This window comes from Vibrio sp. bablab_jr001 (assembly GCF_016464285.1).
Lineage (GTDB): Bacteria > Pseudomonadota > Gammaproteobacteria > Enterobacterales > Vibrionaceae > Vibrio > Vibrio fluvialis.
Map to the genome: position 1 here is coordinate 1 of NZ_JACDWZ010000049.1, position 57,671 is coordinate 57,671.

The following is a 57,671-nucleotide window of genomic DNA, read 5'->3' on the forward strand; positions in this document are numbered from 1 at the left end:
CCGAATTTTAAGAATTTGCTTGGCGACCATAGCGTTTTGGACCCACCTGATTCCATTCCGAACTCAGAAGTGAAACGAAACAGCGTCGATGGTAGTGTGGGGTCTCCCCATGTGAGAGTAGAACATCGCCAGGCTTTAATATCGTTTTCAGATATCCATATAAAGTGAATAGTCTGAAAACACAGCTAAATATCCAGCATCGTAAGTATAAGACTCGATTTTTAGTGACAATTTGTGGAGAGATGGCTGAGTGGTTGAAAGCACCGGTCTTGAAAACCGGCGTACGTTAATAGCGTACCTAGGGTTCAAATCCCTATCTCTCCGCCACTATTAAAAAACCCGCTGAGCAATCAGCGGGTTTTTTGCTATTTATCATGATGAAAATACATCGTAAAAAAGCCGCGGTGATTGCGGCTATAACGTTCAGTCAACGATACTGCGTTTGGATGACACCACTCGCCACAACGCTCTGACCAACGGATCATCGAGCTGTGAACGCTTACAGCACACTCCGAGTTTGAATGGCTTGATCGGTGAAAAGGAGAGGCGTTGTACTTTCTCTCGCACTGGGCTGTTGTTGATCACCACATCCGGCGCAATTCCGACACCACATCCCAGAGCGACCATACTGACGATCGCTTCATGGCCCGCGATCTGTGCATAGATGCTGGGCTTAATCTTCATCTTTTTAAACCAAGCGTTGGCGCGATCCCGCGCGGTCCCGGCTTCAGGAACAATAAAGGGTACTTGCGTCCAGTCTGGGTGCTCTTTTTGTATTTCTTCGACAAAGCTACTGATACCAATAGGTGCGATCACTGACAATGGGATTTCGCTGATCGTTTCAAATTCAACTCGGGATGGCAGACTTTCTGGCATCGCGGAAATCGCTATGTCCGCTTCGTCGTTAAGAATTTTATCGATCGCTTGTGCTGGGTCGCCAGTCAGCAGTTTGAATTCAATATAAGGGTGTTTGAGGCGAAAAGCATTGAGCAGTTCAGGTAAGTGGCTGTAGCTGGCGGTGACGGAACAGAACAGACGAATCTCTCCTTTTAGCTCTGCTTCCTGATCGTTGAGTTGCGACTGAAACTGGCGCCACTCATTGATCATGCGCATCGCGACTGGGAGTAACTTGCTGCCCGCTGGTGTCAGCTCGACGCTGCGGTTGTCGCGGACAAACAGGACGTGACCAATCTCTTCTTCCAGTTTCTGTACCTGGCGGCTGAGCGCCGAGGGACTGACGTGCATCGCGGTGGCGGTTTTGCTGAAATTCATACTGTCGCAAAGATGGAGAAACAGTTGTAAGGTTTTAATGTTCATGTGCACTCGCATGTTGCATTAATTGCAATAACTAATTGTGAATATATCACTTTAAGCAACTTACTGTCTGTTTTAGTATGAATTCATTCGGTGCAGAGCCACCGACCTGATGGAATAACGATAAAGGAGCACCCTCATGGCTAACTATTTCAATACGCTAAACCTGCGCGAGCAATTAGACCAACTTGGCCGCTGCCGCTTTATGGCACGTGAAGAATTTGCAACAGAAGCAGATTACCTCAAAGGCAAGAAAGTCGTCATCGTAGGTTGTGGTGCTCAAGGTCTGAACCAAGGTCTGAACATGCGTGACTCTGGTCTGGATGTTTCTTATGCTCTGCGCCAAGCAGCCATCGATGAAAAGCGTCAGTCCTACAAGAACGCCAAAGATAACGGCTTTGTGGTTGGCAGCTATGAAGATCTGATCCCACAAGCTGACCTGGTGGTTAACCTGACTCCGGATAAACAGCACTCAAACGTTGTAGAGACGGTTATGCCTCTGATGAAAGAAGGCGCTGCTCTGGGTTACTCACACGGCTTCAACATTGTTGAAGAAGGCATGCAAATTCGTCAAGACCTGACCGTAGTTATGGTGGCACCGAAATGTCCGGGTACTGAGGTTCGTGAAGAGTACAAACGTGGCTTTGGTGTTCCGACACTGATTGCGGTTCACCCAGAAAACGATCCAAAAGGTGAAGGTTGGGATATCGCGAAAGCATGGGCTGCGGCGACGGGGGGTCACCGTGCTGGCTGTCTGGAATCGTCTTTCGTGGCGGAAGTGAAATCTGACCTGATGGGTGAACAGACTATCCTGTGTGGCATGCTGCAAGCGGGTTCTATCGTATGTTACGAGAAAATGATTGCTGACGGTATCGAACCAGGTTACGCAGGTAAACTGCTGCAGTTTGGTTGGGAAACCGTAACTGAAGCGCTGAAGTTCGGCGGCATCACGCACATGATGGATCGCCTGTCTAACCCAGCGAAAATTAAAGCGTTTGAACTGTCTGAGGAGCTGAAAGATCTGCTGCGTCCTCTGTATAACAAACACATGGATGACATCATCTCTGGTCACTTCTCCAGCACGATGATGGCAGACTGGGCGAACGATGACGTGAACCTACTGGGCTGGCGTGCAGAAACGGCGGAAACGGCGTTTGAAAACTACCCGGCAACGGATGTGAAGATTGCTGAACAAGAATACTTTGATAACGGCATTCTGATGATCGCGATGGTTCGCGCTGGGGTTGAACTGGCATTTGAAGCAATGACCGCATCAGGCATCATTGACGAGTCTGCGTACTATGAATCACTGCATGAACTGCCGCTGATCGCTAATACCATCGCTCGTAAGCGTTTGTACGAAATGAACGTGGTTATCTCTGATACTGCTGAGTACGGTAACTACCTATTCGCTAACGTAGCGACTCCGCTACTGCGCGAAAAATTCATGCCGAACGTGGGTACTGACGTGATTGGTAAAGGTCTGGGCGAAACATCTAATCAGGTGGACAATGCCGCTCTGATCGAAGTGAACAGCATCATCCGTAATCACCCAGTGGAATACATCGGTGAAGAACTGCGTGGCTACATGAAAGACATGAAGCGCATCGCGGTAGGTGATTAATCACTCGGCTTAAAAGAATTACAAAAGCAAACACAACAACATAAAAAAGAAAAAGGGCTTAGTCGCAAGACTAAGCCCTCTATATATTCAATCAACCACCCGCAAAGCAGGGGGCGCTGCTTATTTGTCAGCCAGTTTCGCTTCAAGCTCCGCCAGTTTGGCTTCCATCTCGGTTAGCTTCTGGCGCGTACGCAGCAGAACTTGAGTCTGCACATCGAACTCTTCGCGGCTGACCACGTCCAGTTTGTTCAGTTGTCCCTGAATAACCTGACGTACTTTCTGTTCCACATCCGCCCCCAGGTCTTTCACTGGCTGAGGCATAGATTCGTGAATCTGTTTGGCAATTTGCTCAAGTTTCTTTGGATCAAACATTCGTTCTTCACTCCTATATTTATTCCGCTCATTCTATGCAATTCACCGTGCAATGTCGTTAATTGCGACAATAAAAAAGGCCACCGAAGTGACCTTTTGTGAGTCAGAAACTCTTTATTGGTTTACTTATTCTCAGCCAATTGGCGGTGCGCTGCTTTGGCTTCATCGACACGGGCCAGCTTCTCCAGGTCTTTGTCTTCGACAAACACCGGCAGTGGCTTGTGTTTTTCAGCCAGATAGCTGTAAATCACGGGCAGTACGAACAACGTAAAGATCGTACCGATCGCCAGACCAGCGACGATAACGATACCAATACTGAAGCGCTGCGCCGCACCTGCACCAGTGGCGTACATCAACGGGATCAGACCAGCAATCATCGCGGCTGTGGTCATCAGAATCGGACGCAAACGCACTTTCGCAGCGGCCATTACGGCATCAATGCGGCTGAGCTTATTGTGTAACTGCTCTTCTTTGGCCACTTCGCAGATCAGAATACCGTGTTTAGTGATCAGGCCGACCAGAGTAATCAAACCGACTTGTGAGTAGATGTTCATCGTCGCCATGCCCCAAGCCAGCGCGATCAACGCGCCACAGATGGCGAGTGGTACCGACACCATGATCACGATTGGGTCTTTAAGAGATTCAAACTGAATCGCCAGAACCAGGAAGATGATCGCCAGTGCCAGACCAAACGTCGCGTACAGCGCGCTGCCTTCGGTCACGTACTGACGAGCTTCGCCCATGTAGTCGTGGTTGTAGCCTTTCGGCAGTTTGGTCTCAGCGATGTTTTCAAACCAGTTGATAGCATCACCCATGGCTGTACCCGGTGAAGGCACGGCACCCACTGTCGCCGAGTTCAGCTGGTTGAAGTGTGGCAGTGCGCGTGGCTCTGCAATCACGTCAATGCTGATCAGGCTGCCCAGAGGGACGGCTTTACCATCGGCGCCGCGAACATAGTAGTTGTTCATCGATTCCGGGTTCAGACGCCATTTACGCTCGACCTGTGGGATCACTTCGTACGAGCGACCGTTCAGGTCGATACGGTTGACGTAACCGTCCGCCATCATAGTTCCCAACGTGACACCGATATCCTGCATGGTGACGCCATACGCACCCGCTTTGTCTTTATCGATGTTGATTTTCATCGTTGCGGAATCGTAGTTCAGGTCCAGGTTCGAATACACGAACAGTGGGCTACTCTGCACTTCGGTCAGCACGTCGGTCGCAATGGTAAACAGGCTCTCAAACGCATTCGGAGTGGTAATGACAAACTGGATTGGCAGACCCGAACCCGCACCTGGCAATTCAGGCATCTGGAATGCGGTTACGGCCATACCCGGAATGTCTTTCACCAAGTTACCCACGCGTGTGGTCACTTCTGCCTGGCTTGCTTCACGCTGGCTCCAAGGGACCATCGAAGCGATACCAAATGCCTGGTTGGAATCCGGCACCCCGGTAAAGACCTGCGCAAATTGCACTTCTGGCTGATCGGACAGAATCTTGTTCACGTCCGCCATGGTGTTAGACAGGTAATCCAGGTTCGCGTTAGAAGGACCGGTACCGAGCAGCATGACCACGCCTTTATCTTCCGACGGTGCCAATTCACTTGGGATGAACTTGAACAGTACCGGCAGGCTGCCAAATACGATGATTGCAAACGCAATCACCACCGGACGATGTTGCATGACCGCGCCAAGCATTTTCTCGTAACGGTTGGTCATCTTATCCAGTACGTGGTGTACTTTCTGTTCAAAGCGATTGGGTTTTTCATTCGCTTTGAGCATTTTTGAACACATCATTGGCGACAGCGTCAGGGCGATGATGCCGGACACAAACACCGAACCCGCCAGCGTGAGGGCAAACTCTTTAAACAGCGAGCCGGTAATACCGCCCATCAGCGCGATTGGCGCGTATACCGCACCCAGCGTCAGCGTCATCGCGATAACCGGAACCGCGATTTCACGCGTACCAATGATGGCGGCACGGAATGGTGATTCACCCTCTTTAATATGACGGTCAACGTTTTCCAGTACCACGATCGCATCATCCACCACCAGACCGATGGCGAGTACCATCGCCAGCAGCGTCATCAGGTTCCAGGAGAAACCCATTGCCTGCATCACCATCGCGACACCAATCAGCGACAGCGGAATGGTGACGATAGGAATGATAACGGCGCGGAACGAACCAAGGAACAGCGTGATCACCACCAGTACGATCACGGCCGCTTCGACGATGGTTTTGATGACCTCGTGAATCGATTCGTTGATCGCTACCGTCGAGTCATACATCACGTTCATCGAGATGTTGCTTGGCATGTTGCGTTTCAGTTCCGGCAAAATGTCGAGCACATCTTTCGCGATGTTGATCGGGTTAGCACTTGGTGCGGCGTTAATCGCTGCAACCACCGCTTCCTGACCGTTCGCACTCGCGCGGTAGGTATCGTGGCTCTTGGCCAGAGTTACGTTGGCGATGTCGCTCAGGCGAGTGACACTACCATTTTCGTTTTTCACCACCAGATTTTTCAGTTCATCGACGTTCGATACCTGAGTATCCGCGCTGCCGTTAAACAGCACGAATTCGCCTACCGCCTGACCAGTGGCCGACTGGTAGTTGTTCGCGCTCAGTACGCCCATGACATCGGTGGCCGTCAGGTTGAAAGCCGCCATCTTGGCCGGATCCAGCCACACGCGCAGGGCGTATTTCATCCCACCGTAAAGGTCGATGCTGGAAATACCGTTAATCGAGTACAACTGAGGGTTGATCACGCGTTGCAGGTAATCGGTGATCTGGCTTGAGTCCAGTTCATGACTGGTAAAACCGATGTAGAGTACCGCCGTTGTGGAACCGGTTGACATCGTCACCGTCGGGTCTTCCGCTTCTTTTGGAAGCTGAGAGCGCACCGAGTTGGTTTTGGCCAATACATCCGACAACGCCGCATTCGGATCGGTGTTGAGTTTCATGTTGACCGTGATCTTCGAAGTACCCAAAACCGACTGCGATGTCATGTAGTCGATATTGTCCGCCTGAGCAACCGCCTGTTCCAACGGCTGGGTAATAAAGCCTTGAATCAGGTCGGCACTCGCACCGTAGTAGCTGGTGCTGACGGTGATCACCGTATTGGTCATTTCCGGATATTCACTGACCTGCATTTTGAACACGGCCTGCAAACCAAGCAGGGCGATCAAAAAGCTGATCGAAACCGCGAGTACCGGACGTTTAATAAAAACATCAGTAAAGCGCATACGTCCTCCGCTTACAGCATTGGGGTTTCAGCAGGTGGCGTAGTGGCATCACTTTCCACAATGCGAACTTTCGCGCCATTACTTAAACGAACCTGACCAGAGGTCACGACCATATCACCCGGTTTGACACCTTCAAGAATGTGGGCGATATCCTCAGTGCGTTCACCGACTTTCACCACGTGCTGTTGCACGCGTTGCACGCCCTCTTCTTCAGTGACAACAAACACATTGTTACCGTAGAGAGTAAAGGTGATGGCGGTTTGTGGCAGAGTGACCTGGTTGTCCAGTTTCGGCAGAATGATGTTGGCACGCGCGAACATACCGCTGCGCAGTTTACCGTCGCTGTTCGGAATGTCGGCTTGAACCTGAATCAGACCACTTTGCACGCTGACTGCTGGCTCAATCGCGGTGATCGAACCGCGGAATGTGGTTTGCGGGTAAGCATCCACGGCGATGTCGACTTCCTGACCGATGGAAATGCGCGAGATATCTGTTTGTGGCACGGTAAAACGCAAACGCATGACGCTGGTATCTTCCAGGCGCACAATGTCGGTGCCCGGTTGCAGGTACTGACCCAGATACACATTACGAATACCCACTACGCCCGCAAATGGTGCTTTGATTTCACGACGCGCAATCGAGGCTTTCAGGCTCTCAATGTCTGCAGACAGTGAGTAGTAGTTTGCTTCGGCTTCATCGAAAGATTCTTTAGAAATTGAGCCTTTAGTATACAAACCTTTATAACGCTCATATTTGGCTTTGGCGGCCGGCAAACGAGCTTGTGAGCTTTTCAGGTTGGCTTTTTCCACTTCTGAATCCAGCAGCACCAGCGGCTGATCCTGCTGAACTTGCGCGCCTGATTCGAAAGCAATTTTATCGATCACGCCGCTGGTTTCAGTCGTCAGGGTGACGCCTTGATTAGGCTCGATAAAGCCGATCGCTTCAATGACCGGAACCCAGTCCACGGGCTTCACTTCGGTTACCGTCACGGGAAATTCCGCTTCCGGACGATTAGCCATGTATTCAGCAATTTTCTTTTGCTTAAACAGATTGAAACCTATCACGCTGCCAAACAGCAGAATCACGATAAGTATCATGAAGAATGTCCACTTTTTCATTCTCGTGAGAACCCCAAATTAGTGTTGAATGATTGCGTCCCAGCTGGCTTCAATGACGGCTTGCAGTTGGTCATTGTCCAGTTGATACAGCCCCGACACATGTTTTTGTGCCAGAACGACAGTCGTTTCAAAACTTAACGCCGCCAGAATTTGATTATCCAGTGGTTTGAATAAGCCTTGATTTTTACCTTGGTCAAACAGCAAATCGACTTTGGTAAACATTTTCCTCTCAAGTTCCCTGGTATTGCAACCCGTTGTTGTGGGTAGTGATTCATATTGAAGTCGGTTGCAAATCAGATCGCCGTCGGAACTAGCCAAGCTCCAGATGTTCAGCCACATGGTACGAAAGCGCTGTTTCAGCGGCATGTCATCACTGACATTCGCCTGCACAGCCTCCGCAATACGGCGGCTGACATGTAAACGCACTTCCAGGAGCAGATGTTCCTTATCATCAAAGTAGCGATACAACGTTCCCGCTGCGACCCCGGCTTTCTGGGCCAGTTTGTGCATCGATAAACCGCGAAACCCCAGTTCTGCAATCAAGGTTTCCGCTGATTCCATGATCGCCAGACGTTTGTCAGCTTGTTGATCGGGCACAGAAAAACTCCGCGGTGAATGAACGTTCACACATTATAGCTTATAACGCAGGCATTTTTGCAACACACTTGTGCAGTAAAAATGTAAATAATGATTTTTCTTTGGGTGGAAAGCGGCGCCAACGGGCATTATCATTAGCGCCTTGAATACGCAGACCAGAGAGCAATATGAAGCTGAATCCAAGACAAGATGAAGCCGTGAAATACGTATCTGGCCCGTGCCTGGTACTGGCGGGTGCTGGCTCGGGTAAAACCCGGGTGATCACCAATAAAATTGCCTATTTGGTTCAGCAATGCGGCTACAAAGCGCGCAATATTGCCGCGGTAACATTTACCAATAAAGCGGCCCGCGAAATGAAAGAGCGGGTGGGGCAAACATTGGGTAAAGCCGAATCCCGTGGTCTGATGGTGTCAACGTTTCACACGCTGGGGCTCAACATCATTCGCCGTGAATACAAACAGCTGGGCTTGAAAGCCGGCTTCTCGTTGTTTGACGATCAAGACCAGTTGGCGCTGCTTAAAGAGCTGACGGAAAAGCAGCTTGATGGCGACAAAGATTTGCTGCGCCAACTGACGAGCACCATCTCGAATTGGAAGAACGACATGCTGTCGCCCGATCAGGCCAAAGCTCAGGCACTGGGTGAACAGCAGCAGCTATTCGCGTTCTGCTATGAAATGTATCAAAAACAGATGCAGGCTTATAATGCACTGGATTTTGACGATTTGATTTTGATGCCCGTACTCCTGCTGCGCGCCAATGAAGAGGTGCGTCAGCGTTGGCGCAATCGCATTCGCTATTTGCTGGTGGATGAGTATCAGGATACCAACTCCAGCCAGTATGAACTGGTGAAACTGTTGGTGGGTGAGCGTGGCCGTTTGACGGTGGTGGGCGATGATGACCAATCGATTTACTCCTGGCGTGGCGCGAAACCGCAGAACTTGGTGTTGCTCGGTCAGGATTTTCCGAATTTACGCTTAATCAAGCTGGAGCAGAACTACCGTTCAACCAGTCGTATTCTGCGCGCCGCGAACATTCTGATTGCCAACAACCCGCACGTGTACGACAAGTCGCTGTTTTCCGAGATCCCGGATGGCGAAAAACTCAAAGTGATCCTGGCCAACAACGAAGATCATGAGGCGGAAAAAGTCACTGCTGAGATCATCGCGCACAAGTTCCTGAATCGTACTGAGTATCGCGACTACGCCATTTTGTACCGTGGTAACCACCAGTCACGTCTGATTGAGAAATCCTTGATGCAGAACCGGGTGCCTTACAAGCTCTCTGGCGGAACATCATTTTTTGCGCGCGCAGAAATCAAAGACATCATGGCTTACCTGCGGGTGCTGGTGAATCCGGATGACGACAATGCGTTTCTGCGTATCGTCAATACGCCGCGTCGGGAAATCGGTCCGGCGACACTGGAAAAGCTCGGCAGTTACGCCAACATGCGTGGCAAAAGCTTGTTTGAGTGCAGTTTTGAGTTGGGCTTGGAGCAGCACCTTTCCGGTCGCGGTTTGGAGAATTTGCGCCGCTTTACTCAGTGGCTGGTCGCCATTGCTGATAATGCCGAACGGGGTAATACCGTGGACGCGGTACGCTCTCTGGTGCGCGACATCAATTACGAAGACTGGTTGTATGAAACCTCGTCCAGCGCTAAAGCGGCAGAGATGCGGATGAAAAACGTCTCTGACCTGTATTCGTGGATCGTGTCGGATTTGGAAGGCGATAACTATGACCAGGAAGAGAAAACCCTCAAAGAGGTGGTGCAGCGCCTGACATTGCGCGACATGATGGAACGTGGCGAAGAAGACGATGACAGTGATGCGGTACAACTGATGACGCTGCATGCATCCAAAGGTCTGGAGTTTCCTTACGTGTACCTGATTGGGGCGGAAGAGGGCATCTTGCCCCATCAAACCAGCATTGATGAAGACAACGTTGAGGAAGAGCGCCGTCTGATGTACGTAGGCATCACTCGCGCCCAGCGTGAACTGACTTTTATTATGTGTAAAGAGCGTCGCCAGTTTGGTGAGTTACTCAAGCCGACACAAAGCCGCTTTTTGGACGAGCTGCCGTATGATGATGTGGAGTGGGAAATAAAGAAAAAGCCGCTTTCACAGGAAGAGCGTATGGCCAAAGGTCAGGCTCACATTGCCAACATTCGGGCGATGTTCAAGAAATAGCGCCCAATAAAAAAGGCCTGGGATTCCCAAGCCTTTTTTGTGTCCGGTTTGCTTACAAGCCTTCAATCATATGCTCAATGGCTGCAACGATTTCATCGTCTGAACAATCCATACACGTGCCTTTTGGTGGCATCGCGTTAAAGCCATTCAGAGCATGGTTTTTCAGAACATCTTTACCTTGGGCGATACGAGGGCCCCAATCGGCTGCATTACCCGCTTTCGGTGCGCCGTTTACTCCAGATGCATGACAGGCGATACAAAATGTGCCGTAAACTTTAGCGCCATCACGTGGTCCGGTTGGTTCAGCCACAACCGGCTCGCTACCGGCCAGATACACATCACCAACCGGTTTGATGCGCTCGGCAATAGCGTCGTAATCGGCTTGGCTGGTGGCAAAAGCTGCAGTAGAAAAGGTTAGTGCAGCGAACAATACGCTTAAGACTGATCGAGACATATCCATTAAACTCACTTTACATTCCAAAGGTAAGTGCTGCTTACCCAATTATTATTTAGCGTAGGGCGATTTAAATAGCGATCAAGGCTGTTAAATCAATGTAAATATTGGGTGATTATATCCCGATAACTTGTTGCAATAAACAACAAGTTGCGATCTTCAGGGGCTTAGTCACATCCTTTGTGTGGGGTTATTGGCAAGTAACTGACGAAAAAGACGTCAAACGATAAAAAAAGTTGAAAAAGTACTAGACGGCCTAGGGGGATATACGTATTATTCCACTCCGCCGATAGGGCATGCGCCCGTAGCTCAGCTGGATAGAGCGTTGGCCTCCGGAGCCAAAGGTCGAAGGTTCGAATCCTTTCGGGCGCGCCATTTCCCGGAGGAATTATCGGTAAAATTTATAGTGGTGGCTATAGCTCAGTTGGTAGAGTCCCGGATTGTGATTCCGGTTGTCGCGGGTTCGAATCCCGTTAGCCACCCCATTCGTCGGTGAATAGCGCAGTTTGGTAGCGCATCTGGTTTGGGACCAGAGGGTCGGGGGTTCGAATCCCTCTTCACCGACCACTATTTAATAGTTAGGCTTTGATAGCGTGACTAGTTCGGCAAACAGCCGGTTGCACAAATTGATGGTGGCTATAGCTCAGTTGGTAGAGTCCCGGATTGTGATTCCGGTTGTCGCGGGTTCGAATCCCGTTAGCCACCCCATTCTTTTCTAAAGAATAAAAGCTCGGTGAATAGCGCAGTTTGGTAGCGCATCTGGTTTGGGACCAGAGGGTCGGGGGTTCGAATCCCTCTTCACCGACCACCATTCAAAGCCTCGTCAGAAATGACGGGGCTTTTTTGCATTGATGGTTTGGAAGCTGAGTTAGCTTTCATCACACTCAGGTCGTGGGCTGGAGCGCCAGTCCGATCAAATTCCTTTTCACCAGCTATCATTTAAGTCTTCGTCAGAAATGACGTTTTTTGCACTTGTGGTTTGGATTCTGGGCTCGGCTTCATCGCATTTTGGACACGTTTTGGAATGTCTGCAGTCTTCTTCTTCTTCACGGATTCGCATATCACGTTTTATTTCGCTTCGTGCGCGCTCCCGGTGCTTGCCGCGGATCGCCCGCTTGGACTGGGTCGCGATAACGTTCACTCACTATATGTCATGCAGTGAAAAGGTTTTCCTCATCGTAATGGTTTGTATCACTAATGGTTGCTCGGAATCCGGCGGATAAGAGTAATTCTGCTGTATAAACTCAGCCCTTCAGTGGTTAGTTTTTGTCTAGTCATTAAAAGTTGCTGATTATGTGGCTTATTTAACACTTTCTGTTTTTATGCGTTTTGCGTTCAAAAAACGCATCTAAGCTCAAATTGGATATTTTGTGCGAAGTGGCGGTGAAATTTTCTTTCTGGCGGTGATTTCCCTGCTTTTTAATGAGACGAAGCGGCCGATAATCATGCTGTTTATGTTTTTATAACTAGATTCAAACACTGGGTTTTGTTTTTAATGCAGTGTTCTTTTGCTTAAGTAATGGTTTTCACTCGGTGCTTGTTTCTTTAATGTTAAATGTACTGTGTCGGGCGATTGTGCAGAAATATGCGCGGATGCTGGTTTACAAAATTTTTGTTTTTAACTAGAAAATAGAGTTTAAATCTATATGAATCGGTGTGAATTTACGTGCCAGAAAAATGATTCAACAATTTATATATGTAATTTAAATGCATAAAAATTCGATAATGCTGCTTTCTTTTTGCGTGTTATCGATTTTTTATCCTCTCAATGTTGCTTTTCTGTGAAATATTTGCCAAATTGATGACCTTGTAAATTGCCAGAATAATGTACTGGCAAGAATGGATTCACTTGTACTCGTTGCCCCCACGCCATTTTGTGCTGTGGGCACCGAGTCGCAGACAGGGCAGAAAACTGCCGAAGCAGTAGAGGTCTGGTTTAGATGTCACTTTTAGAAGTTAAAAACCTTCGTATTGAATACCCGTCACGTCATGGCGTACACGCTGCGGTAAAATCACTGTCGTTCAACATTGAGCGTGGCGAGATCGTTGGCGTGGTGGGCGAGTCCGGGGCGGGTAAATCGACCGTCGGCAACGCGATCATCGACTTGTTGAGCCCTCCGGGCACCATCGCTGGTGGTGAGGTTTTTCTTGATGGTCAGAAAATCTCCGGCTTGTCCGCTGAGAAGATGCGTGCTGTACGTGGGTCTAAAATTGGCTTTATCTTCCAAGATCCAATGACTTCCTTAAACCCACTGTTTACCGTTGAGCAGCAGCTCAAAGAGACCATTCACGCCAACATGAAGGTGAGTGATGACGAAGCGTATCAACGTGCGCTGTCTCTGATGAAACAGGTGGGGATTCCTCAACCGGAAAACCGTCTTAAACAATACCCGCACCAATTCTCGGGCGGTATGCGTCAGCGCGTGGTGATTGCGATTGCACTGGCGGGCGAGCCGGATCTGATCATTGCCGATGAACCGACAACGGCACTGGACGTGTCCATTCAGGACCAGATTCTCAACCTGATCCGCGAGTTGTGTATCAAGAACAACGTAGGCTGTATGCTGGTTACGCACGACATGGGTGTGGTGTCGAATGTCACTGACCGTGTTGCGGTAATGTACCGTGGTGACTTGGTAGAATTTGGCCCGACGGCGAAAGTGCTGGGTGACCCGGATCATCCTTACACCCGCAGTCTGATTTCGGCCGTACCACGTTCTGATGTCAAACTGGATCGATTCCCGCTGGTCACCTACATCGAAGATGTTGCTGAGCATAAAACGCTGGATATCAAGAATCACTGGTTGGGACAGAGTCAGGATCAGCGCAAATACACGGGACCACTGCTGAAAGTGGAAAATGTGAACCTGCGTTTCGTGACCAAAGATTCGCTGTTTGAAAGCCGCCGTGAATACGTGCAGGCATCAAACAATGTCAGTTTTGACGTGTTTGAAGGGGAAACTTTCGGTCTGGTGGGCGAATCGGGTTCAGGTAAATCGACCATTGCCCGTGTGATCGCAGGCTTGTATGAGCCGAATGATGGTCGCGTGACGTTTGAAGGTATTGACCTCACGGCACTGAAATCAGAGAAAGAACGCCGTCCGATGCGTCGTCAGATGCAGATGGTGTTCCAGAACCCTTATACCTCAATGAACCCGCGTATGAAGATTTTTGACATCATCGCGGAGCCGATTCGTTTCCACAAACTGACCAACAGTGAAGCGGAAACGCGTCAAATCGTGAGCGACCTGCTGGATCACGTTGGTCTGGGACGCAAATCGGGTGTGAAATACCCGCACGAATTTTCCGGCGGTCAGCGCCAGCGTATTTCGATTGCGCGTGCACTGGCAACCCGTCCACGCCTGTTGATCTGTGATGAACCGACGTCGGCGCTGGATGTATCGGTTCAGGCTCAAATCCTGAACCTGCTCAAAGATCTTCAGGATGAGCTGAATCTGACCATGCTGTTTATTAGTCACGATTTACCGGTGATTCGCCAGATGTGTGATCGCGTGGGTGTGATGAAGATGGGGACGCTGCTGGAAGTGGCGCCGACCGAACAGCTCTTTAATTCACCGTCGCATGAATACAGCAAACAACTGATTTCCTTGATGCCTGAATTTACAGGCTTGAGAGAAGATGTAAAAACGGCTTAAAGCCGTACTGGATTACCCATCCTTCGGGATGGGGATTGATAAACAGAAGCAAATACAACAACTAGGGATTCGGATTCCCGCATAAGGAGTTATGCAATGAAAACCATGAAAAGCAAACTAGTAGTGGCTTTAATGGCAGCTGGCTTGAGCTTTGCGGCAAGTGCTGCAGACATCACAGTGGCTTACGACGCAGACCCAGTGTCTCTCGACCCGCATGAGCAGCTGTCAGGCGGCACGCTGCAACTGTCTCACATGGTGTTTGATCCACTTGTTCGTTACACGCAAGACCTGGATTTTGAACCACGCCTGGCAAAAAGCTGGGAACGTCTGGATGACAAAACCGTTCGTTTCCACCTGCGTGAAGGTGTGAAATTCCATTCAGGTAACACAATGACTGCTGACGACGTGGTATGGACATTCCAACGTCTTCAGAACTCTCCAGATTTCAAAGCGATCTTTGAACCGTACGAGAAAATGGTGAAAGTTGATGACAACACCGTTGATCTGGTTTCAAAAGGCGCATACCCACTGGTTCTGCAAACCGCTACTTACATCTTCCCAATGGACAGCAAGTTCTACACGGGTAAGACTGAAGACGGTAAAGACAAGAGCGAAATCGTTAAGCACGGTAACTCGTTCGCATCAACGCACATTTCAGGTACTGGTCCGTTCATCGTGACTCAGCGTGAACAAGGCGTGAAAGTTGAATTCGAACGTTTCAAAGATTACTGGGACAAAGATTCAAAAGGTAACGTGGATCACTTGACTCTGGTACCAATCAAAGAAGACGCGACTCGCGTTGCTGCGCTGCTGTCTGGCGACGTAGACATGATTGCACCGGTTGCTCCTAACGACCACAAACGTGTGGAAGAAGCGAAAGGTGTTGATCTGGTGACTCTGCCAGGTACTCGTATCATCACGTTCCAAATGAACCAGTCTAGCAACGAAGCGCTGAAAGACGTACGCGTTCGTCAGGCGATCGTTTACGCGATCAACAACGAAGGTATCGTTGACAAGATCATGAAAGGTTTCGCGACAGCAGCTGGCCAGCAAAGCCCTAAAGGCTACGCAGGTTACAACCCTGAGCTGGTTCCTCGCTACGATCTGAAGAAAGCGAAAGAGCTGATGAAGGAAGCGGGCTACGAGAAAGGCTTCACTCTGACGATGATCGCACCGAACAACCGTTACGTGAACGATGCGAAAGTGGCACAGGCTGCTTCTGCGATGCTGTCTAAGATCGGCATCAAAGTTGACCTGAAAACCATGCCTAAAGCGCAATACTGGCCTGAGTTCGACAAATGTGCGGCAGACATGCTGATGATCGGCTGGCACTCAGACACAGAAGATTCAGCGAACTTCTCTGAATTCCTGACTATGACTCGTAACGAAGAGACAGGTAAAGGTCAGTACAACTGTGGTCACTACTCAAACCCAGAAGTCGACAAGCTGGTTGAAGCGTCAAACGTAGAAACCGATCCGGCGAAACGTGCACAGATGCTGCAGAAAGTTGAAGCGACGCTGTACAACGACGCGGCGTTCGTTCCTCTACACTGGCAGAACCTGGCTTGGGGCGCGAAATCAACTCTGGATATCAAACCAATCGTCAACCCGATGGAATTCCCATACTTCGGTGACCTGGTGGTTAAACAGTAATCACGTTCTTCGTTCGTGAATAGGGCCTCCAGAGCTTCGGTTCTGGAGGCCTGTTTAAAGCTTTGGTACTTAACTTTGTTTCAGTCGGGTTAGGTGCCATTTTTGAGACTGAAGTTAGTTCACTGGCGGTGCGTTGACCCGCGGTGAATTCGTCATGGAAAGTTAAGGGGCAAGGAATGTTTTCGTTTCTGGTCAAGCGCCTGTTTCAGGCACTGATAGTGATGTTTGTGATCAGTTTGGTGGCGTTTGCCATTCAGGATAACCTGGGCGATCCGCTGCGTGAGCTTGTCGGTCAATCGGTTTCGGAAGCAGAGCGTCAAGCGCTGCGTGACGAGCTGGGCCTCAACGATCCTTTCGTTACTAAATACGCTCGTTTTGTTACCGCGGCAGTGCACGGTGATTTGGGCACATCCTACTTCTTCAAGCGTCCTGCGGTTGAAGTGATCCTCGATAAACTGGTAGCGACGCTGGAACTGGTGTTCGGTGCTTCGTTAATCATTGTTATCTGTTCGATTCCGCTTGGGGTGTATTCGGCAATACATCCGAAAAGCTTCTTTACCAAACTCATTATGGCGGGCAGTAGTATCGGTATCTCGATCCCGGTGTTCCTGACGGCCATTATGCTGATGTATGTGTTCTCGATTGAACTCAACTGGCTACCGTCCTACGGCCGGGGTGAAACCGCCAACTGGCTGGGCTGGGATTCGGGCTACTTTACACTCGATGGTCTGGCGCACCTGATTTTACCGTGTGTGTCACTGGCGTCGATCATGCTGCCGCTGTTTATCCGTCTGGTTCGAGCGGAAATGCTCGAAGTGCTGAGCTCGGAGTACATCAAGTTCGCGACCGCAAAAGGTTTGCCAATGAACAAGATTTACTACCAGCACGCGCTGAAAAATACCATGCTGCCGGTACTGACCGTCGGCGGGGTGCAAATCGGTACTATGGTGGCGTACACCATTCTGACCGAGACGGTATTCCAATGGCCGGGTACGGGGTTCTTGTTCCTTGAGGCGATCAACCGTGTTGATACGCCACTGATCACCGCTTACGTTATTTTCGTCGGCCTAATCTTTGTGGTCACCAACACTATCGTTGACCTGTTGTATGGTCTGATCAACCCAACCGTTAACCTGACTGGTAAAGGAGCATAATCATGAGTCAAGTAGCTGCTGCTCCTTCACGTTGGGAGCGTTTCAAACAATCCGATTTTCTGTACTACTTCCTGCGCGATAAAGTGGCGATGTTCAGTTTTACCGTGTTTATGGTAGTGCTGGTATTGTCTCTGGTGTCGCCGCTGGTGGCGCCGACCAACCCGTATGATTTGTCATCCATCGACATCATGGACTCTGAATTGCCACCATCATGGATGGCCGACGGCGATGCCCGCTTCCTGCTGGGTACCGACAACCAGGGCCGCGATATTCTGTCGACGATTCTTTACGGCTCGCGTTTGTCGCTGACCATCGGCTTCCTTGCTGTGGCGCTGCAACTGTTCCTCGGCATTGTGATTGGTCTGTCTTCGGGTTACTTCGGTGGCCGTATCGACAGTTTCCTGATGCGTTTTGCCGATGTGCAACTGTCGTTCTCGACCATGATGGTCGCGATCATCGTTTCTGCCATCTTTAAAGCCAGCTTTGGTAGCGAATTTTACAGCGAATACGCGGTGATTATGCTGGTGGTGATCATCGGTGTGGCGGAATGGCCGCAGTACGCGCGTACCATTCGTGCATCGGTACTGGCTGAGAAGAAGAAAGAGTATGTTGAAGCGGCGCGTGTGATGGGCTTTAAATCGCCTCGCATCATGTTCCGTCACATTCTGCCAAACTGTCTGTCGCCAATTCTGGTGATTTCAACCGTACAGGTGGCAAATGCCATCATGTCGGAAGCGGCACTTTCTTTCCTTGGTCTGGGTTTGCCGGTTGACCAACCGTCACTGGGATCGCTGATCAGTATCGGTTTTAACTACATCTTCTCCGGTTCATGGTGGATCACCATCTTCCCGGGTATCGTACTGGTGACGCTGGTGCTGGTGATTAACCTGCTAGGCGACTGGTTGCGTGATGTATTTAACCCGAAAATCTATAAAGGGTGATCAGAGTCGATTGATTTTGTTCACATAACCTACCTAAACTAAGAGTCGTAAGTGATTACGGCTCTTTTTTTGCATCTATCGCTGAACATTGAGCAGTAACCATTGTCACTAAGAATAGGATAACTATGGATATGAGAGTGGTCGTGATGCCTAAAATCAGCCATCGAGTTCTATTAAGTCTGTCCTGCTGTACCGTTCCGCTATTCTCACTACCGGTGCACGCCAAGGACTTTCTATGCGATGCCACACAAGCGTCGAGTAATCAATTGCCTGTGCTGGATAAAGCCTGCCCTATTGGGCAAGGTTTGTGGGGAAACTCGGCCCCGAAAAAGAGAGACTCGAATTTCTGGATTCAGTGTGGCTTGCTGAAGGAGCCACTGCCGGTCGATAAAGCCAAAGTGCTGTATCAGAAAATCTCAACGGACGTCTGGATGAAGCCGGAACAGAAAGGCCAGCGTTGCCTGATCGGGCCGTACACCGATTACGCACAAGCAAAGAAAGACCTGGCTGGTGTGCGTAGCGTGCCGGGCTACAAAGAAGCGTTTATTCGTGAGGTGCGTAAAAACGGCAGCGAGGTAGCCGGAGTGGCTGCGCCAGTGAAAAAGCCTGCCCCTAAACCAGCGCCTAAAACAGAAAAGGTTGTCAAAGCGACACCAGTTAAAGTGGCACCCGTTGCCGCGCCTGTTACCAAACCTGCGGCACCTGCACCTACTGGCAAAACGCTACAGACGCCACCGAAAGCCGCGAGTTCAGGCGGTGATGTGGTGATCCGTCATCAGACCGCATTGAATGGCCTCACCTATGTGGTGCCTTACACCATGGCGGATAACGTGCAGTTTTACATGGAGCACAATCTGGCGTGGAACCGCCTCAGCTATGACGATGCGGAGAAATTGTGCCGCAGCCAAAGTATGCGCCTGGCGACGGAAGGGGAGTGGAAACAGCTGCTCAGCTCCAAGGTGATGGAAAAAGAACAGTGGCCGGTCTATCTGCCTTACTGGGGATTCAATAAAAAAGGATTGTTCACCAGCGGCAAGATCACCAACCTCAAAGGGACGTCGCTGCTGAATGTGTTGTGCGTTAAATAACCGCAAAACAGTCAAATAAAAAGCCCAGTGAAATCACTGGGCTTTTTTGTACTGAGCGTTCAGGTTAGGCGTCTTTTGGAATCTTATGTGGTTTGGTGCGGAACAGTTTCATCACCATCACAAAGAACACAGGTACGAAGAAAATCGCCAGAATCGTGGCGGCCAACATACCACCGACCACACCCCAACCAATCGCGTTACGGCTGGCAGCACCAGCACCCGTACTCAGTGCCAGTGGCAGTACGCCAAGGATAAACGCGAACGAGGTCATCATGATCGGACGCAGACGCATACGACATGCTTCTACGGTCGCTTTGACCAAATCCATCCCTTCGTCATACAGGTCTTTGGCGAACTCGACGATCAGGATGGCGTTCTTCGCCGACAAACCAATGGTCGTCAACAGACCCACCTGGAAGTAGATGTCGTTCGACAGCGCTTTAACAGTAGCCGCGGCAATCGCCCCGAATACACCCAGCGGAACCACCAGGATGATGGAGAACGGTACACTCCAGCTTTCGTACAGAGCCGCCAGGCTGAGGAAGACGATCAGAATCGACAGCGCATACAACAGCGGAGCCTGAGAACCTGATTCAATTTCCTGATAGGACGCGCCAGTCCACTCCAGGCCAATACCTTGTGGCAGCTGAGCAACGATATCGCGAATCGCTTGCATCGCTTCACCGGTACTCTTACCTGGTGCCGCAGAACCCTGAATGTTGACCGCCGACACCCCGTTGAAACGTTCCAGACGTGGTGAGCCAAATGTCCACTCGGTGGTTGCAAACGCATCAAACGGCACCATATCGCCATCCGAGTTCGCCACATGCCACAGCTTTAAGTCATCCGGATTCATACGGTACGGCGCATCGGCCTGCACGTACACTTTCTTCACACGACCGTTGTCGATGAAGTCGTTGACGTAGCTCGAACCCAGTGCCGTTGATAGGGTAGAGTTGATGTCAGATACCGACACACCCATCGCCATCGCTTTTTCGTAGTCGATGTTGATGCGGAATTGCGGCGTATCTTCCATACCGTTCGGACGCACGGATGTCAGGTTCGGGTTGCTGGCTGCCATACCCAGTAACTGGTTACGCGCGGCAATCAGCTGCTCGTGGCCAAGGTTACCGTTGTCGGTCAGATACGCATCGAAACCACTCGCACTACCCAGGCCTTGAATCGCAGGGACGTTGAACGAGAAGATTTGCGCTTCTTTGATCGGTGCAAACGCAGGGTAAGAGCGGCCGACGACGGCGTTGACCGACAGCGCCGGATTGGTCCGTTCGCTCCAGTCTTTGAGGCGAACGAACGCCATACCCATGTTCTGACCTTGACCCGCGAAGCTGAAGCCCGCGACGGTAAAGACCGATTCCACCGCGTCTTTTTCATCTTCGAGGAAGTGCTTACGCACTTTATCCATCACTTGCAGAGTCTGTTCTTGCGTCGAACCGACCGGCAACTGAACGATAGACAGGAAAATACCCTGATCTTCTTCTGGCACGAATGAGGTTGGCAGACGCGTCCACAAGGTCGCCAGAACGCCGACGATCGCCGCATACACCAGCATGTAACGAATACGCTGATTGACGCCGCGGTTTACCGTGTTCTGGTAGCCTTGCGTACTGCGATCAAACCATTTGTTAAACCAAGCCAGCGGACCACGATGAACATGGTGATCTTCGCCTTTCTTGATTGGCTTAAGCAGGGTTGCACACAGCGCTGGCGTCAGAATCATGGCCACCAGTACCGACAGCACCATCGACGAGACAATGGTGAGCGAGAACTGACGATAAATCGCACCCGCCGCGCCACCGAAGAACGCCATCGGAATGAATACCGCACTCAGTACCATTGCGATACCAACCAGCGCGCCGGTGATCTGACTCATCGACTTACGGGTGGCTTCACGTGGCGACAGGCCATCTTCGCTCATCACCCGCTCAACGTTTTCCACCACAACGATGGCATCGTCAACCAGCAGGCCGATGGCGAGCACCAGACCAAACATCGTCAGGGTGTTGATCGAGAAGCCAAACGCCGCCATAACCCCGAATGTACCCAACAGAACCACAGGGACTGCGATGGTTGGAATCAGGGTCGCACGGAAGTTTTGCAGGAACAAGTACATCACCAGGAAGACCAGTACGATCGCTTCAAACAGCGTATGTACCACTTCTTCAATCGAGATTTTGACGAATGGGGTGGTGTCGTATGGGTAAACCACTTCAATGTTCGCCGGGAACATTGGCTGCAGTTCTGCCAGACGCGCTTTCACCGCGGTTGCGGTTTCCAGAGCGTTGGCACCCGTCGCCAGTTTAACCGCGATACCCGATGCGTATTTACCGTTGTACAGCGCCACCGCTTGATAGTCTTCCGCACCCAGTTCAACGCGAGCGACGTCTTTCAGACGAATCTGCGCGCCGTCGGTGTCCACTTTGAGCAGAATGTTTTCAAATTCTTTCACGGTGGTGAAGCGGCTTTGCGCGGTAATCGTGGCGTTAAGCTGCTGACCTTGCAGAGACGGTGTTGCCCCCAACTGACCCACAGAAACCTGAGTGTTCTGCGCGCTGATGGCCGATTTAACCTGAGCTGGCGTTAACTGATAGTTGTTCAGTTTGTTCGGATCCAGCCAGATACGCATTGCGTGCTGAGCACCAAACACCTGCACTTCACCGACACCCTGAACTCGGCTGAGCGGGTCTTTGACCTGCGATACCATGAAGTCCGCGATTTCGGTGTTGTCCATGCTGCCGTCGCTGGAAATAAAGCCGACCACCATCAGGAATGAGGTCGAGGATTTCGCAACGGTAATCCCTTGTTGAGTCACTTCGGTCGGTAGCGTCGCTTCAGCCAGAGACAGTTTGTTCTGTACCTGTACCTGCGCGATGTCCGGATCGGTGCCTGATTCAAAGGTCAGCATGATGCTGAAATTACCCGCAGAGTCACTGGTCGCCGACATGTAAAGCAGGTTGTCGATACCGTTCATGTTCTGCTCGATGGTCTGGGTTACGCTGTTTTCCACCGTTTCCGCAGAGGCACCTGGGTATGAACCCGAAATCGACACCGAAGGCGGCGCGATATCCGGGTATTGCGAGACAGGCAGTGTCATGATCGACAACACGCCCGCCAGCATGATGATAATGGCGATCACCCACGCAAAGATGGGGCGATCTATGAAAAATCGAGCCATGTCTTATTGTTCCTTAGAAGCTTCCAGGACGTTAGGAGTGACATTGCTGCCCGCACGAACTTTCTGCAGACCTTTTACAATCACTTGTTCACCCGCGTTCAGACCTGAGTCCACCAGCCATTGGTTGCCAATCGTGCGATTTGCAACAATGTTGCGGCTCTCAACCTGATTCTGATCGTTAACGATCAGGACCGAAGCCTGACCACGCGCGTCGCGGCTGACTGCAGATTGAGGGATCAGAATACCGTCATCGCGGTGTTCAGTCGGAACCGAGGCACGCACATAAAGACCAGGTAACAGGAACTGATCCGGGTTTGGAATGGTTGCACGCACGTTTACCGTACCGGTTTTCTCGTTCACCGATACTTCAGCAAATTGCAGCGTCGCACGCTGTTCAATCGGCGTACCGTCATCCAGGAACAGCTCAATACCACTCAGCTCTTGATTGCCTTTACCCGCTGACTGGCGCAGCTTCAGCAGTTCATTACTTGGCTGAGACAGGTCAACATACAGCGGATCCAATTGCTGAATGGTGGCCAGCGCATCAGTTTGGTTAGCGGTAACCAGCGCACCTTCGGTGATCAGCGTACGGCCAATGCGACCTGAAATCGGCGCGGCAATTTTGGTGTAACCTAAGTTGATTTGCGCAGAGTTCACGTTGGCTTTTGATGCTTCTACCGACGCTAGCGCCTCTTTGTAGCTCGCCTGTGCATCTTCGTAATCCTGTTGGCTGACAGACTTCTTCGCCACCAGTTCACGGTAACGCTTCGCCTGGAATTCAGCCTGAGCCAGAGTTGCTTCTGATTTGGCTAAGTTGGCTTTGGCACTGGCCAGCGCCGCTTTGTAGGTTGAAGGATCGAGTTCAAACAGAACATCGCCCTTGTTCACCATGCTGCCTTCAACAAACAGGCGGTTGGTGACAATACCGCTCACTTGCGGACGTACTTCGGCAATGCGGTATGCACTGGTACGGCCCGGCAGTGTGCTGGTGACTTCAACGGGTTGGGTGTTGATTTTGACCACATCCACCGCAACTGGCGGCGGTGCGCCGTTACTGGCGGCTTGTGGTGTGGCTTCTGGCTGACATCCAGCAAGCGCAACTGCGGCAACAATTGCGGTTAGCCATTGTTTAGAAAAGGCTTTACCGTCGCCCATAATCTCTCTCTCCTTTACCACTTCGAACGCATTAAACTCAGTGATCCATTCTGGTATACGTACAACCCACCACTCAGATTCACAGGCTTAAATGTCTTTGTGAGAATGCTAAAAAATCGCAATGCCTCTCGACAAGATAATGTAACCACAGTTAACAACGGGTTAAGAATCGTAATGAATTGGCTGCTGACAGAACTCTGTCATTTATTGCACAAATGGACAAGTAAATTTTACTATACAAACGGACAATTAATTTTGGGTGTCTACTTTGCGACCATTTTGAGCGAATGATTGTCGCACTGAATGCACTTTGATGCATTTGCATTTTTTGTTCTCTGGCATTTTTCTCATTCTTAGAAAAGGGTGCTCTAAAAGGAGGAAAGCGGCTCTTTGTAGGCAAGAACCGCTTGGGAGAGAAGCGCTCAGCGACGTTTGAGCCGTTGCCATCGGGGTAGATACTCACTCAGGCGCAGCGCCGCGCGTTCAGCCATCAGGCTGGGTTGCGGAGTGCGCTGTTGCTCCTGGCGCGCATAACGGTGCAGCAGTTCAATGGTGGCCTGCGGCGACTGATTCAATGCATGTTGCAGCCGCTTTAACCACACCTGATGGCGTTGTTGGTGGTATTCACTGGTGCTATGGCTGGCGATTTGTTGCCAATGATGCAGGCACTGGCCGAGCAGCACCAGAGTCAGCCCGGTCTCACTGTGTTCTGCCCAGTTGAGGCCGTTTTTGCGTGTCATCGCGATCAGCTTTAATACCCGGTGTTTCATGCGCGCCTGCCAGAAATTAAACGGCGTGCCGTGTTGAATCAGGCTCGGCAGAGCATGCCACATCGCTTCCATGAGCAGCTGCTGTCGGCGCACCAGATTGGTCGGGAAAATCAGTTTGAACGCCAGCAGCGCCAGCATCGGACCTGCCACCACTGCCAGAGCCATCACGATGGCATGGGTGCTGTCCGCGCTGTAAGGTTGCTGCGGATGAGAAAGCAGCAGAAAGATCATGAAATAATCCATCGAACCGGAGCTGAGGCGACGGTGAGCAAATGGCACCACGCCCAGCAGAATAAACGGAACCATCATCAGCAGCATCTGCCACTCGTTGGCGGCCAGCGGCCATAGCCACAACTGACAAATCAGGTTTGCGGCCGCGCCGACCAGCTGCCACCAGAAAATGTGGGTCATAATCAGCGCTGGATTTTCAAAAGTGGAAAACAGCGTCACCATCACCGATGCTCCCAGCAATACGTACGCGCCAACCGGCGAGCCTGATAACGCCCAGCCAAGGCCGAGCATGACCATTAAGCTGGTGGTGCGGTACATCGCCTGACTGGCGCCGACCCAATCTCGGTGCAGCACCACATTACCGCTGACCGAATAGTTGTCGAGTTTACCGCGTTCACGAAATGTGTGACGTCCGCTTAACGCTTGGCCCAGTTCGGTCAGGGCTTGCGACAGCGTCAGATCATCACACGCTTCATTCGCCAGTTTTAAATGCGCCACGACCTGTTCGAGCGGGGATTGCAGCTCATGCACATTGATCGCCTGCTGGATTTGAGTCACGAATTCCTCGCCGTCAATCCGGGTGCGTTGATGGGTCAGCCAGGTCAGGATCGAGATCAGAGAAAACACCACCGAACGCAGCGACTGCACCGAACGTCTTGAGCGCAGCGAACCGGCACTGTGCGGCTCCAGCGCTTCTTCGATCTGCGCGGCCTCGAGCATCAGGTGCTCCAGCGGTTGCGAGAACGGCTGTTGACGCGCGTGCTGTAACAGAGCTTGCAGAACGGAAATAGTCAGGGTTCGCACCCGCCACACCAATGCATCTTCATCACTTTTACGGGCAAACATCAGGCCGACCAGCAGAGCGATGATAACGCCCGTCAGTACCGTGAGCAGGCGGTCCATGCCGAGCTCAAGCATGTTGGTCTGATTGGCGGTACCGAGCAGCGCCACCAGCGAGGCCGAGTAGCCAGACAACAGCGTCGCGTAACTGAACAAACCATGAATCACATTGCCCGCACCGGCGCACAATCCGACCCACAACGATAAGCCGAGAGCCAGCAGCAGAATGTTGTCACCCGCCAGGTACACCAGCGCAACCCCGACCAGAGTGCCAATCACGGTACCGACAAAACGGAACAGGCTTTTTTCCACCAGCATACCGCGCCCCGGTTGCGACGCCGCCCATACAGACATCGCTGCCCATTGTGGATGCTCCAGACCAAGCTTCCAGCCGATAAAAAGTGCCAGACACGACGCCAGCGCAGTGCGCAGTGCAAAGGCAAAACGTCCGGAATCGAGTCCCAGATTTGCAAGTTGAGCTTTCATGATTTGCCCTCAGCAATCAATGCTTGAATTTGGTGATCAGTCCGTCGAGTACTTCCAGCATCACGTCAATCTGCTCATCGGACACATCCGCCAACATCTCCGTTTCTATCTGCAGCAGCTCTGCACGCAGCGCGCTCACTTGTTCGCGCCCGGCGTCAGTCAGATAAATGCGTTTTGCCCGGCGATCATGACTATCCGCCTGACGTTCAATCTGACCTTTCTGCTCCAGCGTATCTAATAAGCGTACTAGGGTTGAGCCTTCCATGCCGACTGATGCCGCTAAATCTTTTTGGCTGATACCATCACCAAACTCATCCAGGTGCAGCAATGGTGCCCAACTGATGTCTTTGATGCCTGCCTGCGCAAGGCGTTGATCGAGATGACGGCGCCACAGACGGGCCGCAATAGAAAACTGAATTCCAAATTTTTGTCGGGACATAATAGTTCTGATTGATATAGTTTGAATTCAAACTATATGGGGAAAGTCGAGCAGAATCAACGCGCGATTTAACCAGAACGCCAAACAGCAGGCATAAAAAAGCCCCGCAGCAAGTGCAGGGCTTTGATATCTCTTGGCGTACGCCACGCCAAATGAATGCTTAATGCATTAACGCATGGTAACGAATTCTTCACTGCCCGTCGGGTGAATCGCGACGACAGAGTCGAAATCGGCTTTAGTGGCGCCCATTTTCATCGCGACGCCAAAGCCTTGAATCATCTCATCCACCGCAAAACCGATGCCGTGCAGACCAACCACGGTTTCTTCTGGTCCTGCGCACACCAGCTTCATTTTGCATGGCTGACGGTGCTGAGTCACTGCGGTGTACATGGCCGTAAAGCCCGATTGGTAAACTTTCACGTTGTCTGCACCGAATTTCGCGATCGCGTCGGTTTCCGTCAGGCCGATGGTGCCGATTGGTGGGTGGCTGAACACTACGGTCGGCACTAGGTCGTAATCCATTTTCGCATCCGGCTTGTTGTTAAACAGGCGCTCAGACAGCTGACGACCCGCTTTCACGGCCACAGGCGTCAGTTCGATACCGCCTTCCATGATATCGCCGACACAGTAAATGCCAGCCACATTGGTGGCTTGGTAAGCATCCACTTTGATGTAGCCTTGCGCGTTAGTTTCCACACCCGTCGCCGCGAGGTTAATCGCGTCGGTCGCTGGGTGACGGCCAATGGCCCAAATCAGAGTATCGACATTGCAGCTTTCGCCGTTTTCCAGATGCAGGGTCAGGCTGCCATCGGCTTCCTTCACCACTTCTTTTGGCACGCTGTGGGTGTGCAGTTGCGGGCCTTCTGCCGCCATCACTTCCACTAACGTGTCGATGATCATCGGATCAAAGCTGCGCAGTGGCGACTCTTTACGGCAGAACAGGTGCGTTTCGGTGCCCAGTGCGTTGAGTACGCCCGCGATTTCCACCGCGATGTAACCCGCGCCGACGACCGCGACACGTTTTGGCTGCGCGTTTAGTTCAAAGAAACCGTTGGAGTCGATACCGAATTCGGCACCCGGAATGTTGGGAATGGTTGGGCGGCCACCAACGGCGATCAGAATGTGATCGGCGGTGTAGTGCTCCCCATTGACTTCCACGGTTTTTGCATCGACAAATTTGGCAAAGCCGCGAATCACTTCCACTTTGTTGTTGCCCAGCACGCGATCGTAAGACTGGTGAATACGACCGATGTACGCCTGACGGCTTTCCACCAGTTTGGCCCAGTCGAAGTGTTTCACGTCCACATCAAAACCGTAATCTGCCGCGTACAGGTTCATCGCTTCTGCTACCTGAGCGCCGTGCCACATCACTTTCTTCGGCACACAGCCGACGTTCACACAGGTCCCGCCAAGGTCTTTGGCTTCAATCAGGGCGACTTTGGCGCCGTACATGGCTGCACGGTTGGCTGAGGCGATACCGCCGCTGCCGCCACCGATACAGATATAGTCAAAATGTGTTGCCATTACTTTCTCCAATTTGGGCTCATCGCGAACAGGTCCGCACCAAGCCTCTGTTATGCATGTATCCAACGACCTAATCTAGGTTAGTTGGGGTGGATTGCCAAATTACAATCCTCAGTCGCTGAGTAATTTTGAGCGGTCGCGACCTTATTCAGGAACAATCCATTCCACTTTATAGTGACCGGTGGCCGGCGCAATTGCTTCTTTCAGGAACGGCAGAATGCTCTGCATCTGGCTTTCCAGTTTCCACGGCGGGTTGATGACAATCATGCCAGAGGCGGTCATGCCGCGCTCGTTGGTGTCGGGTGACACGCCGAGTTCAATTTGTAAGATTTTGCGAATGCCCAGACCTTGCAGGCCTTCAATCATGTCATCGATGTCACAGCGGTTAACCACCGGATACCAGATAGCGTAAATGCCGGTCGCCCAACGTTTGTAGCTTTGCGCGATCGCCTGTACCACATCACGATACTCTTTGGCGAGCTCATACGGTGGGTCAATCAGCACCAGACCACGGCGTTCTTTCGGCGGCAGGCTGCCTTTCAGACGGGCAAACCCGTCTTCTTTGAAAATCGCCACCTGACGATCGCGGTGAAACTCCTGCTCCAGCAGCGGGTAATCGCTCGGATGCAGCTCCGTCAGCACCATGCGATCATGGCTGCGCAGATGCGCACGCGCCACACGCGGTGAACCCGGGTAGTAACGCAGCTCGCCATCGTCGTTGAGCGCTTTGATTGCATCGAGGTAGCAGTGAATGTCTTCCGGAACCTCGGTTTGTTGCCACAGGCGGGCGATGCCTTGCTTGTATTCACCGGTTTTTTCTGACCATTCGTGGGTCAGATCATAACGGCCGACACCCGAGTGCGTGTCGTGGTAGACAAAGGGTTTGTCTTTCTGCTGCAGGGCAGACAGGATCAGGCTCTGTACGATGTGTTTCACCACATCTGCGTGGTTTCCGGCATGGAAACTGTGTCGGTAACTTAACAAATTGCGCTCTCTCACCCGAAACCAGGTGCTGGTCAGTTCAAAAAACAGTTCGCCCGATTATACGCCAGTATTGAAAATTGCTGAACCTGACTATATCTATTAACGTAATAGCCATATCCTTCTTTGCTGGCGTAGTGACTTATTGATAACGTACGCTCAGCAAATCATCGAATTATTTTAGGTGCTTAGCCGCGCCGGCTGCCGCGTTGCGCCAGCATCCATGACTTCAGGTATCGTGATGGTTCGTCACGTACTCTCTTTTATTAAAAGGAACGTTATATGTCTAATCCACTTCTTACCTTTACGGATTTGCCACCGTTTTCTGCGATTAAACCGGAACACGTCAAGCCAGCGGTTGAGAAGGCGATTGAAGATTGCCGCGCGCGCATTGATGCGGTGCTGGTAGGCAACGCCGAGCCGAGCTGGGAGAGCGTGATTGCGCCGATTGAAGAAGTGGATGATCGCTTAAGCCGTATCTGGTCGCCGGTCAGCCATATGAACTCGGTGATGAACAGCGATGAGCTGCGTGATGCCTACGAAAGCTGCCTGCCGATTTTGTCGGAATACAGCACGTGGGTCGGTCAGCACAAAGGGCTGTTTGAGGCCTACAAAGCGATCAAAGCCAGCAAAGCGTTTGCCACATTGAGCCGCGCGCAGCAGAAAACCATCACTGACGGCCTACGTGATTTCGAGTTGTCGGGCATCGGCCTGCCAGCGGCAGAGCAAAAACGCTACGGCGAAATCAGCAAACGCATGTCGGAGCTGGGCTCGAAATTCTCTAACAATGTGCTTGATGCCACCATGGGCTGGACCAAACACGTCACGGACGTGAGTGAGCTGTCAGGCATGCCGGAATCGGCGCTGGCGGCCGCGCAAGCAGCGGCAGAAGCCAAAGGGCTGGAAGGTTACCTGCTGACACTCGATATTCCGTCTTACCTGCCGGTGATGACCTACTGCGACAACCAGGCGCTGCGTCAGGAACTGTACGAAGCGTATGTGACCCGCGCCTCGGATCGCGGTCCGAATGCCGGGAAATGGGACAACAGCGAAATCATTGCCGAGCAGTTGAAACTGCGCCACGAAATCTCGCGCATGCTCGGTTTCAACACCTACAGCGAAAAATCGCTGGCGACCAAAATGGCCGAATCGCCAGAGCAGGTGCTGGGCTTTTTGAATAACCTCGCCACCAAAGCCAAGCCGCAGGGCGAGCGCGAAGTGGAAGAGCTGCGCCAGTTCGCCGAGCAAGAGTTTGGCGTGACGGCGCTGAACCTGTGGGACATCGCGTACTACAGTGAAAAACAAAAGCAGCATCTGTTTGATATTTCAGACGAAGAACTGCGCCCTTACTTCCCGGAACACAAAGTGGTGAGTGGCCTGTTTGAAGTACTCAATCGCGTATTCGGTATGGAAGTGAAAGAGCGCCAAGGTGTCGATACCTGGCACGAATCGGTGCGTTTCTTCGATATTTTCGACAGCGAAGGCACACTGCGTGGCAGCTTCTACCTCGATTTGTACGCCCGTGAACACAAACGTGGCGGCGCGTGGATGGATGAGTGCCGCGTGCGTCGCATTAATGGCGAAGGCGAGCTGCAAACGCCGGTCGCGTACCTGACCTGTAACTTCAACCGTCCGGTGGGCAACAAACCGGCGCTGTTTACCCATGATGAAGTGGTCACGCTGTTCCATGAAACCGGCCACGGCATTCACCACATGTTGACGCAAGTTGAGGTGGGTTCGGTGTCTGGCATCAACGGTGTGCCGTGGGATGCGGTCGAGCTGCCAAGTCAGTTCCTGGAAAACTGGTGCTGGGAAGAAGAGGCACTGGCGTTTATCTCCGGTCACTACGAAACCGGTGAACCGCTGCCAAAAGCGATGCTGGAAAAAATGCTGGCTGCGAAGAACTTCCAGTCTGCAATGTTTATTCTACGTCAATTGGAATTCGGCTTGTTCGATTTCACCCTGCACACTACATACGATCCGGAACAAGGCCCGAAAGTGCTGGAAACGCTCGCCGACGTGAAGAAGAAAGTGGCGGTGCTTCCAAGCCTGGAATGGAATCGTTTCTCGCACAGTTTCAGCCATATTTTTGCTGGCGGCTACAGCGCGGGTTACTACAGCTACCTGTGGGCTGAAGTGTTGTCGGCCGATGCGTTCTCTCGATTCGAAGAAGAGGGCATCTTCAACCGCGAAACGGGTTTGAGCTTCCTCAATAACATTCTTGAAATGGGCGGCAGCGAAGAGCCGATGGAGCTGTTCAAACGCTTCCGCGGCCGTGAACCGCAGATCGATGCGCTGCTGCGCCACGCCGGCATTGCAGCCTGAGTCGCGATCTTGGCGCAGTTAACCAAAGCATGACAATAACCCCGCTCCATTGAGCGGGGTTATTTGTTAGAGTAAAGGATATTACGCGACCCTATGGATTAGTTGGAGATTCGCCATGCAAACGACAAAACGCGCTAAGTTGTGGATTCAAACGTTATCGGTCAGTGCGTTACTGACGATGGCGGGCTGTGCCGAAATGAAACAGGCAGGCACCGACGTCGGTCACGCGACCCGTGATGCGGCGACAGCCATTGGCCATGCCACGCGCGACACCACCAAAGCGATTGGGCATGCGACGCGCGATGCGGTTAACTCGGTGAAAGACGATCTCAATTCTGCAGAATAACGCGCTGCCACTTGCGGCTCAGCCAGTTATCCAGCGACAGATGACCCGGTCCCCACACGAACACCATCAATAACATTAATCCCCACAGCTGGTGGTCGGTAAATCCTTGTTGCCACAACAGCGGATACGACACCACCGCCATCGCATTGACCGCAAACAGGGCCAGTGCGCTGAGTCGACCGAAAAGCCCCGGAATCAACAGCAGCGGCAGCGCCAGTTCGGCGCCGGTTGCCAGATACGCGGCAAGCTGCCACGGTAGCAGCGGGACCTGATATTCCAGTTCAAACAAGTACAGCGTACTGTCCCAGTTGGCGATTTTACTCAGCCCTGATTGCCAGAACACCCAGCCAGCCCAGACGCGGCACAGCAGTAAAACCAGGCTGGCGAAGTCGCGTTGCAGCCAATGGCACAGGGCTTGATAACGGTGCATGAAGTCAGACATGTCGGGCTCCTTAATTTAATCGTGGGTATTGGGGGCGGCTACACGAAAGCCGGCGACAATCTCCATCGCCATGATGGCGGGCAACGCCGCCAGTGCATCCGGATGAATCTGCCCCAACGGCGCGCGATGATGCATCGCCAGCAACAACTGATAAGTCGGCTCATCCAGCGCTTGTGTCCACGGCTCGCCATCGGCAGTGCAGGCGATGATCCCCGACTGAAGCGCATTTAAAGTGAGCTGGCTAAAGTCGTCATCCCGAATCGCACGCTGCAAATCAAACAGCGCAAACGGTGCGCAAAATGGTGCGGCCCACGGCACTAACTCAAACACCAGTTGTGTCTGCTGTTCCGGCGCGACCTGGCTCAGCGTGCTGAGTGGCTGATAGTCATTGCGCGGTGCCTGTGCGTATTGTTGCTGCACGTGGTCAAGCGCCCATTCAAACCGCGCCAGTGCCGTGGCATACGGCGCGGCCTGCATCACGGGCTGCGCACGTTCAATCACAGCCGAAAATCCTTCGCCATAGCGGCTGACATCACCACGGGTCAGCGGATGCGACAGCACGTATTCGCGTGCCAGCGCGGCAAAACACTCGTTGCCCAGCACCGCCAGCAGCATCGGATAGGTGGCTTCGAGCACTTCGCTCAGGCTGATCACACGGTTGTTGCGATAAATCTGCAGTCGCTCATCGGCGCTTAAACCGTCCGCGATAATCGCGCACTCGTCGCCGCCCGCCTGATAGTTGAGGCCGCGGGCAAACTGCGCCTGCAATTGCGCCAGCGTCATGAGGCTCTCCTTATGCCGCGTTCGGCATCAATCGCATGCAGGCGTGCGGCCGCTTGGTGCGCTTCGCCCAGCAGGACTTCAGGCGCTGGAATATCCAGATCCCACTCAATCAGGGTGCGGCGCGTGCCGTGTTGACGACACCAGCGTTCAAACAGTTGCCACACCGCATCGCTCACCGGTCGGCTGTGCGTATCAATCCAGATTTCGCCCTGCGGCAGCGTTTTGACGGAGTAACCCGCGAGATGAATTTCCTCCACCGCACTGGCGGGAATGGCATCAAGATATGTCTGGCTGTCAAAGCCATGGTTAAACGCGGACACATGCACGTTGTTGAGATCGAGCAGCAAACGGCAATCGGTGCGCTGTTGCACCGCGCGCAAAAACTCCCACTCCGGAATGGTTGAGTGGGAAAAACGCAGGTAGCTGGACGGGTTCTCAATCAGCAGCGGGCGACCCAGTGCGTGTTGCACCTGATCGACATTGCGGCAAAACACCGCCAGCGCTTCTTCGGTGTAGGGCAGTGGTAGCAGGTCGTTAAAATAGTGGCCGCCGTTTTCGCTCCAGCTGAGGTGATCGGAAATCAGGATGGGGTCGATGTCATCGACTAACGTTTTGAGCTGCGCCAGATGTTGCGTATTGACCGCCGCCACCGAACCGAGTGACAAGCCGATGCCGTGACAACTGATGTCGTAGCGCTCACGCAGGCGGCGCAAATCGCGCCTGGCCGGGGCGTGAGGCTGAAAATAGTTTTCACTGTGAATTTCCAGCCAGTTCAACGGGGTCGGTTGGCTGAGAAAATGGTTCATGTGTGGGCTGCGTAACCCCACGCCGACCTGAGGGTGAGAGTGCGTTGAGTGCATGGGCGTGTCCTTATCGCGGGGTCAGGGAGAGAAATCGAGTGCGCCGCCAGCGCCGCGCACTCAAGTCGCAGAGTGCGGTTACTTGTCCATGGTGCTGCCGCCAGCCAGTTTGTCGCACAGACCTTTTGGTACCACGACAAACGCATCTTTCTGATGATCCATTTTTGACGTGCCTGCGCAGGAGCTGGCTTTGGTCGCGCAGTCATTTTTGCCCGCTTTCGCCACGCCGTAGCATTTTTCTTTCTCTGCGGCGGCGGCTGGCGCTGCGGTCAACAGAGTGCCGCCCATTGCCAGTAGGCCAGTGATTGCTGCTGTGACTGCTAGGTTTGATTTTTTCATCTTCATTTCCTCGAGACTGTTCCTTGGTCGTTATTGTCGCAGGCCGTTGTTGTGGCTTGCTTACCCAAAAAGAGAGGCAGGCGCGCAGAAAACTTTCACAACGAAAATAGGAAAAAGTGAAATATTGATGAAATTGATAATTAAGGTGATGATTTATCGAACAATTTTATGTGGGAAAATTTTTGATCTTTTTTACCTGAGAGCAGAAATTTTGTGCGAGGAGAGGGGAAATCCGAGGGAAATTTCGCTCGCTTGGGTCTCGCTGCGTTTAGGGGTATAATCGTTCAAATTATGTATAAATAACCAGTAGCTAAGCCATGATCGATCCCTCTCTTTTACTTGACGGTTTAAACGACAAACAACGCGAAGCGGTGGCTGCACCGCTTGAAAACCTGTTGGTGCTGGCAGGGGCCGGTAGTGGCAAAACCCGGGTGCTGGTGCACCGCATCGCTTGGCTGATGTCGGTTGAACAGGCCTCGCCTTTTTCCATCATGTCCGTGACCTTTACCAACAAAGCGGCGGCGGAAATGCGCGGCCGTATTGAAGAACTGATGATGGGCAGTTCGTCCGGGATGTGGAACGGTACGTTCCATGGCATCTGCCACCGCATTCTGCGCGCCCATTATCTTGATGCCAAACTGCCGGAAGATTTTCAGATCATCGACAGCGATGACCAGCAGCGTCTGCTGAAACGCCTGATCAAAGCGCAGAATCTGGACGACAAACAGTGGCCTGCGCGTCAGGTGTCGTGGTGGATTAACGGCAAGAAAGACGAAGGGTTGCGCCCGGCGCACATCGACGCGTATCGCGATCCGGTGACTCAGACTTACCTGCAACTCTACACCGCATATCAGGATGCCTGTGACCGCGCGGGGCTGGTCGATTTCGCCGAAATTCTGCTGCGCGCGCTCGAGCTGCTGCGCGACAACAAACACATTCGCGAACATTATCAGGCGCGCTTTAAGCACATTCTGGTCGACGAATTTCAGGACACCAACAACATTCAATACGCGTGGCTGCGCATGATGGCGGGGCCGGAGTCGCACGTGATGATCGTGGGCGATGACGACCAGTCGATTTACGGCTGGCGCGGGGCGAAAGTGGAAAACATTGAGAAATTCACCTTGGAATTTCCAAGCGTGAACACCATTCGTCTTGAACAGAACTACCGCTCGACCAAAACCATTCTCGAAGCGTCCAACACCCTGATCGCTAACAATACCGAACGCATGGGCAAAGAGCTGTGGACCGACGGCAACGTCGGCGAGCCGATTTCGGTCTACTCGGCGTACAACGAGCTGGATGAAGCGCGTTTTGTAGTAGGTAAAATCAAAGAGTGGCAGGACAAAGGCGGCATTCTTAATGACTGCGCGATTTTGTACCGCAACAACGCCCAGTCGCGGGTACTGGAAGAAGCCCTGCTGCAAACCGGATTGGCGTACCGCATTTACGGCGGCATGCGCTTCTTCGAACGTCAGGAAATCAAAGATGCGCTGAGCTATCTGCGCCTGATGAACAACCGCAACGACGACACCGCCTTTGAGCGCGTGGTCAACACGCCAACCCGTGGTCTGGGCGATAAGACGCTGGATACCGTGCGCTTTGCGGCGCGCGATCGCGGCTGCACCTTGTGGGAAGCCAGTGTGCAGCTACTGGACGAAAAAGTGCTGACGGGCCGCGCGGCCTCGGCACTGAGCCGTTTTGTTGAACTGATCAACGCGCTGGAAGATGACAGCGCCGAGATGCCGCTCCATAGCCAAACCGACCATGTGATCAAGACTTCGGGTCTGTTTGATATGTACCAGCAGGAAAAAGGCGAGAAGTCCAAAGCGCGCATTGAAAACTTGGAAGAACTGGTTACCGCAACTCGCCAGTTTGAAAAACCGGAAGAAGCGGACGAAATGACCATGCTGACCGCGTTTTTGACCCATGCGGCGCTGGAAGCGGGTGAAGGGCAAGCGGATGAATTCGACGATGCCGTGCAGCTGATGACGCTGCACAGTGCGAAAGGTCTGGAGTTTCCGCTGGTGTTTATGGTTGGCGTGGAAGAGGGCATGTTCCCCAGCCAGATGTCGGCTGAAGAAGCGGGACGCCTCGAAGAGGAGCGCCGCCTGTGCTACGTGGGCATGACCCGCGCGATGCAGAAGCTGTACATCACTTACGCGGAAATGCGCCGTCTGTACGGTCAGGACAAATACCACAAGCCATCGCGCTTTATTCGCGAGTTGCCGGAAACCTGCCTTGATGAAGTACGCATGAAAGCGCAAGTCAGCCGTCCGGCCAGCAGCGGCCGTTTCAGCCAGAGCGCGGTGAAAGAGAACTTCAACGAAACTGGCTTTACCCTTGGTTCACGTGTACAGCATCCGAAATTTGGTGAAGGCACCATCATTAACTTTGAAGGCAGCGGTCCGCAAAGCCGCGTGCAGGTCGCCTTTAATGGCGAAGGCATCAAGTGGTTGGTGACGGCTTACGCCAAGCTGGAAAAAGTCTGACCCGACGGATGAGTCACGAAAAACCCGGTCAGTGTACCGGGTTTTTTATGTCCGCCGCCGACGGATAACACGCCATTTTTGAGCGATAGCAAAAGAAAAACCCCGAGGGGCCAAAGCCCTTCGGGGTTATAGTCTTACTCGCAGCAATCCGGCTACTAATAGGTGCTCCCTGCATCTATTCCTTGATAAGTATGCTGTATCCGTCAGCGTAATCCGTTCATCGCCATCCTAGCGGTGTCCTTGATCTTCCTGATCTGCTAACTATCCTGGTTAGCTCTCATCACTTGTTCCCTGAGCGGTGTCCTTGGCATCATCCTGATGCTGAGTCCTTGCCTCGTCCAGAGGAGTCCATTGTCATTCCCTTGTCGTCGCCTTCCTGGTAACGATTGAGTCCGTTCAATGTCCTGTTTGCTATCCTTGCCGATCATTCATCCTGAATAACCGTATCTTCTTCCTGAAGATCACCAATCCGTAGTGATTTCCTGTTCCGTGTCAGCATCCTTCCGACACAATTCATCTTACGGATTTCGCTCTGCGGGGCAATGTGAGGAAATCGATTACGTAGCGATTTATTTTGCTCTAACACATGGAGTTTATTTAAAAACAACCACTTACGATTTTATTCTGTCCTTTTTGCCAGATAAAAAGCGAGATTACCCCACTACTTTGTGCGAGATCTCTTACAAAGCGGTGGGGCGATCGATTACGCAAGGATCACTCGCCGATCGCGACTCCTTCACGACGAGGATCCGCCGCGCCTTCCAGACCTTGCGCTGTGATGCGAATCGCGTGCAAGCCGGAGTTGAGATCGCGCACGGCGACTTTCACGCCCATCTTCTCCAGTTCCGGTTTGAGCTGCTCCGCTTGGGTGCCCTGTTCGACATCGGTTTCACCAAAGCGGTTGAGCACATGCGGCTGGTTAATCGCGCGCTGAATGTCCATGCCCCATTGCAGATGGGCAATCAACGCCTGCGCCACATAGCCGATGATGCGGCTGCCACCCGGTGAACCGATGGCTAAGTAAGGTTGCTCGTTGTGCAGCACAATCGTGGGGGCCATCGAAGAACGCGGCCGCTTGCCCGGCTCCAGACGATTGGCGATTGGGCGGCCGTTATCGTGGGTCGCAAAGGAGAAATCGGTCAGTTCGTTGTTGAGCAAAAAGCCGCGTACAAACAGACGGGAGCCGAACGCGTTTTCGATGGTGGTGGTGATGGACACCACGTTACCGTCACGGTCGACGATGTTGAAATGGCTGGTGGACGGCAGTTCAATGGACTGATCGGGGCTTTGCAGCATCGCATGTTGCCAAGGTGGCGTGCCGGCTTCGGCGCTGGTCAGGGCTTTGCCCGGCTGAATCAGCTTGGCGCGCTGCGCCAGATACCCGCTGTCGAGCAGTCCTTGCGTTGGCATCGGCACATAATCCTGATCGGCCATGTACAAGCCGCGGTCGGCAAACGCCAGTCGTGAGGCATCACCAATCACCTGCCACGATTTGGCGCTGCTGGCGCCCCAGCCTTTGAGGTCATATTTCTCGGTCAGTGCCAGAATCTGGCCGACGGTCAGTGCGCCGGAGCTTGGCGGCCCCATGCCACACACCTGATAGCTTTGATACGGCGCGCACACGGCTGCACGTTGTTTGATTTGGTAAGCATCGAAATCATGCTGCGCCAGCACACCCGGATTGCCCATCGCGGTCTGAACCGTGTGGACGATGTCTTCGGCGATTTCGCCCTGATAAAACGCTTTGTCACCGCGCTGGGCGATGGCGCTCAGCGTGGCGGCGTACTCGGGGTTTTTCAGCACAGTGCCTGCGGTCAGCGGCGAGCCATCGGGCTGAAAGAAATAGGCTTTGGTGGCGGGGAAACGGCTCAAACGCTGCTGATCGTCGGCAATCAGCGTGGCAAGGCGCGGGCTGACTTCAAACCCCTCTTGTGCCAATTTGACCACCGGTTCAATCAGGCGCGCCCAGGCCATTTTGCCGTACAGACGATGCGTCTCCCACAGCAGTTTGACGGTGCCCGGCGTGCCGACGGAGCGGCCACCGACCACGGCATCGTAAAATTTCAGCGGCTGGCCGGCGCTGTCGAGAAACAGCTGCGGCGTCGCATCGAGCGGCGCGGTTTCGCGGCCATCAAAGGTGGTGAGCGCTTTTTGTTTGGCGTCCCAATACACCAGGAAGGCGCCACCGCCAATGCCGGACGACTGCGGTTCGACCAAGCCCAGCATCAGCTGCACCGTCACCATAGCGTCGATGGCATTGCCGCCATCGCGCAGAATTTGCGCGCCCGCTTCGGCGGCGAGCGGGTTGGCCGCGGTCACCATCCAGTTCTGGGCTTTCACCAGTTGTTTGCTTGCCAGTCCGCTGCTTTGCTCAGGTGCAATCGCGTCGGTGACTTGATTCGGTGCGGCTTGCGCGGCGAAAGAAAATATCAGCCCTGACGTGGCGAGCGTTGCGAGAGTCCACTGCATACTCTTCTCCTTGTTGTAATGGTCAACATTCAGAGTGGCAGTGGACGTGGTGTTTTTCTAGCCAAAGATGATAAATATGCAACCTTGACTCAGAATTGAGGTGAACCGAGCAAGCCCGTCAGTGATTGCCACAGAATCATCACGCCGATCAGGGTGAAGATCGCGCCGCACAGCAGATCGATATAACGGCTGGCGGCCTGCAATTTACGCTGCAAACGCTGGGTTGACAGCATCCACGCCAGAGCGGCAAACCACAGCAGCGACAGGCTCCATAAGATCAGCAAGGCCAGGCTTTTGCCACCCAGTGACATGCCTGCTGGCACCAAGGTCGACATCAGGCTGACGAAAAACACCAGCGCTTTCGGGTTAAGAATATTGGTCATAAAGCCGCGCGAGAAGGCTTGACGTTTATTGCTCAGCAGCAGCTCCGGTTTGCTTGATAACTCTCCCGGGGCTTGTGACCAGTTGGCCAGCGTCGCACGCAGGGCACCGCTGCCGAGATAGAGCAGATAGCTGCCGCCGCACAACTGCAATAGGGCAAACAGCAGAGGCTGCTGATGCACCAGATAACTGACGCCGGTCAGGCTCAGCAGCGAGTGCAGTAAAATGCCGAACGACAAACCGAGGGCAATGTAGACACCGGTCTGGCGGCCATAACGCGTGGCATTTTGAACCACTAACGCCACATCGGGGCCGGGGCTCATCAGGGCGATAAAGTGCACCGTCGCAAGGGTAATAAGAATACTGGCTTCATTCATGAAAGGATCTCCAACAACAGATGTCGTCATTGTGCCAAGCGCGCGTTCGCGCCGCTTGTAAAATTCTGACACTCAGTGCGAGTTGACCGCGGAAGGAGAGACGCCGTAGGTGTGTTTGAACGCTTTGGTGAAATGCGCCTGATCGTAAAAGCCGACCTGATGAGCCACGTCGGTGCCGGGCAGTCCCGCTTTCACCAGCTTCATGCCTTGCTCAAGACGCAGGCGGGTCAGCCAGGCATACGGCGTCATGCCGGTGCGCGCTTTAAAATGGCGCTGCAATTGTGTTGGCGTGAGATTGCACAAGGTGGCCAGTTGCTCTAAGCGCACGGCCTGATCGAGGTTGGCGAGCAGATACTCTTTTAAGGTGGCCAGCGACTGGGTGCCAAGCGCGACGGCATCTTTTTCTTTGATGGCTCCATAGCGCGACACTAAACCGGAAAACCCTTCATAAGGCAGGCAATCTTTGGCGAGCTGACACAAATCCGGCTGTGCCAGTTTCTGATGCAACTGGGTCAGGGACGCAAACACTTGCTGGTCGCTGACGATCAGGCGATCAAAGCTCATCACATCGCTGGGTTTACTCAGTTCGAGCGTTTGGTGAAACCATTCGGGTTCAATCGCGAACACGCGTACCTGATAGCCGGAATCGAGCAGTGAACGGCCGTCGTGCAGTTCATCCGGTGGCATGATCACCAGCTCGCCGTGGCCGACGTTGTGATGTGTGCCCTGATGGAGAAAACGCTGCTGCCCCTGAGTGATGAGCCCAAGGTGAAAATCGAGGTGATAATGGCGCTCGAACGCGAACTCATGATAGTCCGCTTCAATCAGACTGATCGCCTGATGAGGGGTGGTACTGTAGCGAACTTTGTCCATGATGATGTGTGTGCCCGGCGCTGAAGGCATGCGCAGCGGCACGCCATAGAGTGAAACAGTGGTGAAAAAGTCGTCAAACACTTCTAGCGTAGCGAGGCGGGCGCCGTTTGTCTTGTAAAAAACGATCACCCACTGTCGCGATGTGTTTTCAGCGCTGAATGGCGTTAGCGCGAAATTATTTCTGTGCGCTGGCGCTTCGCCGCCGCGTTACTTGGCGACCACGTTGGCCAATGATCGTTTGCGCCCTTGGGTCAGACCATCGACACTGAAGATCACCAGCGCGCTCCAGATGAAGGCAAAGGTAATCGCTTTGTCAGCACTGAAGTTTTCACCGTACACCAATACCGCCAGCAGGAACATCAGGCTTGGGCCGATGTACTGGAAAAAGCCCAGCGTCGAGAGTTTGAGCTTAGTCGCCGCGCCGGTAAAGCACAGCAACGGCAGCGTGGTGACGATACCGGCTGAGATCAGCAGCAGGTTGAGGTGCCAGTCGTTCGCCAGCATGGAACTGGTGGCCGAGTCGGCAATCCACAACAGATAAATCGCCGCCGCAGGCACCAGTACCAGCGTTTCAATAAACAGGCCGGTTTGCGCATTCACGCCGACTTTTTTACGCAGCAGGCCGTACAAACCAAAGGTGATGGCCAGCGAGAACGCCACGATCGGCACCGAGCCGAACACCACCAACTGAATGGCGACGCCAATGGCTGCCAGCGCCACCGCAAACCACTGCAATTTACGCAGCCGTTCGCCGAGAAACAGCATGCCGAGCACCACGTTGAGCAGCGGGTTGATGTAATAACCTAAACTGGCGTCGAGCATGTGATTGGCGTTGACCGCCCAGATAAAAATCAGCCAGTTGCCACCGACCAGCAGCGCGGTGGTCAGCAGATAGACCATCTTCTTTTTGTCGCGGAATACGCTCACTACACTGCGCCATTGACGGCCGAAATGCAGCAGCGCGGCCAGCAGGAAGAAAGACCAAATCACGCGGTGACTGAGAATTTCCAGAGCGGAAACCGAACTGATCGCTTTGAAATAGATGGGCGCAATGCCCCACATGGTGTAGGCGCTGATGGCCAGTATCACGCCTTTTTTGGCGTTTTGTTGTTCTTCGGGTGTCATGCTTTACTTCTCACTAAGATCGCGCACCGAAGGGTGGCGAGTTACCGGGCAGTATACAGGGCAAATCGTTTTCCTCGAACCATTATGCGCCAGCGCACGTTCTGGCCTGAGCATGTTGCCCACGCTTGCGGCGCAATTACTTTGCCAATAGCGGTTTAATTCACCGCTAAACGCCTCTACAATATCCGGCTTATTGAAATGCCCAATCGTCTGTTTGCAGACCGCCACTGAGACCCAGCATGACCGCTACTTTAATCGCTGAACAATCCGACGCGTTGCCCGATCCGCAGACCATTCTGCGCGATGTGTTTGGCTACCAGACTTTTCGTGATGGTCAGCAGGAAGTGATCGAATCGGCCGTTGCGGGTCGTGATTCGCTGGTGATCATGCCCACTGGCGGTGGTAAATCGCTCTGTTATCAGATTCCGGCGTTGGCTCGCGAAGGCGTGACGGTAGTGATTTCGCCGCTGATTTCGCTGATGAAAGACCAGGTCGATCAGCTTAAAGCCAACGGCGTGGCAGCGGAGTGCGTCAACTCGACCCAGAGCCGCGAGGCGCTGATTGGCATTTACAATCGCATGCATTCCGGCCAACTCAAGCTGCTGTATGTGTCGCCAGAGCGCGTGCTGACTGGCGAATTTATCGAGCGTTTGCACAACCTGCCGCTGGCGATGATTGCCGTCGATGAAGCGCACTGTATTTCCCAGTGGGGACACGATTTCCGCCCGGAATACGCGGCGCTTGGCCAGCTCAAACAGCAGTTTCCGCAGGTGCCGATCATGGCACTGACGGCGACCGCCGACGATGCCACCCGCAGCGACATTCTGTCGCGCCTCAATCTGACTGACCCGCACGTTTATCTCGGCAGCTTTGACCGGCCAAACATTCGCTACACGCTGATGGAAAAACACAAGCCGGTGTCGCAGGTGATTCGTTACCTCGACACGCAAAAAGGCCATTGCGGCATCATCTACTGCGGCAGCCGCAAGAAAGTGGAAATGGTGACGGAAAAACTGTGCAACAACCACATTCGCGCCGCCGGCTATCATGCCGGGATGGACGCCGATGAACGGGCGTATGTGCAGGAAGCGTTTCAGCGCGACGACATTCAGATTGTGGTCGCCACCGTGGCGTTCGGCATGGGCATCAACAAACCCAACGTGCGGTTTGTGGTTCACTTTGATATTCCGCGCAACATCGAATCCTATTATCAGGAAACCGGCCGCGCCGGCCGCGATGGCTTGCCCGCAGAAGCCGTGATGCTGTATGACCCGGCAGATATTGCCTGGCTGCGCCGTATTCTGGATGAGAAAAGCGACGGCCCGCAAAAGCAGGTCGAAACCCACAAGCTGACCGCCATGAGCAACTTTGCCGAAGCGCAAACCTGCCGCCGTCAGGTGCTGCTCAACTACTTTGGCGAATATCGCGACAAGCCGTGCGGCAACTGCGATATCTGCCTCGATCCGCCCAAACATTTCGATGCCACCGAAGAGGCGCGCAAAGCGCTGTCGTGTGTTTATCGCGTCAATCAGAGCTTTGGTATCGGCTATGTGGTGGAAGTGCTGCGCGGCATGCAGAACATTCGTATTCGCGAGCATGGCCACGACAAGATTTCGACTTACGGGCTCGGGCGCGATCACAGCCACGACTACTGGGTAAGTATCTTCCGCCAGTTGATTCACAAAGGCATGCTGCATCAGAACATCACGCGCAACTCGACGTTGCAACTGACCGAAGAAGCGCGTCCGCTGCTGCGCGGCGATATGTCGCTGGAACTGGCGGTGCCGCGTTTGGATACCGCGGTGCGCGCGGCCAAAGCGGATAAACTGTCGAGCAAAAACTACGACAAGAAACTGTTCGCCAAACTGCGCAAGCTGCGTAAGTCGATTGCCGATGAAGAAGGGTTACCGCCGTACGTGGTGTTCAGTGACGCGACTTTGATTGATATGGCGGACATTCTGCCGACATCGTATGGCGAAATGCTGGCGGTGAGCGGTGTGGGCCAGCGCAAACTGGAAAAATACGCCGACCCGTTTTTGGATTTAATTCAGGAGCATCTGACCTATCATGGCTGAGTTTGGTTTACGTGATTATCTGGCCATTGACGGCCGCCTGATTGTGGCAACACCCGCGTTTGATTTTGACTCCTTTCCGCCGCTCGGTGAGCGTTTGGTCGCGCGCTTGTCGGCGCGCGTGCTGGAAAAGCAGAGCGATGCCGATTTGCATTCGTGGCTGATTGATTTTGAAGGCTGCCACCTGATGCTGCGTGCCGAACACTACAGTGAATGTGTGTGGCTCGAAGCCATGGGGGAAGGCTTGGCCACAGAAGAGCTCGATTTTATCGCCAGTCTCCTGCGCCGCGGCATCTGAGTGCCAAAGCGCGACGGCTGTTCCATCTCGCCGCCATTTCCCTTTTTCTTTATTTTTCAACGCTTATGCTACTCCTATTCGGCTTAGAACAAGGAGAGCACCATGCGTCTGGAATCCATTCATCAGGATGTCATTTCGTTTGAGCGTTTTATCGGGCGCTGTATCCGTTACGCGCTGATCGCGCTGGGTTTGTTGCTGCTGGGCCTGTTGCCGGGCGTGCTCGGTTTTCTGCTGTTGGCGGAACTCACTGCTGTGCAGGCGTGGCTCAATGCGCTGTCGATGGTCAGCGGGCTGGAGCTGCCGTATCCGGTGGCGGATTTTCACCAGTCGGCGTCGCTGCATCTGTTTCTCGCGTTTTATAGCCTGTTCATCGAAACCGTATTCTTCGTTGCGCTCGCCACACTGTTTGCGCCGAGCATTCACCGCGTTTTTCATCGCATGCATTGCGCGGAAGAGGCCTAGCGGACGCACAAAAAAAAAGCCCCAAACGGGGCTTTTCTGTCTCATCAGTTAGGCTTCGCCGATAAAACCGCCGGTCTGGTGCGCCCACAACTGCGCGTACACGCCGTTTTGCGCCAGCAGTTCCTGGTGGGATCCTTGCTCCACGATCTGGCCCTGGTCCATCACAATCAAACGGTCCATGGCGGCAATCGTCGACAGACGGTGCGCAATCGCAATCACGGTTTTGTTTTCCATCAGCTTGTCCAGGTTCTCCTGAATCGCCGCTTCCACTTCCGAGTCCAGCGCAGAGGTGGCTTCGTCCATGATGAGGATCGGCGCGTCTTTGAGCAGTACGCGCGCGATGGCGATGCGCTGGCGCTGACCGCCGGACAGTTTCACCCCGCGTTCGCCCACTTGCACGTCGTAGCCCGAGTGGCCGCTTTCATCTTTCAGCAGTTCAATAAAATCGTGCGCTTCGGCCTGACGGCTGGCGTGCATCAGCTCTTCTTCGCTGGCGTGCGGGTTGCCGTAGAGAATGTTTTCACGAATCGAGCGGTGCAGCAGTGACGTGTCTTGGGTGATCATGCCGATTTGCTGGCGCAGCGATTCTTGCGTGACCTGCGCGATGTCCTGACCGTCGATCTCAATCCGGCCGGCGTTTAAATCGTAGAAGCGCAGCAGCAGGTTCACCAGCGTGGATTTGCCCGCGCCGGAGCGACCGACAATGCCGACTTTCTCGCCCGGTTTGAGGTGCAGATCGAGCCCGTCAAACACCGCTTTCTGGTCGTTGTATTGAAAACCAACCTGATGGAAGCGAATGTCGCCTTGGGTGACAGCCAGCGGTTTGGCGTGCGTCGCGTCTTCAATTTCAATGTCGTTGGCGATGGTGTTGATGCTGTCGATCACCATGCCGATGCTTTCAAACATGCCGCGGATTTCCCACATGATCCATTTCGACATGCCTTGCAGGCGCAGCGCAATGCTGATGCCAATCGCGATCACGCCGACAGTTACGCTTTCAGCCAGCCACAAATGAATCGACAGCGCCGCCATCGAAAACAGCAGCAGGTAGTTAATCAAATCCACGCTGTAGAGCAGGCTGGTGAGGGTGCGCATCTGCTGATACACCGTCGCCAGATAGTTTTTCATCCCTTTTTGCGCGTGTTGGGTTTCGCGCTGCGAATGCGAGAACAGCTTCACGGTGGTGATGTTGGTGTAAGTATCGACGATGCTGCCCGTCATGCTCGACTGTGCGTCGGCCTGAGCGGTAGAGATGCGTTTCAGGCGCGGAATAAAGAACACCTGGATCAGAATATACAGACACAGCCACGCCAGAATCGGCAGCACTAACACGTCGTCGGCGCTGGCAATCATCACCAGCATGGAGACGAAGTAGACCGCGATGTACACTGACAGATCGACCAGTTTCATCACCACTTCGCGCACCGAATGGGCGCTCTGCATCACTTTGGTGGCCACGCGCCCGGCAAAGTCACGCTGAAAAAAACCAACACTCTGTTTGAGCAGGTAACGGTGCACCAGCCAGCGAATCGACATCGGGTAGTTGCCGAGAATCGCCTGATGCAGCAGGTTGGAGTGCACAAACGCCAGCACCGGCATCACCACCAACACCAGCAGTGCCATCGACAGCAGTGCGCTGCCGTTTTCCGCCCAGAAGTTGGCGCGCGAGCTGTTGCTCAGCATGTCGACCAGTTCACCCATGTAACGCACCAACGTGACTTCTGCGATCGCCACACAGGCGCTGAGCAGTGACATCAGCAGCAGCGGTTTTTCAAACCCGCGCGTGTAATAACGGCAGAAGCCAAACAGGGTTTTGGGCGGTTGTTGCGGCTCGTGATCCGGAAACGCGTTGGTGAGATTTTCAAACCAGTGAAACATGAAAGTGACCTTGCTCTTTGAGGAGTAGTTGCAATTTGAATGTGGTTACTGACTTTTCATCGACAGAATAATCAGTAAAATGGCGGAATTGGTATAGTAATGATAATTAAAACGGTTCTCAATAACCTTTGGGTGATCTGAGAGGCGGGAGGTAAGCGAATGTTCACCCTATCTGGCGTGGAGATGGTCCGCGGAGGTCGCCGCATTCTGGCGATTGAGCAGTTGAACATCCCCACCAACGAACTGACGGTGGTGCTGGGCCACAATGGCTCCGGCAAATCAACGCTGGTCAGTTTGCTGTCCGGTCAACAGGCACCGGATACCGGGTCGGTATTGCTGAATGACGCGCCGCTGACGTCACTGAGCAGCAAATCGCTCGCCAAAGCCGTCGCATTCCTGCCGCAAAAACTGCCTGCCAGTGCGGGACTGACGGTACGGGAACTGGTGCGTCTTGGCCGTTTTCCCTGGCGCGGCGCACTCGGCTTCTGGCGTCAGCAGGATGCCGATATTATCGGAGCGGCGATGGACAAAACCGGCGTCAGCGCGTTTGCCGATACGTTCGTTGATGAGCTGTCGGGCGGTGAACGCCAGCGGGCCTGGGTCGCGATGCTGCTCGCGCAAGAATCGCCGGTACTGATCCTGGATGAACCGACCTCGGCATTGGATGTGCAGCATCAGTACCAACTGATGGCGCTGCTGGCAGAACTGAATCAGAAGCAGGGCTGCGGCATTATTGTGATTCTGCACGATCTCAATCTGGCTCTGCGCTACGCGACCCATATTGTTGCGCTCAAGCAAGGGCGGATTGCCTTTGACGGCCCCGCTACAACGCTGGCTGATGAGCAACGACTTTCCGATTTGTACCAAACTCCGATTACGCTGATCGATCACCCACATGCGGTGAGCGAGGCCACTACCAATAAGGTCGCGATTGTATGTGCCTGAAATCGACTGTGAAGCAAACTCTGCTGCTGTTTGGCCTGTTGGTCTGCGGCGTATCTTCCGCTCTGGCAGCCATTGAGGTGAGCGATTCGCTCGGCCAGCAGACGCTGAATGCCGTGCCTCAGCGTGCGGCGGTACTGGACTGGAGCCTGCTCGAGCAGGTAATTGAACTGGGTGTGACGCCGATTGCGGTCACCGATGCCGATTCGTACCGTGACTGGGTGGTGAAGCCGGCTATTCCGGCTTCGGCGGAAAATGTCGGCACGCGCGGTGAGCCCAATCTGGAAAAAATCGCGGCATTGAAACCCGACATTATTCTGATCACCGGTTCACAGCGCGATCTCAAACCGCGTCTGGAGCAAATCGCGCCAGTGTTGCTCTACACCAATTTCAGCGCCAATGACGCGCAAGCCGAAGTGGCGATCACCCAATTTAAACAACTGGCGCAGGTGTTTGGTCAGCAAGCGCTCGCCGAGCAAAAACTGGCCATGATGGACCAGCGTTTTGCCGAACTGAAAGCCGAGCTCAATGCGCATTTTGGCTCGCCGCTGCCGCGCACTCTGGTGATGCGTTTTGCCGACACTAAATCGACCTTTATCTACACCCAAGATTCGATGGCGTTCTACGTGGTGGAAAAACTCGGCCTGACTCCGGCGCTGGTGGAAGCGCCGCAGCAGTGGGGCATCGTGCAAAAGCCGATCGCTGATTTACGTAACGTGCGTGATGGTTATGTGCTCTACATCGAACCGTTCAATGAAGAGAAAAAACTGAAAGCCTCGGTGCTGTGGAAAGCGATGCCGTTTGTGCGCCAGCAACATGTCAACTCGGTCGAGTCGGTCTGGAGCTACGGTGGCGCGATGTCACTGCTGTATACTGCGGAAGCCATCACCGCCAGCCTGCTTGAAATGGCCCCCGCGTCATGAGCGCCAAACATCTGCTCGCGGTGGTGATGTTATTGGCCGCCGCCGCACTGGCGAGCCTGCAGTTCAATCAGCCTTTGGTGCTCAGTCAGCAGTGGAGCCTGATCGGGAGTCCGCAACTGGCTGAATCGTTTGATGATTTCAACTTTGCTTACGCGCAACTGCCAAGGCTGGTGATGACGCTGATTGTCGGCGCCATGCTCGGGCTGGTCGGCAGCCTGATGCAGCAACTGACGCAGAACTCGCTGACTTCTCCGCTGACGATGGGGACGTCGTCCGGTGCCTGGCTGGCACTGATCATTGTCAGCATCTGGTGGCCGGATGCCATTGCCGATTACAGTGCGCTGGCGGCGATGACTGGCGCGCTGCTGGCATTCGGTCTGATTCTGCTGATCGCCGGGCTGGACAACATGACAGGTTTACCGATGGTGATCTCCGGTATGGTGATCAACATTCTGCTTGGCGCGATTGCCGGCGCGATCATATTGCTGCATCAGGATTACGCGCAGAACGTGTTCATGTGGGGCGCAGGCGATCTGGCGCAGAATGGCTGGGAGATGATTGAGTGGCTGGTGCCGCGCTTATCGCCACTGGTGCTGCTGTTGCTGTTGGCGCCCCGCGTATTGACGCTGTTGCGCTTGGGTCATCAGGGCGCGCAGGCGCGTGGATTGTCGGTTATTCCGGCGTTTTTCCTGCTGATGATCATCGGCATCTGGTTGGTGTCCGCATCGATCACGGTTGTCGGCCTGATTGGTTTTATCGGCCTGCTGACCCCCAATATTGTGCGTGCGCTTGGCGCGCGCACACCGCGTATGGAGCTGGTGGCAAGTGTCGTGTTTGGTGCGTTGTTAATGCTACTGACGGATATGCTGGCACAGTGGCTGACCTTATGGTTTGGTCAGGTGGTGCCGAGTGGTGTGACCGCGGCCGCCATTGGCGCGCCTGCGCTGATTTGGTTCAGTCGTCGTCAGCTGAAAGCGCAGGATGGTATTGCTGTGGCGCTGCCGGGTTCGCGTCAGCGCGTCAGCCGTGGGCTGAGCGTCACCGTCGCCGCGCTCTTGGTGGTCGGAGTGGCGCTCTATTTCTGTTATCAGCCAGACAGTGCGGATACCTGGTTGGCGTTGCCGAGTGATTATCAGTGGTCGCTGCGCTGGCCGCGTGCGCTGACAGCGCTGTGCACTGGCATTGGCCTCGCGCTGGCGGGGACCATTTTGCAGCGTCTGATTTACAACCCGTTAGCCAGCCCGGATATTCTCGGCGTGTCGTCCGGAGCGACCTTTGCACTGGTGTTCTCCAGCTTGTTTCTTGGTCAGTCGCTGCTGTCGACCCAGTGGGGGACGGCGCTGGCAGGCAGTCTGGCGGTGCTGTTGGTGCTGATCTTACTCGGGCGAAAACATCAGTTCGCGCCATCAAGTGTGATTCTGACCGGGATCGCGATGACAGCGCTGCTGCAGGCGTTTGTGCAGTTCTGTCTGGCGAAAGGCAATCAGGACAGCTACAAAATTCTGCAATGGCTGGCAGGGTCGACTTACCGAGTGACCGCCGAACAAGCGACACTGCTGTCTGGTCTGGTGCTGGCGCTGTTTGTCCTGAGCCTGATGAGCAGCCGCGCGCTGACGCTGATTTCCATCAGCCGTTCGTTTGCGACGGCACGCGGCCTCAATAGCGCCTGGATGTCGCTCGGCTTGCTGGTGTTGGTGGCCATGCTGTGCGCCGTGGTGACGGCGACCATGGGCCCGGTGGCCTTTGTCGGCCTGATCGCGCCGCATTTGGCGCGCATGCTTGGTGCGCAGCAGGTCAAAGCGCAGTTGCTGCTCGGCAGCCTGATTGGCGCGACGACCATGCTGTGGTCAGACTGGCTTGGGCAGGTATTGCTGTTTCCGAATCAGATTGCCGCCGGCACGCTGGTCGCGATTCTCGGCGCACTGTATTTCCTCGCGCTGCTGATTGTTAATCGTCTGGCGAAGCGCTGATCTCGTTTCCCTTTACGCAAACAGAAGGAATGGCGGCGCGATTCCTTCTGTCTTCCTGATAGTTATCTCACTTTTCCCCACATTGATTATTTTTATGGCATTGCAAATCGTTCTCATTGGCAATATCATTCGTAAAAATTTTAATGATTAGTTTATAAATTAAAGCAGGGGTATTTATGAAATCGTTCCGTCTTTCTCCAGTCGGGCTTGGTGTGGTTGCCGCGCTCGCGCTTGGACAAACTGGTTATGTTGGCGCGGAAGAAACCGCCACACAAAGCAGTGAAGCGAAAGAGGTCATCACCATCGTTGGTTCTCAGGTCGACTTAGGTGGCGACTATCAGGGTGGTCAGGTTGCACGCTCAGGCCGCGCCGGTATTCTCGGCAACCAAGATTTCATGGATACTCCTTTTTCATCAAGCAACTACACCTCGAAGCTGATCGAAGATCAGCAGGCCAAAAGTGTCGGCGATGTGCTGAAAAATGACCCGACGGTGCGTCAGGCTGTGGGTTACGGTAACTTCCAGGAGCTGTACATGATTCGCGGCTTTCCGGTCTATTCCGACGACATGACGCTGAACGGTGTGTACGGTATTCTGCCTCGTCAGTATGTGGCGGCAGAGATGCTGGAGCGCGTGGAAGTGTTCCGCGGTGCGAACTCGTTCGTCAACGGTGCAGCGCCGGGCGGCAGTGCGATCGGTGGTTCCATTAACCTGGTTCCAAAACGGGCGGGTAGTGAACCGCTGACCCGCGTTACGCTGGGTACGCAATCCGGTGGCCAGGCATATGGCGCGATGGATGTGGCTCGCCGTTTTGGTGATAACCAGGAAAATGGCGTGCGTGTGAACGTAGTGGCGCGTAACGGTGATGACGCTGTGGACGATCAGGAAACCCAATTGGGGGTGCTGAGCTTAGGCTTTGACCACCAAGGTGAAAATTTCCGTATGTCCGCCGATCTTGGCTATCAGGATCATCACATTGATGCGCCGCGCCCAAGTGTGACGCCGGGCAGCGCAATTCCTTCGTTACCAAGTTCAGAGGCCAACTACGCGCAGGATTGGACTTACACTGACGAAAAACAACTGTTTGGTGTTGTGCGTGGCGAATACGATTTCTCCAGCCAGACGACCGGTTGGATTGCTGGCGGCATGCGCCGCGGTAAAGAACACAACCTGCTGGCTAACCCAACGGCGGATGCCGATGGCAACCTGACGGCTTACTTGTTTGAGAACGTGCGTGAAGACACCGTCATGTCAGGGGATACCGGTGTACGTCATGAATTCTCAACCGGCAGTGTGGGTCACACTGTGGTGGTGTCGGGTTCGGTCTATCAGTCTCGTTCGAAAAACGCCTACGTGATGTCATCCAGCACCGATGTTGGCTCACTGTACGACTATGACTCACTCGATCAGTTTGCCGGTCTGTACTACGGCGGTTCGCTCAGCGATCCAAAAGAAACCGAACGCGTGACTTACAGCAGTGCTGCGCTGGCAGACACCTTGTCGCTATTTGATGATCAGGTGAAAGTGATGCTGGGCGCGCGCCTGCAGCGTCTGGAAACCAGGAGTTTTGATTATAGTACTGGCGAAAAGACGGGTGACTATAGCAAAACTGCACTGACTCCGTCGGTGGGTGTCGTTTATCAGCCAACGCTGGATATCTCCCTGTATGCTAATTACTCTGAAGCATTATTGCCCGGTGAAACAGCACCAGCAGATAGCAGTAACCCGACTGGAGAGGTGTTGAAACCAAACCGCTCTGAACAGTATGAAGTGGGCGCGAAATACGACAATGGCAGCTACGGTGCCGTGGTGAGCCTGTTCCAAATCAGTAAGCCAAGTTACATGTACGACAGCAACAATTACTATACCGACAATGGCGAGCAGCGTAACCGCGGTATCGAACTGTCTGCGTTTGGTGAACCGATTGAGAGCGTGAAAGTGTTGGGCGGTGTGACGCTGATTGATGCGGAAATAGTCAAAAACGCAGATGCAACTACAGAAGGTAAACAGGCGATCGGTGTGCCGAAAGTGCAGGCCAACGTCAACATTGAGTGGGCAACCCCGTTTGTTGAAGGCCTGACTCTGGAAGGTCGTACGTTGTACACCGGCTCTCAGTACGCCAGTGCGGACAACTCACTGGAACTGCCATCGTGGACTCGTTTCGACCTGGGCGCGCGTTACGGCATGAAGCTGGGTGATAATGCACTGACGCTGCGTGCACGTGTCGACAACGTGACCGACAAGAGCTACTGGGCTTCAGCAGGTGGCTACCCGGGCAGCAACTACCTGGTGCAGGGCGCGCCACGCACGTTTGTTCTGTCAGCCAGCTACGATTTCTGATGACCCACAAAAAAACCAGCTTCGGCTGGTTTTTTTATCATTACTTCTTGGTGATCTTGTCCAGATAGCCCATGGCGAAGGCCGACAACACAAACGTCACGTGCAGCAGCAGGTACCACTGAATTTTTTCACTGTCGATGTGCTCGGTATTCATGAACACCTTCAGCAGATGAATCGACGAAATCGCCACAATCGACGCTGACACTTTGTTCTTCAGTGAGCTGGTGTCGAGTTTACCCAGCCAGCCCAGCTTGTCGTCGTTCTCATCCACATCAAGCTTCGAAACGAAGTTTTCGTACCCGGAGAACATCACCATCACGATCAGGCCGCCAACCAACGAAATATCAATCAGCGAGAGAGTGACGAGAATCAGATCCACTTCTTTAATTGAGAAGATGATAGGCAGCAGGTGAAACACCTCCTGAAAGAATTTAATACCCAGCGCCAGCAGAACCAAACTGAGGCCAAGATAAATAGGCGCCATAATCCAACGCGCTGAATACAAAAGTTTTTCCACTAAATTTTCCATCATGAAGAAGCCGATTTGTTGTTATTAGACAGCGGTGCGCACAGTGCCCACCGTAATGGCGCGATATTACTCTGATTGCCGCGGGTTTGACTATCGGCAAACGGTAAAATTTTTCCATTGCCTGAGGAGCGAAATCGCAGCAAGCAGAAAACAAAAAGCCCTGCAAAAGCAGGGCTTGGCATGTGTGCTACGGCGACTATTCGATGTTCTGGATCTGAATGGTGGTTTTCAATGTTAGTTCTTTAAATAACAGTGGCTTATATTTTATTTTTTGTCTTTTTTCAAATGCATGCCACCACCTATGTCACCACTTCTATGAGGTTGGGATAATATTCTTCATTACGTTCGCTAGTTCGTCAATTTTTGCTCGAGGGTTTAGTGATATAACTCCGAACTTAAACTTATTAACGTATGCTGGGTTAAAGAAGATTTTTGGAGATGACTCCTTTTCCCAATTACTAGATGGAGCTGAGTTAACCGAAGGTGAAATCAAGTATGCGCCAACTACTTTGCGCTCTATAGATCCGCCATTGTCACTCACAATAGCATCTCTATACATATGTGAGGAGGCTATAGCGTCATTTAGAGCTTTTTCCACCCGATACTTTGCATCTAGAACTACTATTGATTTATTTGAGTCTGAACACCGTAAGGAAATATCCGGGATCATTGTCCTTGAATAAGAACCGATGTCATCGCTAGCTTTCCAGTATTCATCATAGCTTTTTTGAAAATGAAGTGAAAAAGTATCAAAGCCAACCTCGACGATGACATTCGTCTTGGCTAAAGGTGTAGAGTTTTTTCTGATTGAATATGATGTAGGTGCATACCCTAGGATTTTACAAGCACTAATTAATCGATAATAGCACCAGATTTCATATAACTTATGAGTCTTTGCCAATGGCATGTTCAGAAAGTCTCCGAAAGACTTACCTATGCCCATATTTACCTTTCTCTGGAGATCAAAAAATTTTCTGTATTGCGGAATGGATGTAAAAATATTAGTTGGTTGTATAAGTAAACTACCCAAATCGCTTACATTGTTAAAAAAATCTTTTCTTAATAACTCTTCAATTGAAGCGCTTAACTTGAAAGCCCTCTGTGCCCACTTTAAGAGTGTCTTATTGTCTTTTGACCTTTCAGATCTTCTTTTTATTTTTCTTCCTATAAATAAAAGCCAAACTGACCATACATTTAAGCAATGTTTAATACATCTATGTTCATAAATGTCCAGCTCACTATGGCTAACGGTTACTGGTAGCTTGGTTGGTATAAATGTTTTTCTAAACCTCATTGAGCCATGGATGCTATGTGCCTCAGTAATCTTCGTTGGATCAACAACTCCTGAAAGTTTACTTGGATCTTGATACTCGACTTTATTCCTGAGATAGGATACGGGATTATCCGTAATACTACTAATACAATGGTAAATAGCATTGAAGTTTGATCTGAGGTGTTCAAGCTTTGTTAATGGTGTTGAGTAATCAATTCCTTCTTCTACACTGACTCTAGACTCTCCAAGAGAAAACAGTTCTGATGATTCTTGAAGAATCTGAGAGAGCATAATTTCAAATTCGGAATGTGTTAGCTTATTTCTAGATGGGGATAAAACTAGATTTTTATTGAATAATAACTTGTTGTTTTCATACAAATCAAAGTCAATTGAACCAGCTATAAAGCCAGTTTCCCATTGCCATAAGTCGGTATTAGGCGACCTTGGTCGTAGGGCCAGCATCTCAGAGTCATCAATATGTAAAGACGTTACTTTTGTCTCTCTGGTATAACCAACTTCTACTTGATAAGTTTTATTTTCATACAGCTCTGGCTGAATATCATCCGGCTTGTTTGGCCAAATTCTTATAATGTCTTTTGAATTGGAATCAATTAAATCTATGTATTTAATCATAGGCTATCGAAATGCCTTATATGCTCCAAAATCATCTAATTGATTTTGTAGATATCCAATAAAATCCTTACATAAAGGAAGCTGGATAGAAAGTGAATTATTCTCAAAAAATGAGCTTAGTTCTTCAAGCATTTCTCGAGAACTTTCATCTCCCTTAAGTTTTTCAATGATCCTACTTTTTATTACCCGGTCTAATTGTGAATTATAGTCAACACCTTTTTTGGACTTTACTTTATCCATATAGAGCATAGTTTCTTCTATGACCCTGTTAGTTAATCGGTTATTACCCTTATTTAGTATATCTGTCAAAGTACAAACGAAAATTTTCAATTCATTAATTGTGTCTTTTAGGCTAGAAATTTTTTGAGCTAAAAATATAAGAAATTCTTCTGTATTATTAGCCTGTAGATCAATAACTACTGCTCGATCAAGTACTTTATCACTAATTGGAGTAGTTGACTCATCAACATTAATTGTTCCAATTAGATATAGATTAGAAGGTAGAATTATTTTTTCTGGGATAACTTTTCCTTCTGGAGAAATTACTCCTTCTCCTCTCGAGTGTAATTCAAATTCTTCTCTAGACTCCATAGCTGACAATATATCTGAGAAGTAATGCTCCACACGAGCCAAGTTCAGCTCATCAAGGCACACAAAGACAGGACATCGTGGGTTCTCATAAGCAGTTAAAATAGCATTTAAAACAGGAGGTACTATATATTGGTTAGACATTACATCAAAGTACCCCATTACTTGGCTAGGATCTGTCCAGTTTGGTCTTACCGGACATATAAATAGTAAGGGATGTTTATCTTTTAAACTGTCAATTTTTGATACAGCTCTAGAGTATGCTCTAACTAATAAAGTTTTTCCTGTACCAGAAGGCCCTTTAATAAGAACAAAGTGTTTATCAGGATGGAAAGTTAATCCTAAGTGAAATTCTTCAACCGTAGATTTCTCGTAGTGACCACCAAGCGATTTTATTCTAGAGCAAATATCATCAAGATCAGCAGCATCTAGATCTACTTTGAAATTTTCGTAGTCCTTATATCCCTCTTCGTCCATTGTTAAGTCTGCGAAATAGTAAGAGATCCAGTCATCTTCGTTATCAGTATTATAAAAAGATGGTGGATTTAGTAAGACATGATCTATAGCATTTATAGCGTGTGAGCAAAGGTTTCTAAAACCATTAGAATCTTGCGTCCTTTCAATTAAGAGTCCGCCCCATCCCGCAATAGAAAATAAAGGTGCTATCCTTGCCGATGTTTGATCTGTAATAATAGAAGAACCCAACTCTGAATCTAGAGTTTTAGTATTTGTGTAATCATCTTGGAGTACTTCTCGAGCAGTTCTTATTTTGTCTATCGCTTCATCGATTTCATCATCCGATTCGACTTTAATTAGAACACGGTTCACTTCTTCGAAGTGTATTTTGTTTCCTAGAGACCGCATTGCTTTCCAAAGTAGAAAGTAAGGATGCACATTAGGAACACTCATACTCTTTTTCTTTGAGTCAATAGGATTATTATACTGGTACCTAGAAAGTATCTTTACTACTGAAGAGGAAGCTTCTTTTAGTTTGCTCTCAGCGAAAGATTTTATAGAATTTTCTAGGTTTCCAATATCATTGCTAAGTTTGGAATGTTCAATCTTGTGATCTCGAATAAATACGAGTCCTAGCCTTTCATATAGTTTCCGATAAGTTCTTATTCTTGAATCAGCTTTTCCGCTATATGAATGCTTTCGAATTTCATCATAATCTGTTGATAAAGTTCCAGATGGAATATTTAAAATATCTTGTAAATGAGACCTTAAATCTGAGTTTATCTGTATGTCAAACTCAGGGAACTCTGTAGTGTCTCTATCTGACATTGGCCAAGTCATGCGGCAACCTCCTTATTTTGAACTTTTATGTTTTCGTTTAGAAAACACTTTATGTGTTCTGCAATACAATTAGAAAGCTTCGGAGGTACTGCGTTTCCTATTTGTCTGGCAACTTCCACTTTTGTGCCAAAAAACTGAAAATCGTCAGGAAAAGTTTGCAATCTAGCGCCTTCTCTCAGAGTTACAGTTCTATCTTCTTCTGGATGCCCAAATCTACCTCGTGAAAAGGAGTCAAATCTTGCTGTAATCGTTGGAGCAACGCTATCCCAAGGCATTCTACCATAGGTATCTAGATGCCTATGTGATGCATTGTTTTTATGGCATGCTAGCTGTAAATGCTCAGGTAATGAGTCTCGACCTTGTCCAGCTGTAATGCTTCTGATTCTCTCTAAGTTAATTGCTGATAGTTTGTCAGCTTTGTGATTATAGGCATGTTCTTCATCAACATGCTGTAAATCAGCAATTGAGTCCCTTACTGTTACAGGTCTCAGCTCAAACTCAGGAATTGGCTCTGGGAATTCAAAGGCTTTGTCTACTTTGTGTTTGTTTACCCCAATTAGGAATACACGCTTTCTTGCTTGAGGAACACCAAACTTGCTTGCATCAAGTTTTTTTGTGTAGAACTCAAATGTTGCTCC

General features: G+C 52.0%; 42 protein-coding genes, 6 tRNA genes and 1 rRNA gene (1 of these 49 running past the window's edge). 24 read left to right on the forward strand and 25 right to left on the reverse strand.

All coding sequences use genetic code 11. The features are described from left to right. Positions 1–18: 18 nt before the first annotated feature. Positions 19–134 (forward strand): 5S ribosomal RNA (gene rrf, locus JIG40_RS09875). Positions 135–236: 102 nt separating this feature from the next. Next, positions 237–327: transfer RNA gene (locus JIG40_RS09880), tRNA-Ser, on the forward strand. Positions 328–423: 96 nt separating this feature from the next. On the opposite strand, the gene ilvY is transcribed toward JIG40_RS09880, so the two are convergent. Further along, positions 424–1,317, reverse strand: coding sequence for an HTH-type transcriptional activator IlvY (gene ilvY / locus JIG40_RS09885; protein ID WP_024374228.1), 894 nt, complete (start codon positions 1,315–1,317; stop codon positions 424–426). A 136-nt stretch (positions 1,318–1,453) separates the two neighbouring features. On the opposite strand from ilvY, the gene ilvC reads away from it, so the two are divergent. Further along, entirely contained in the window at positions 1,454–2,938 is a 1,485-nt protein-coding gene (ilvC, locus tag JIG40_RS09890) for a ketol-acid reductoisomerase (RefSeq protein ID WP_199465279.1), read from the forward strand. A gap of 120 nt (positions 2,939–3,058) precedes the next feature. On the opposite strand, the gene JIG40_RS09895 is transcribed toward ilvC, so the two are convergent. From JIG40_RS09895 to JIG40_RS09910, 4 genes are all read right to left on the reverse strand, one after another. Then, positions 3,059–3,310: an accessory factor UbiK family protein gene (locus JIG40_RS09895; protein WP_024374230.1), complete on the reverse strand. Its 252-nt coding sequence runs from the start codon at positions 3,308–3,310 to the stop codon at positions 3,059–3,061. Positions 3,311–3,432: 122 nt separating this feature from the next. Then, positions 3,433–6,555, reverse strand: coding sequence for a multidrug efflux RND transporter permease subunit (locus JIG40_RS09900; protein WP_020433565.1), 3,123 nt, complete (start codon positions 6,553–6,555; stop codon positions 3,433–3,435). An 11-nt stretch (positions 6,556–6,566) separates the two neighbouring features. Further along, positions 6,567–7,673: an efflux RND transporter periplasmic adaptor subunit gene (locus JIG40_RS09905; RefSeq protein WP_038158047.1), complete on the reverse strand. Its 1,107-nt coding sequence runs from the start codon at positions 7,671–7,673 to the stop codon at positions 6,567–6,569. 18 nt (positions 7,674–7,691) lie between these two features. Continuing rightward, positions 7,692–8,234 (reverse strand): TetR/AcrR family transcriptional regulator, encoded by a 543-nt coding sequence (locus JIG40_RS09910; protein WP_164076331.1) that lies wholly within the window; start codon positions 8,232–8,234, stop codon positions 7,692–7,694. 203 nt (positions 8,235–8,437) lie between these two features. Between JIG40_RS09910 and rep the strand changes: the two genes are divergently transcribed. After that, a complete protein-coding gene (rep, locus tag JIG40_RS09915; RefSeq protein WP_024374233.1) occupies positions 8,438–10,453 on the forward strand; it encodes a DNA helicase Rep in 2,016 nt (671 codons plus the stop codon). A gap of 52 nt (positions 10,454–10,505) precedes the next feature. Here the strand turns inward: rep and JIG40_RS09920 are convergent, their stop codons facing one another. Beyond that, on the reverse strand, positions 10,506–10,913 hold the full coding sequence (locus tag JIG40_RS09920) for a cytochrome c5 family protein (RefSeq protein ID WP_032081990.1): 408 nt from the start codon (positions 10,911–10,913) through the stop codon (positions 10,506–10,508). Between the two features lie 292 nt (positions 10,914–11,205). Between JIG40_RS09920 and JIG40_RS09925 the strand changes: the two genes are divergently transcribed. From JIG40_RS09925 to JIG40_RS09970, 10 genes are all read left to right on the forward strand, one after another. Then, positions 11,206–11,282: transfer RNA gene (locus JIG40_RS09925), tRNA-Arg, on the forward strand. A 34-nt stretch (positions 11,283–11,316) separates the two neighbouring features. Then, a tRNA-His gene (locus JIG40_RS09930) sits at positions 11,317–11,392 on the forward strand. A gap of 5 nt (positions 11,393–11,397) precedes the next feature. Further along, positions 11,398–11,474, forward strand: a tRNA-Pro gene (locus JIG40_RS09935). A gap of 65 nt (positions 11,475–11,539) precedes the next feature. After that, a tRNA-His gene (locus JIG40_RS09940) sits at positions 11,540–11,615 on the forward strand. Between the two features lie 23 nt (positions 11,616–11,638). After that, positions 11,639–11,715, forward strand: a tRNA-Pro gene (locus JIG40_RS09945). A 1,132-nt stretch (positions 11,716–12,847) separates the two neighbouring features. Continuing rightward, the gene (locus JIG40_RS09950; protein ID WP_020433571.1) at positions 12,848–14,563 is read left to right on the forward strand and encodes an ABC transporter ATP-binding protein; all 1,716 of its coding nucleotides are present in this window, start codon (positions 12,848–12,850) and stop codon (positions 14,561–14,563) included. A gap of 96 nt (positions 14,564–14,659) precedes the next feature. Further along, a complete protein-coding gene (locus JIG40_RS09955; protein WP_020332739.1) occupies positions 14,660–16,216 on the forward strand; it encodes an ABC transporter substrate-binding protein in 1,557 nt (518 codons plus the stop codon). 176 nt (positions 16,217–16,392) lie between these two features. Beyond that, positions 16,393–17,370, forward strand: coding sequence for an ABC transporter permease (locus JIG40_RS09960; RefSeq protein ID WP_004728362.1), 978 nt, complete (start codon positions 16,393–16,395; stop codon positions 17,368–17,370). Positions 17,371–17,372: 2 nt separating this feature from the next. Continuing rightward, on the forward strand, positions 17,373–18,311 hold the full coding sequence (locus JIG40_RS09965; protein ID WP_020332740.1) for an ABC transporter permease: 939 nt from the start codon (positions 17,373–17,375) through the stop codon (positions 18,309–18,311). A 125-nt stretch (positions 18,312–18,436) separates the two neighbouring features. After that, the gene (locus tag JIG40_RS09970; protein WP_199465280.1) at positions 18,437–19,399 is read left to right on the forward strand and encodes an SPOR domain-containing protein; all 963 of its coding nucleotides are present in this window, start codon (positions 18,437–18,439) and stop codon (positions 19,397–19,399) included. A 64-nt stretch (positions 19,400–19,463) separates the two neighbouring features. On the opposite strand, the gene JIG40_RS09975 is transcribed toward JIG40_RS09970, so the two are convergent. From JIG40_RS09975 to JIG40_RS10000, 6 genes are all read right to left on the reverse strand, one after another. Further along, entirely contained in the window at positions 19,464–22,592 is a 3,129-nt protein-coding gene (locus tag JIG40_RS09975; RefSeq protein ID WP_199465281.1) for an efflux RND transporter permease subunit, read from the reverse strand. A gap of 3 nt (positions 22,593–22,595) precedes the next feature. Further along, positions 22,596–23,747, reverse strand: coding sequence for an efflux RND transporter periplasmic adaptor subunit (locus tag JIG40_RS09980; RefSeq protein ID WP_020332514.1), 1,152 nt, complete (start codon positions 23,745–23,747; stop codon positions 22,596–22,598). A gap of 422 nt (positions 23,748–24,169) precedes the next feature. After that, positions 24,170–26,074, reverse strand: a complete 1,905-nt coding sequence (locus JIG40_RS09985) for an FUSC family protein (protein ID WP_199465282.1) — start codon at positions 26,072–26,074, stop codon at positions 24,170–24,172. A 16-nt stretch (positions 26,075–26,090) separates the two neighbouring features. Further along, positions 26,091–26,513, reverse strand: coding sequence for a MarR family transcriptional regulator (locus JIG40_RS09990; RefSeq protein WP_020433576.1), 423 nt, complete (start codon positions 26,511–26,513; stop codon positions 26,091–26,093). Between the two features lie 168 nt (positions 26,514–26,681). Next, positions 26,682–28,037 carry a glutathione-disulfide reductase gene (gorA, locus tag JIG40_RS09995; RefSeq protein ID WP_100268426.1) on the reverse strand — a complete coding sequence of 452 codons (1,356 nt, stop codon included), beginning with the start codon at positions 28,035–28,037 and terminating at the stop codon, positions 26,682–26,684. Between the two features lie 144 nt (positions 28,038–28,181). After that, entirely contained in the window at positions 28,182–29,021 is an 840-nt protein-coding gene (locus JIG40_RS10000) for a 23S rRNA (adenine(2030)-N(6))-methyltransferase RlmJ (protein ID WP_199465283.1), read from the reverse strand. Between the two features lie 279 nt (positions 29,022–29,300). On the opposite strand from JIG40_RS10000, the gene prlC reads away from it, so the two are divergent. Together prlC and JIG40_RS10010 are read left to right on the forward strand one after the other, a co-directional pair. Continuing rightward, positions 29,301–31,343, forward strand: a complete 2,043-nt coding sequence (prlC, locus tag JIG40_RS10005) for an oligopeptidase A (protein WP_199465284.1) — start codon at positions 29,301–29,303, stop codon at positions 31,341–31,343. 115 nt (positions 31,344–31,458) lie between these two features. Further along, positions 31,459–31,689: a hypothetical protein gene (locus JIG40_RS10010; RefSeq protein WP_020332520.1), complete on the forward strand. Its 231-nt coding sequence runs from the start codon at positions 31,459–31,461 to the stop codon at positions 31,687–31,689. Here JIG40_RS10010 and JIG40_RS10015 read toward each other — a convergent pair. The 4 genes from JIG40_RS10015 to JIG40_RS10030 all read right to left on the reverse strand — a co-directional run bounded on the left by JIG40_RS10015 (position 31,673) and on the right by JIG40_RS10030 (position 34,113). Beyond that, entirely contained in the window at positions 31,673–32,119 is a 447-nt protein-coding gene (locus JIG40_RS10015) for a DoxX family protein (RefSeq protein WP_233931090.1), read from the reverse strand. The genes JIG40_RS10010 and JIG40_RS10015 overlap by 17 nt on opposite strands. Before the next feature lie 27 nt (positions 32,120–32,146). Further along, positions 32,147–32,914 carry a DNA-binding domain-containing protein gene (locus JIG40_RS10020; RefSeq protein ID WP_199465285.1) on the reverse strand — a complete coding sequence of 256 codons (768 nt, stop codon included), beginning with the start codon at positions 32,912–32,914 and terminating at the stop codon, positions 32,147–32,149. Beyond that, positions 32,911–33,774, reverse strand: coding sequence for a DUF692 domain-containing protein (locus tag JIG40_RS10025; RefSeq protein ID WP_024374243.1), 864 nt, complete (start codon positions 33,772–33,774; stop codon positions 32,911–32,913). Before JIG40_RS10025 ends, JIG40_RS10020 begins: the two co-directional genes overlap by 4 nt. Positions 33,775–33,852: 78 nt before the next feature. After that, on the reverse strand, positions 33,853–34,113 hold the full coding sequence (locus JIG40_RS10030) for a DUF2282 domain-containing protein (RefSeq protein WP_199465286.1): 261 nt from the start codon (positions 34,111–34,113) through the stop codon (positions 33,853–33,855). 317 nt (positions 34,114–34,430) lie between these two features. On the opposite strand from JIG40_RS10030, the gene uvrD reads away from it, so the two are divergent. Beyond that, positions 34,431–36,605: a DNA helicase II gene (uvrD, locus tag JIG40_RS10035; protein WP_055453349.1), complete on the forward strand. Its 2,175-nt coding sequence runs from the start codon at positions 34,431–34,433 to the stop codon at positions 36,603–36,605. A 714-nt stretch (positions 36,606–37,319) separates the two neighbouring features. Here the strand turns inward: uvrD and ggt are convergent. The 4 genes from ggt to rarD form a co-directional block, all read right to left on the reverse strand. Next, positions 37,320–39,074 (reverse strand): gamma-glutamyltransferase, encoded by a 1,755-nt coding sequence (gene ggt / locus JIG40_RS10040; protein WP_199465287.1) that lies wholly within the window; start codon positions 39,072–39,074, stop codon positions 37,320–37,322. Between the two features lie 89 nt (positions 39,075–39,163). Beyond that, on the reverse strand, positions 39,164–39,832 hold the full coding sequence (locus JIG40_RS10045) for a LysE family translocator (protein ID WP_047463183.1): 669 nt from the start codon (positions 39,830–39,832) through the stop codon (positions 39,164–39,166). Positions 39,833–39,904: 72 nt separating this feature from the next. After that, entirely contained in the window at positions 39,905–40,705 is an 801-nt protein-coding gene (locus tag JIG40_RS10050; RefSeq protein WP_024374646.1) for an AraC family transcriptional regulator, read from the reverse strand. Between the two features lie 207 nt (positions 40,706–40,912). Further along, entirely contained in the window at positions 40,913–41,830 is a 918-nt protein-coding gene (gene rarD, locus JIG40_RS10055) for an EamA family transporter RarD (protein ID WP_047463186.1), read from the reverse strand. 239 nt (positions 41,831–42,069) lie between these two features. Here rarD and recQ point away from each other — a divergent pair, with 239 nt between their 5' ends. The 3 genes from recQ to JIG40_RS10070 all read left to right on the forward strand — a co-directional run bounded on the left by recQ (position 42,070) and on the right by JIG40_RS10070 (position 44,662). Further along, positions 42,070–43,905, forward strand: a complete 1,836-nt coding sequence (gene recQ, locus JIG40_RS10060; RefSeq protein ID WP_199465288.1) for an ATP-dependent DNA helicase RecQ — start codon at positions 42,070–42,072, stop codon at positions 43,903–43,905. Next, entirely contained in the window at positions 43,898–44,200 is a 303-nt protein-coding gene (locus JIG40_RS10065) for a DUF3630 family protein (RefSeq protein ID WP_199465289.1), read from the forward strand. Before recQ ends, JIG40_RS10065 begins: the two co-directional genes overlap by 8 nt. Before the next feature lie 102 nt (positions 44,201–44,302). Next, a complete protein-coding gene (locus JIG40_RS10070) occupies positions 44,303–44,662 on the forward strand; it encodes a hypothetical protein (RefSeq protein WP_199465290.1) in 360 nt (119 codons plus the stop codon). Between the two features lie 48 nt (positions 44,663–44,710). Here JIG40_RS10070 and JIG40_RS10075 read toward each other — a convergent pair whose 3' ends face one another. Beyond that, positions 44,711–46,540 carry an ABC transporter ATP-binding protein gene (locus JIG40_RS10075; RefSeq protein ID WP_199465291.1) on the reverse strand — a complete coding sequence of 610 codons (1,830 nt, stop codon included), beginning with the start codon at positions 46,538–46,540 and terminating at the stop codon, positions 44,711–44,713. Positions 46,541–46,699: 159 nt separating this feature from the next. Here JIG40_RS10075 and JIG40_RS10080 point away from each other — a divergent pair, with 159 nt between their 5' ends. The 4 genes from JIG40_RS10080 to JIG40_RS10095 all read left to right on the forward strand — a co-directional run bounded on the left by JIG40_RS10080 (position 46,700) and on the right by JIG40_RS10095 (position 52,714). After that, positions 46,700–47,485 (forward strand): ABC transporter ATP-binding protein, encoded by a 786-nt coding sequence (locus JIG40_RS10080; RefSeq protein WP_154183748.1) that lies wholly within the window; start codon positions 46,700–46,702, stop codon positions 47,483–47,485. Then, positions 47,476–48,405: an iron-siderophore ABC transporter substrate-binding protein gene (locus JIG40_RS10085; RefSeq protein WP_199465292.1), complete on the forward strand. Its 930-nt coding sequence runs from the start codon at positions 47,476–47,478 to the stop codon at positions 48,403–48,405. The genes JIG40_RS10080 and JIG40_RS10085 overlap by 10 nt, the downstream gene beginning before the upstream one ends. Continuing rightward, the gene (fhuB, locus tag JIG40_RS10090; RefSeq protein WP_199465293.1) at positions 48,402–50,375 is read left to right on the forward strand and encodes a Fe(3+)-hydroxamate ABC transporter permease FhuB; all 1,974 of its coding nucleotides are present in this window, start codon (positions 48,402–48,404) and stop codon (positions 50,373–50,375) included. The genes JIG40_RS10085 and fhuB overlap by 4 nt, the downstream gene beginning before the upstream one ends. Positions 50,376–50,551: 176 nt before the next feature. Next, positions 50,552–52,714 (forward strand): TonB-dependent siderophore receptor, encoded by a 2,163-nt coding sequence (locus JIG40_RS10095; RefSeq protein ID WP_199465294.1) that lies wholly within the window; start codon positions 50,552–50,554, stop codon positions 52,712–52,714. A 40-nt stretch (positions 52,715–52,754) separates the two neighbouring features. On the opposite strand, the gene JIG40_RS10100 is transcribed toward JIG40_RS10095, so the two are convergent. The 4 genes from JIG40_RS10100 to JIG40_RS10115 form a co-directional block, all read right to left on the reverse strand. Beyond that, complete coding sequence (locus JIG40_RS10100) at positions 52,755–53,243, reverse strand: TIGR00645 family protein (protein WP_038130135.1); 489 nt, start codon at positions 53,241–53,243, stop codon at positions 52,755–52,757. Between the two features lie 313 nt (positions 53,244–53,556). After that, complete coding sequence (locus JIG40_RS10105; RefSeq protein ID WP_199465295.1) at positions 53,557–55,149, reverse strand: DUF2357 domain-containing protein; 1,593 nt, start codon at positions 55,147–55,149, stop codon at positions 53,557–53,559. Between the two features lie 3 nt (positions 55,150–55,152). Then, entirely contained in the window at positions 55,153–57,033 is a 1,881-nt protein-coding gene (locus JIG40_RS10110) for an AAA family ATPase (protein ID WP_199465296.1), read from the reverse strand. Beyond that, positions 57,030–57,671: the 3' portion of a DNA cytosine methyltransferase gene (locus tag JIG40_RS10115; protein ID WP_199465297.1), read on the reverse strand. 420 nt of this gene lie beyond the right edge of the window; only the last 642 of its 1,062 coding nucleotides appear in the window; the start codon falls outside the window, past its right edge; its stop codon occupies positions 57,030–57,032. Before JIG40_RS10115 ends, JIG40_RS10110 begins: the two co-directional genes overlap by 4 nt.

What these genes read in the sequence shown, in the direction of transcription:
- uvrD (WP_055453349.1), top strand. Translation starts at nt 34,431, where the DNA reads ATGATCGATCCCTCTCTTTTACTTGACGGTTTAAACGACAAACAACGC.
- JIG40_RS10020 (WP_199465285.1), bottom strand. Translation starts at nt 32,914, where the DNA reads ATGACGCTGGCGCAATTGCAGGCGCAGTTTGCCCGCGGCCTCAACTAT.
- JIG40_RS09970 (WP_199465280.1), top strand. Translation starts at nt 18,437, where the DNA reads ATGGATATGAGAGTGGTCGTGATGCCTAAAATCAGCCATCGAGTTCTA.
- JIG40_RS09965 (WP_020332740.1), top strand. Translation starts at nt 17,373, where the DNA reads ATGAGTCAAGTAGCTGCTGCTCCTTCACGTTGGGAGCGTTTCAAACAA.
- JIG40_RS09960 (WP_004728362.1), top strand. Translation starts at nt 16,393, where the DNA reads ATGTTTTCGTTTCTGGTCAAGCGCCTGTTTCAGGCACTGATAGTGATG.
- ilvY (WP_024374228.1), bottom strand. Translation starts at nt 1,317, where the DNA reads ATGAACATTAAAACCTTACAACTGTTTCTCCATCTTTGCGACAGTATG.
- rarD (WP_047463186.1), bottom strand. Translation starts at nt 41,830, where the DNA reads ATGACACCCGAAGAACAACAAAACGCCAAAAAAGGCGTGATACTGGCC.
- JIG40_RS09985 (WP_199465282.1), bottom strand. Translation starts at nt 26,074, where the DNA reads ATGAAAGCTCAACTTGCAAATCTGGGACTCGATTCCGGACGTTTTGCC.
- prlC (WP_199465284.1), top strand. Translation starts at nt 29,301, where the DNA reads ATGTCTAATCCACTTCTTACCTTTACGGATTTGCCACCGTTTTCTGCG.
- JIG40_RS10015 (WP_233931090.1), bottom strand. Translation starts at nt 32,119, where the DNA reads ATGCACCGTTATCAAGCCCTGTGCCATTGGCTGCAACGCGACTTCGCC.
- JIG40_RS09895 (WP_024374230.1), bottom strand. Translation starts at nt 3,310, where the DNA reads ATGTTTGATCCAAAGAAACTTGAGCAAATTGCCAAACAGATTCACGAA.
- JIG40_RS10025 (WP_024374243.1), bottom strand. Translation starts at nt 33,774, where the DNA reads ATGCACTCAACGCACTCTCACCCTCAGGTCGGCGTGGGGTTACGCAGC.
- JIG40_RS10030 (WP_199465286.1), bottom strand. Translation starts at nt 34,113, where the DNA reads ATGAAAAAATCAAACCTAGCAGTCACAGCAGCAATCACTGGCCTACTG.
- JIG40_RS09955 (WP_020332739.1), top strand. Translation starts at nt 14,660, where the DNA reads ATGAAAACCATGAAAAGCAAACTAGTAGTGGCTTTAATGGCAGCTGGC.
- JIG40_RS09950 (WP_020433571.1), top strand. Translation starts at nt 12,848, where the DNA reads ATGTCACTTTTAGAAGTTAAAAACCTTCGTATTGAATACCCGTCACGT.
- ggt (WP_199465287.1), bottom strand. Translation starts at nt 39,074, where the DNA reads ATGCAGTGGACTCTCGCAACGCTCGCCACGTCAGGGCTGATATTTTCT.
- JIG40_RS09990 (WP_020433576.1), bottom strand. Translation starts at nt 26,513, where the DNA reads ATGTCCCGACAAAAATTTGGAATTCAGTTTTCTATTGCGGCCCGTCTG.
- JIG40_RS10010 (WP_020332520.1), top strand. Translation starts at nt 31,459, where the DNA reads ATGCAAACGACAAAACGCGCTAAGTTGTGGATTCAAACGTTATCGGTC.
- gorA (WP_100268426.1), bottom strand. Translation starts at nt 28,037, where the DNA reads ATGGCAACACATTTTGACTATATCTGTATCGGTGGCGGCAGCGGCGGT.
- JIG40_RS09900 (WP_020433565.1), bottom strand. Translation starts at nt 6,555, where the DNA reads ATGCGCTTTACTGATGTTTTTATTAAACGTCCGGTACTCGCGGTTTCG.
- JIG40_RS09910 (WP_164076331.1), bottom strand. Translation starts at nt 8,234, where the DNA reads ATGGAATCAGCGGAAACCTTGATTGCAGAACTGGGGTTTCGCGGTTTA.
- JIG40_RS10045 (WP_047463183.1), bottom strand. Translation starts at nt 39,832, where the DNA reads ATGAATGAAGCCAGTATTCTTATTACCCTTGCGACGGTGCACTTTATC.
- JIG40_RS09980 (WP_020332514.1), bottom strand. Translation starts at nt 23,747, where the DNA reads ATGGGCGACGGTAAAGCCTTTTCTAAACAATGGCTAACCGCAATTGTT.
- JIG40_RS10050 (WP_024374646.1), bottom strand. Translation starts at nt 40,705, where the DNA reads ATGGACAAAGTTCGCTACAGTACCACCCCTCATCAGGCGATCAGTCTG.
- fhuB (WP_199465293.1), top strand. Translation starts at nt 48,402, where the DNA reads ATGAGCGCCAAACATCTGCTCGCGGTGGTGATGTTATTGGCCGCCGCC.
- recQ (WP_199465288.1), top strand. Translation starts at nt 42,070, where the DNA reads ATGACCGCTACTTTAATCGCTGAACAATCCGACGCGTTGCCCGATCCG.
- JIG40_RS09975 (WP_199465281.1), bottom strand. Translation starts at nt 22,592, where the DNA reads ATGGCTCGATTTTTCATAGATCGCCCCATCTTTGCGTGGGTGATCGCC.
- JIG40_RS10085 (WP_199465292.1), top strand. Translation starts at nt 47,476, where the DNA reads ATGTGCCTGAAATCGACTGTGAAGCAAACTCTGCTGCTGTTTGGCCTG.
- JIG40_RS10095 (WP_199465294.1), top strand. Translation starts at nt 50,552, where the DNA reads ATGAAATCGTTCCGTCTTTCTCCAGTCGGGCTTGGTGTGGTTGCCGCG.
- JIG40_RS10065 (WP_199465289.1), top strand. Translation starts at nt 43,898, where the DNA reads ATGGCTGAGTTTGGTTTACGTGATTATCTGGCCATTGACGGCCGCCTG.
- JIG40_RS10070 (WP_199465290.1), top strand. Translation starts at nt 44,303, where the DNA reads ATGCGTCTGGAATCCATTCATCAGGATGTCATTTCGTTTGAGCGTTTT.
- rep (WP_024374233.1), top strand. Translation starts at nt 8,438, where the DNA reads ATGAAGCTGAATCCAAGACAAGATGAAGCCGTGAAATACGTATCTGGC.
- JIG40_RS10110 (WP_199465296.1), bottom strand. Translation starts at nt 57,033, where the DNA reads ATGACTTGGCCAATGTCAGATAGAGACACTACAGAGTTCCCTGAGTTT.
- JIG40_RS09905 (WP_038158047.1), bottom strand. Translation starts at nt 7,673, where the DNA reads ATGAAAAAGTGGACATTCTTCATGATACTTATCGTGATTCTGCTGTTT.
- JIG40_RS10105 (WP_199465295.1), bottom strand. Translation starts at nt 55,149, where the DNA reads ATGATTAAATACATAGATTTAATTGATTCCAATTCAAAAGACATTATA.
- JIG40_RS09920 (WP_032081990.1), bottom strand. Translation starts at nt 10,913, where the DNA reads ATGGATATGTCTCGATCAGTCTTAAGCGTATTGTTCGCTGCACTAACC.
- ilvC (WP_199465279.1), top strand. Translation starts at nt 1,454, where the DNA reads ATGGCTAACTATTTCAATACGCTAAACCTGCGCGAGCAATTAGACCAA.
- JIG40_RS10100 (WP_038130135.1), bottom strand. Translation starts at nt 53,243, where the DNA reads ATGGAAAATTTAGTGGAAAAACTTTTGTATTCAGCGCGTTGGATTATG.
- JIG40_RS10080 (WP_154183748.1), top strand. Translation starts at nt 46,700, where the DNA reads ATGTTCACCCTATCTGGCGTGGAGATGGTCCGCGGAGGTCGCCGCATT.
- JIG40_RS10075 (WP_199465291.1), bottom strand. Translation starts at nt 46,540, where the DNA reads ATGTTTCACTGGTTTGAAAATCTCACCAACGCGTTTCCGGATCACGAG.